This is a genomic window from Pontibacter brevis (assembly GCF_054779655.1).
In genome coordinates, this window is record NZ_BAAGXV010000019.1 from 1 (window position 1) to 57,671 (window position 57,671).

Consider the following 57,671-nt stretch of genomic DNA (forward strand, 5'->3'; position numbering starts at 1 on the left):
CGCCGCATCGCCACCCGATACGACAAGACTGCCTCTAGCTTTCTGGCATTCCTGCACCTGGCTGCAGCCATGACACTGCTGCTATAATTGTCAACGCAGCCTAGGTCATTTTCATATTCTACAGAAAGTCTTACACTAGTAAAGCAGGTAAAAGGCCTTTCCTTAATATTTTTCTTTCGGAATCCCCTCTCAAAAATTCTGGAGGGGTTTCGAAAGAAAAATGTGCATGCACCAGCGTGGAAGTTAAAGAGCTAGGTTCTCAAAACTGAGTTAAATCCTACTCTTTGGATCCTGCTAACTGTAGCACATCTGTTGGACCATCACAGATTACGCTAGGTATTTAAGAGATTATGAAGTATTTATTGTATAATACGTTGATCAGGTCGGAGAAATAGAAGCTCAAGAAAAACTCAAGAAATGGTCTAGTGACTTTAAAACAAATCATTTACACTTGTTGAAAGACTCTTCTAATGCAAACTGGGAGTTGACCTCCCCCCGAAAAAACGGACCGTTGTAAAGTAGAGAACACGGGTAATTCATCGTGCTAAAACAAAACGAATTGGCTTGAAGAAGACAAAGTTTAATGAGGCGCAAATCTTCCGTGAGGGCGCTAGAGGTGTTCTGAAGGAGGGCATCTCTGTACATTCTGTAACCGGTAAAACTAGATACTGTAGCATGGAAGTGGGAGAGTTTAGGATGCTTTATAAGCTGAAGGAGGAGAAACGGCGATTTGAAAAGCTGGTGGCGGTTCTGAGTTTGGTCAAGCGAGTACATGGAGTAGGGCGGGGGCAACAGTAGGTTGGGTTCAAACAACAGAAGCTTTATCACCTCCAAATAAATAATAACTGGCCACATTGAGAGGTATTAAATTTACCAGTAGCGGTTTTAGTGTCCGAATAGTGTCCGAAGCAAATGAAAAAAGGCCCCCAGCTGCTGCTGAGGGCCTTTCGTGTAGCCCGTAGGGGAATCGAACCCCTGTTACCAGAATGAAAATCTGGCGTCCTAACCCCTAGACGAACGGGCCTTGTTGCTGTATTGCGATGCAAATATAGGAGGCTGTTTTTTTAATTACAAAGGCTCTACAGAAAAAAAAACACTAAAGCGATAAATGGCCTGATTTACAGCTTGAAAAAATGAAGTAATGCTATACCCAGTAAACTGCCTCCTTACTTTTCAAAAGAAATCACGCTGTACAGCTCTGGCTCCAGGAAAGGTCCGCCCGGATAACTTCCGGTATAGTCAAAGTTAATCCAGAGGTTTCCACCTGTTTCGTGGAAGTGGATTTTGCCACCGGCTACCTCATCCGGGAACAACGTACGGATAGCATAACTTACCTTATCTAAATCTTCTACAGTGCCCACCTTTACTTCTGTATACATATGGTTCGGGGATATTACCACCCGGGCTTCGCCGCCAATGGCCATCACAGAAGATGCCATCAAGATAGCGTAGTCATCACAGTCGCCGGCCAGAAGGCCCATGCTTTCTACCGGAGGAGAATAGTAGTCCATGCCCAAGGGATCGTTCACATACTTCCAGTTCAGGCGGATATGCTTGAAGAGCGAGAAGTAGCGTGTCATTTTACCAAACTTCTGGTAGTATTCATCATGGAAGTAGCGGGTGGAGTTCTCAACAGCAAAGGCACGTACTCTCGGGTCGTTCGGTTGCATGGAACTTTTTACCCGTTGGTTCTGGAAATAAGTGCCACGCACCGGCTTAAAATAGGAAACCTTATGCGGGTTGCTTGTCATATTCACAAGCAAGGCATTGTAATCATCATACATGCCTTCAAACGTTTGGTTCTTGAACGTGCTGTTAAAGCCAAACAAGCCCAGAATACTCACAAAAAGGAGCAGTGTTAGTTTTGGGCTGTAACGGTTAACAAGTACAGAAATAAAAGCAGAAATCATGAGGCACAGCAGGAAGTGCAGCTCATAATCCAGGGATTTATAGGGTGGAATATAGAAACTCAGCAACACAGCCATCGGGAACACAATGAGGATCTGGATGAACCGCACTGCAAAGTTCGTTAGGCGTAAAGAATGTAGAAACTGTAGCATATGTTCCTAATTTAATATTTTGGGCGATATAGGCAAATAAAAGCTTATATAAGCAGTGTCAAAGCTTCTTGCTGTTTATGAATACTAACGCAAAAAACATTCCTTTTTTTACGCAGCGGCCGCTTTTTTTTGATTTTATTATAAGCGGTAGGTATGTATATAATTTAAAGATTTTTAGCCGGAAAAAATTCCTTTTTCCGGAGTAAAATTTTTTGGTCTCTGCAGGGGCTGCTTTTATTTGAAAGAACGCCTGCGGCAGGTCTCTTCGCTGCTTCAGGCCCGCCTGAAGTTCGGCTAACCCAGCAGGACAGGTTTTACCTGTAGAAGCCTACACATTATAAGGGTATTTAGAGGGGAAACTGAAGTATTAGAAGGAAGTACATAGCCTGCAGCACGTGGTGTTCATTAGGGCAGGGGCTTAAAGCAACAGCGCCACCTGCTTATTTAAAACAGGTGGCGCTGTCGTTCAATTCAGAAGAAAAAACAATTGGTGCAGGTACACCATTATGTTGGCTTCAGGGCTTAGGATATTGCTTTGAAAGCTTCGTACACAAAGCAACCCACGCTCAGAGCCTTACTGATACTGAATGTAGAGGGGCTTTGGTTCTAAAGCAAGCAGTTCGTCCGGCGTCATCAGGCGTCCCGGCGGTCTTTTCAGGTCGTTTTTGTAGAAGATCTTGAAGCCGGTAAACTGAACGAGCTCCTTCTGAATATACGCCCTGTAAGAGTCTTTCTTCAATACTGGACCACCCCAGCCATCCATGTGCATCACTACCTGCACCTCCGGCCTTAATTTGATGTTTTTATAGTTTGTTACCATTCCCTGCGTAAAGCGGTGCACCACCAGTATTTTAGGCGGCAGGTTATGCTCTTTTGTTAAATCAGCAAGGTACTTGGTGGCATAGTTGATGTCTTCAGCATCGTAGGTGCCGATGCGGCGACCTGGCACGGCTCCTCTTTTCATAGAGAACTCAGGGTCTATGCCCAGGTGCACATGTGGCAACTTCAGGTATTTTTCAAGCGCCGGAATTTCTTCCTGCAGCGTGCTGTGTCCTACCTGTATGTCAAGGAAAACAATAGCATCACGTTTCTTTGCAATCTCCAGCACGTCGTCAATCATTTTGTCGGCCATGCGAAGACGGTACTTTCCGCCCGCACTCGGATGCCCCTGCGCTGTTACCACAATGGCATGGAGAGCTGGTTGCACAGGTGTCTGTGGGTCTGCCTCTTCCCATTTCGCTATTTCCTCATCCAGTTTCTGTAGCATTTGGTCTGGGGGAAGCTCCCCCAGAATACCCATGCGCTTGGAGAGTAAGTTGCCATAATAAGCAATAATGCGTTTTTGAGGCAGAATAGCGCCCGGTAAAGGTCGCGGCCCTGGGTATTCATAAGCAGCGGTATCTGGCACTGGTGCCTGTTCCGTAGCAGGAGCAGCGGCCATGGTGTCTGTTGCCATTGCCGCCGTATCTGCCGGTGCGGCAGGAGAGTTGCCTTCTATTGTATCCGCCTGGGCAGTGGCAATAACGGATGAGCTGGTGTCACGGTCCTGGGTGCAGGCACTTGTCAGCATGAGACCACAAAGCAAGGCAGCTGCTTTGGAAATATATTTCCTGGTTCGGAAACCTGTACTGGTCCTGTAGCCCAGGGATAATGGTGTGTTGTGCAGAAGGGTATTCTCACAAAACAGTCGGCGCAGATTCATCAATTTAATATTTGGGTATAAGTGGTGCTGAATATAGCTGTTTTACGAATAGCCTGCTACAATAAGCTATAGAACTTTGAGAAAAAATCAGAAATGGGTATAGTGGCGTTTCAGCCACTGGCTGAGACCTGACAACCCTGGGAAAAGCACCCGCTCTGTAATGTTCGCCTGGTCCAGTTTATCACGCACTTCCCATTTCAGGGAGGCCGGTATTATCACTCTGAAATAAAGGTCCGGGTGCTGCTTCAGCCACTGGCTTAGTTCTGCTTTCACATCCGACATCATTGAAAACAGGGCGTACTGGTGTACAATGCGTGCATCCAGGGAAGGTGGCTCCAGGAAAACAACGAACTCTTCTTCTTTAAAACTTTTCAGTGCCTTGAGCGAGGGGGCGATAGGTTCCAATACGTCGGGCGTGAACACGTTAGAGCCCTCCTCTTCCAATACCCGCTTCAGCGGCACAGGAAGATACTCGCTTGTTTTAACATAGTTGATGCACACCACACAGCCATCATGATCATACTTCGACAAGTCTGCTGTTGCAAAATGCAGCGCCACGTAGGGAGAGTAGGTCCAGTCCAGCAGCCTGGTAGGCAGGCCATGGTGCTGGGCAACAGCCAGCCAGTTCCAGATAGAGTCACCGGTGGGGTTAGAGGTGTCATAGGCATACTTGCGGAAGTTGCGGAGCAGGTGTGGCTCCAGCTTGTCGTACTGGTTGCCAATGCGCGTAATACTGGTGCTCAGGTCAAAGCTCTTGTTCCAAGTTCCGCGGTACACGAAAGAGGACCGGAAACGGTGGATGTTCTCATCCCAGCTATGGTCAAACAGAACCTTCTGCAACTCCAGCCAACTCTCCACTACAATGTCTTTTCCCAGTTCCATCTCTGTGCTTACGCTTTAAATTTTAAAAAAATTATGCTCTGCGAATACATACTTCAATACCTGTTATATGTTACACCTGCTATTCCACTTCAGGGTTGATGAGGGAGATTATTACTACAGTGTTTATTGTATAAAATATTGAATATGAGTAAATTAAAAGATTAATGTTGTACCTTTGAATATTAATTAATTGTACTATTTATATAAATGATTATAAGTTTTAGCACTAACTCTGTTTTCTATAGTGCGGTTTCTATATAGGGAACAGATAGGTAGTGAGCGCGTAATTTCTGATATGTTTCATTTTTAATACCATACCTATGTTTTATCATGATAACAAACTTCAGTACACGGTAAAAGTTGATAAACCAAACCCAGCTTTTGCCAATATGTTACAACAGGCCATTGGCGGAATAGAGGGAGAGATAAGAGTTTGCCTGCAATACTTGTTCCAGGCATGGGGCTTCAGGGGCGACTCGAAGTACCGTGATATGTTGCTGGAGACGGGAACAGAAGAAATGGCACACATTGAAATGCTGGCTACAGCAGTTGCCCTGAACCTGGAGGGGGCACCACAGTCTCTGCAGGAAGAGATGGCCAAAGATAAGATTGTTGGTGCTATTATGGGAGGTATGAACCCTCGCCACGTATTATCTGCCGGTATGAGTGCCATGCCAGTTGACTCGAACGGAGTTCCTTTCAACGGTTCCTGGGTGGTAGGCAGCGGAAATATTGCCGCCGACATGTATGCCAACGTGATGGCGGAGTCTACTGGTCGCTTGCTGGCTACTCGCTTGTGGGAGGCAACAGATGACAAAGGCATGAAGGACATGCTGTCCTTCCTTATTGCCCGCGATACGATGCACCAGAACCAGTGGCTGGCCGTGCTTGAGGATCTTGGCGGTGTAGAAGCCGTGCACCCGATTCCAAACAGCTTCCCGCAGACAATGGAGAACCAAGAGTTTAACTATACCTTTATGTCTACGCAGCTGGAGTGTAAGCCGGAAATTAACGAACGCTGGACAGAAGGAAAGTCCATTGACGGCAAGAGTGAGTTTAAGTACGTGCTGGCGAAACCACACGGACAGGAGCCGGAACTGGCAGCGCCAGCTCCAAAAGGCCATGCTCAGAAAGAACAGATGATGGGTTCTGGACCCGAAGGCTTGTTGAAAAGAGTAAAAAAGAACCTATAGGTTTTTTGAAGGGTAATACTTGTATAAAAGCGGGGGGAGTGAAATTCCTCCCGCTTTTTTTATGCCGTTCTCTAAGGAGATTTAACGCGCAGCCCAGGAGCAATCCGGGTATGGAAATCCTGACAGGAAAAACGAAAGTTCAACAATATAAAAGCTAGCAGTTCAACTGACGGGTTTAAGCTTGTATGGAGAAGATGTTGAAAGCGTATAACTCTCACTGACTAGTCTGTGAACAGTGAAAGTACGTGTGGCAAGTATGTAGTATACAAAAAAGCTCCTATGTGGATGCTGCATCGGTACGCGCTTCTGTTCTCTCAGAACAAACCCAGTTGCTTCCCGCTGCGGGTGCAGAAATGACTCAGGTTGTAAGGCCTGGTGCTTCGGCCTTTCATATACTTCTGCTTGCTCATCCTGAAGAGGGTGGCAATTGCCTCTGCAAACTTGCCTTCGCCACGCATGCGGGTGCCAAAGCGGCTGTCATTAAGGCTTCCGCCGTGGCAGTCAGCTATCTGGCTCAGCACTTTTTCTGCTTTATCCGGAAACGCCTGCCGTATCCAGTCTTCGAAGATGGGGCCAATGCTTCCGTTCAGGCGCACAATGGTGTAGCCGGCGTTACAGGCGCCTGCCTCTGCTGAAAGCCTGATGATATGAGGAATTTCTGAGTCGTTGAGGCCCGGAATGACAGGTGCCACCATTACATTGACAGGCAACCCGGCATCACTTAGCTGGCGCACTACCTCCAGCCTTTTTGTTGCCGAGGCAGTACGGGGTTCCATCTTTTGCCGCAGTTTCTCATCCAGCGTCGTGATGCTGATGTTAACGTGTACCAGGTCCAGTTTATTTAGTTCCTGCAGCAGATCAAGGTCCCGTAGTATGAGTGCGTTTTTTGTAATGATACTGACCGGGTGGCGGTACTGCAGCAGTACGCCGAGGAGTTGTCGGGTCAGTTTTTTCTTTGCCTCAATTGGCTGATAGCAGTCGGTATTTCCGGCCAGCATAATCGGCATTACCTGCCAGTTTTTATTTTCCAGTTGCCTTGCAAGCGTTTCAGGCGCATTTTCCTTTATTATTATTTTTCTTTCGAAATCAAGGCCTGCCCCATAGCCCCAGTACTGGTGTGAGTTGCGGGCATAGCAGTAAATGCAGCCATGTTCGCAGCCTTGGTAGGGGTTCATGGAATAGCCTAGCCCCAGGTCCGGACTCTCTACTTTGTTTACTATTTTTTTAGGGTTTTCCGTAAAGAACGTGGTACCGGAGTTGGACAGCATCGGCTCATCCAGGCCCTCTACATGCTCCGACACATAATCCTGTTTCAGATAAGGATTGGCCGGGTTATACTGGGCGCCCCTGCCTTTTAAATATTCCTCCGCTTGCATCATACAGCTAATTTATTGCTAATTTAATTAGTTTGCTAAGAAATATATCAAAAAGGTTTAGTGTTGAATTCGGTAAGAAGTAAAAAAAGGTTCCATAAGCGCGATAACTGGCTTTAGCAACATAAGCCCCGCCACACCGTAATCCTATTCAACAGGCTTTTTGCCTGCACAAAGCCTATTTTAACTGCAGTTAGTGCCAAAAACAAAAACTATGAAACAAGAATCAGGAGCCACATTACCCATCTGGGAGAAAAACATAAACCTACCTAGCACGCAGCATCTGCGCGAGAATTTAGCCTGTGATGTGTGTGTGGTTGGTGCAGGTATAACAGGGCTCACAGCGGCCTACCTGTTGGCAAGTGAAGGAAAAAAGGTTGTTGTTCTGGAGTCAAAAAGTATTGGCGGCGGTGAAACAAGCCGGACTACGGCTCATCTTTCCAATGCCCTTGACGATCAGTATTACAACCTGATACAAACTTTTGGGGAGTCTGGTGCTAAGCTTGCTTGCCAGAGCCATGCCGCAGCAATAGATAAAATAGAGGCCATAGCGAAGGACGCCAACATCGACTGTGATTTTGCCCGCGTTGACGGCTACCTGGTGGCAAACGACCATGAGCAGGAGAAACTGGTTTTAAAAGAGCTAGAAGCGCTGCAGCAAATGGGCTGGGATGAAGTTATACTGCGGAAGGAGAGTCCTGTACCGTCACTGACAACACTCCCCAGCCTTCATTACCCAAACCAGGGGCGTATCCACCCCATGAAGTATATAGCGGGGCTGGCGCGTGCCATCATAGATAAAGGAGGAATAATTTGTACCGACACCCATGTTGTCGACTTCAAGAGAGGGCCCGTCACTACGGTAGTATCGGAGACAGGTCATGCGGTATCAGCCAACCATCTGATAGTAGCCACCAACACACCCGTGAATGATAAAGTGACGATGCATACCAAGCTGGTTCCTTACCGCACCTATGTGATAGCCGCAAGGGTGCCGAAGGACGCCGTGCCGGACGCGTTGTTCTGGGACATGGAAGAGCCTTACCATTACGTGCGGCTGCAGCGAAGCGAAGGAGAGGACATAGACTATGATATTTTAATTGTAGGAGGAGAAGACCATAAGACAGGCCAGGACGATAATCTGATGAAGCACTTCCGGGAACTGGAGCGCTGGACACGCCTGAAATTTCCGATGGCGACGGAAGTAGATTACCTCTGGTCGGGGCAGGTGTTTGAGCCGGTGGATGGCCTGGCTTATATTGGCCGCAACCCCGGCGACAACAATGTGTACATTGCCACCGGCGACTCCGGCCACGGCACCACACACGGTACCATGGCCGGCATGATCATTAACGACCTGATTATGGGTCGCGACAATCCCTGGGCGGCCCTATATGATCCATCCCGAAGCGGCCTGAAGTCGGCGGGTGACTACATGAAGCACAATGTGAATGTGATGGCGCAGTTTAAAGACTATGTAACGCCTGGAGAAGTAGACGATCCGATGCAGATTATGCCTGGCACCGGTGCCATTATGAGGGAGGGCACCCACAAGATAGCCGTGTACTGTGACCAGAACGGCATCCGCCATAGGTTTTCGGCTGTTTGCAAGCACATGGGGTGCGTGGTAAACTGGAATGAGGTGGAAAGCTCCTGGGACTGCCCCTGCCATGGCTCCCGCTACGATCCGCTGGGCAAAGTGATAACGGGTCCGGCAACCGGAGACCTGGACCCGATAAAGTAACGGAAACCTATAAAAAAAAGAAGCCGCTGTTGTAAGACACAACAGCGGCTTCTTTTTTTTGCTGCCTTTTCTCAAGGCTTACTTATAAGGCTCCAGCGCTTTGAGACGTTGCGCAACATTATTCGCCCACAAACGCTCCTGCTCCGCGTTCAGCCCATGTTTGGACGCCTTGTCAAAAGCATCCTGCTCCGCCTTCCATTTAGAGAAAGCCTTGTTTACAGTGCTATTGAGTTTTTCCTTCAGGTTACCGCAATCCAGCGTTTTTAACTGCCTGCGCAGCAACCGGGCATGCACTTCCGTCAGGTCGAAGTGCAGCTGCTCATGCTCCAGCAATTGCTTTGATTTCTTATTCTTAGACCAGGACTCGGTTGGCAGAAACACACAGTTTACCTGATAGGTAAACCCCTGGTTTTTGCAGTTGGCGTTCACGGCAAGATTTGCCGCCGTTAAGGCATGGTGCGGGTTGTTATCATCAGGTGTGCCTCTGAAGTCGTCCCAGGACAAACGGCGGTTATCAGACCAGGTGACTTGATCAACTACAATGGTTTCTGCTACAGGGGCATATACGTTTTCTTTCTTAGCAGTAGCGTCAGGAAAGAGGAGGGGAAGCAATATTCTTGCCCACAGCGACAGGAATAAGGTAAAGGTGTACATTTTACTTTGGCTAAAAGTTTATACATGCTAAACAAACAGTTCACGAGCCATGGAAAAGCCGATGCAAGTAAAAGCCTTTTGCCTGTACCTTAGCTGCGTATCAGGCGGTGGCTCAGTGTCTGGAACCTGAAGGTTAACAGAACAGCCGCAACCGATAAACCGGTCAGCAGCCCCATCCAGATGCCATTTACCCCGAAATCAACTTTAAAGCACAGAAAATACCCTACAGGCAAACCAACTCCCCAATAAGCAATCAGCGAGATGAGGCTTGGTACTTTTACGTCCTCCAGTCCGCGTAAAGCACCCAGGCCCACCACCTGTATTCCATCAGAGATTTGGAACAGTGCCGCAATCACAAGCAGGGAAGAGGCAATACGAATCACCTCCGGGTCATCTATGTAAAGTATGGGAATAAGTTCATTTCCCAGTATCATCAATAACCCGCTGCAGACCATGAACCCGGCACCCATCACCAGGTTGCTGATGCCTGCCATGCGCATGGCCCTGTAATTGCCCAATCCCTTCTGGTTCCCCACGCGGATGGTGGCTGCTGCCCCAATGCCGCTTGCCATCATGTAAGTAACGGAGGCCACATTGATGGCTATCTGGTGAGCAGCCAGTTCTTTGGCTCCCAACCAGCCAATCATGACAGCAGAGAAACTGAAGGCCCCCATCTCGAAGATCATTTGCCCGGATATAGGCAAACCCAGCTTAAAGATGCGGTACATGTGGATGAAGGAGAGATGGCGCAGTCGCAGGAAATGACGGTAAACAGCAAATCGCTTTCCATACATCACATACCCAACCATCATCATGGCCATCACCACACGCGAGATAAGTGTTGCCCAGCCGGCACCTACCAGTCCCATTGGCTCGAATCCTAATTTACCGAAAATTAAAATATAATTAAGCAAAATATTTAAAGAATTTGCAACGATTGAAATCCACATGGCCTGTTTTGTCAAAGAGAGACCCTCAGCGAACTGGCGGAAGGCCTGGAACACCATCAGCGGCACCATTGAAAGGAACAGTATGTTGATGTAAGGCACTGCCAGCTCCACTACACGGGGTGGTTGCTCCAGCAGAGTGATGTAGGGGGAGAGAAAATAACCGGCAATAAAAAGCAGGATGCCCAGGAGTACATTTGATACCAGGCCATTCAGCAACAGCAACGAAATCCGGGTATAATTTCTGCGGCCATCTGCCGCCGCTATCAACGGTGTAATGCTGTAGGATACGCCAAGCCCGAACACAAGCGTAATGGTGAAGATGCTGTTGCCAAGCGAGGCGGCTGCCAGGGGCAAAGTGCCAATCTGCCCCACCATCAAACTGTCGAACACGCTCACCATAATATGTCCCAACTGGCTTAACACGACAGGATAGGCAAGAGTGAAATTCCTGGAAAAATGTTGCTTATAGGTGAAGGTATCCATGCGTTGCGGTAAATTCTTATTCGGCCCGCAAAAGTAGCGCTTTTCTCCGGATGCGGTGTGCTTAATTCAGTAGTATGTGCAGGGAAGGAGGTGGGAACGAACGATGTAATGACACCCGCCTGTTTAGAATAATGTCTTACACAGCACCTACAAAAACACAGCCACTGCCGCAATGAAGCAGCAGTGGCTGTGTTCGTTCTTTCATATTGATGAATGAAGTAAGCTGATTCTCTTACGATACCACCGGCCGGGCGTAGGTTTGAGCGTCTTCTAACGTTATTTCATGACCGCTCATGATAACAAGGCGTTCTACCACATTGCGGAGTTCGCGCACATTGCCGCGCCAGTCCAGCTGCTGCAGAAACTGTAAGGCTTCGGGCGTAATGGTTTTAGGTTTATTGCCGTAGTCGTTCGCAATGTCGGTGAGAAATTTCTGCACCAGGTCCGGAATATCCTCGCGGCGGTCGTTGAGCGGCGGCACATGAATCAGGATAACGCCCAGGCGGTGGTACAGGTCTTCCCGGAAGTTTTTGGCTTCTATTTCTTCCAGCAGGTTTTTATTTGTTGCTGCTACAACCCGCACATCCACCTTTATGTCTTTGTCGCCACCAACGCGCGTTATGCGGTGTTCCTGCAGGGCACGCAACACCTTGGCCTGCGCCGAAAGACTCATGTCACCTACCTCATCTAAAAACAGCGTTCCGCCATTTGCCTGCTCAAACTTGCCAATGCGTTGTTTGACAGCCGAAGTAAAAGAGCCCTTTTCGTGGCCGAACAATTCACTCTCAATCAACTCGCTGGGAATAGCGGCGCAGTTAACTTCAATCAACGGTCCGTTGCTGCGGTTGCTGTTCTCGTGTATGGCCCGTGCCACGAGTTCTTTTCCAGAGCCGTTCGGACCCGTAATCAGCACACGGGCATCAGTGGGTGCTACCTTTTCAATCGCACCTTTCACGCGACCAAGCGCTGCAGAGCTGCCCACCATTTCGTAGGTTTTGGAGATTTTCTTTTTTAGAATTTTCGTCTCCGTTACCAGGTTTGATTTGTCCAGTGCATTGCGCACGCTTACCAGCAGGCGGTTCAGATCGGGCGGCTTCTGCAGAAAATCATAGGCTCCTTTTTTTGTAGCTTCCACGGCTGTGTCTATAGTGCCGTGGGCTGATATCATGATAAAAGGGGAGTCCGGCGAAATTTCCATTGCCTTTTCCAGCACCTCTATTCCGTCCATACCAGGCATTTTGATGTCGCAAAGCACTGCGTCGTATTTCGACCTGCCCAGCAGTTGCAGTGCTTTCTCGCCATCCTCGGCCTCGTCTACTGTATAATTTTCAAATTCAAGTATTTCTTTCAGTGTGCTCCGGATGGCCCGCTCATCATCTACTATTAATACTTTGGGCATAGTTTTATTTTGTTGTCAGGATAAGTATATACATATTTAAACTGCTTGTCAAGGCGGTTGTTCGGTTTTACGAAAAAGAACCTGTTCCGATTCCATAGCGGCTGCCTGTGCAAAACCTTTCCTGCAAACAAAGTATAACGTCTTTTAAATGATGATTCAGGCGTGGGCTACCGCTGGTTCGGTAGCTTTTAGTAAAGGCTCTTCTTTCTGGTAAATTAACAGGTACCCTCCCTGGTAGCCATTCAATGATTCCACGTACTGGATGGCGGTATTCAAAGATTCCTTCGCTGTCTTGCAAAGGCCTTCAATACTTTGGTTGCCGTAGTTGCAAAACATGTCATTTCCATTGTGCGATACATGCTTCACATAATGACTAGCTTCTTCTTCCTTTATGTCATCAAAGGCTAGTGCACAGGCAACACCTATGCCTTTGGATTCGCACAAGGTTTTTGCCCGCTCCACTTCCTTCAGACTTCTAAAGGACAGCATCATAAATCCTGTTCGAAGATCAATACATTCCATAAAATTTAAGCTTTGTGAGTAAAATCGAATTGGTAAAATGTGGTATTAGTAGCAAGGGTAATACTTGTAACAGCTTCGTTTAGTTTTAATTATCTCACAATCTTAAGTTGAACAGGTACCCGGCTTAACCAAAAAAATCTACTAAAAGTGCTTTATCTGTAAGTAGACAGAGGTTCAAACATTGTTAAATTTTTTTTAACTTTTATCAAGTTGCTCCATAATAAATAGAAAAGATTTTAACGGATTGAATTTTCAGCCTCAGTAGGAGGGGGGAAATTACTGTTTGGGGAAGGGCAAATTTTAATTTTAGAAGCAGCTTGCAATAACTGCAACAGGTGCAAAAATGATTTTTCCTGGCTGCATGTTCAAGCACTGGTAAGTAGTTTTTATCTCTTTCTGATTTCTTACCAATCTCATCCGTATTACTACCCGTTATAGCGCTAAACTTAAAAAAAAATCTGGAAACGCCGTACCATCTAGTAGTTGTCTGCAATATGGTATAATCTGAAATACAAACAGATACCTATTGAAGAGGCTGCTTTTTACAACAACACAACAATATTCTTAGAACATTATGAAAGCAAATTACATGGAGAAGTGGAGAAAGATAGGCACATTGTTTTGCATCGCTACGGTGTTAGGTTTTACAGCATGTAACGACGATGAGGAGGAGATGGAACGGTTTGACAATAACAGGTTTTACTCCGACTACAGAGCCAGTAACCTCTTCGAGAACTCGGATGTAAACCAAAACCAGTCTTTTGATGAGAACGAGTTTAACCAGGATGCCTTTAACACCTGGGACACGGACAGGAACGGTAACATCGACCAGAATGAGTTTAACAGAGCCTCAGCAGACTTCAGGGTTAACAACACCAACTGGAGCACATGGGACGCCGATCAGAATGGAAATTTAAACCAGCAGGAGTTTAACGCCGGCTATGCTTCGAATGATTTTTACAATACCTGGGACGCTGATCAGAATGGAAACCTTTCGGAGCGTGAGTTCACGGATGGAACCTTCAACCAGTTAGATGCAGGCGGTACGGGGCAAATGACTGCGGCCGATTATAACAGGTTTAACAATACCTATTACAGATTCTAGTAAGAGTTTGGTTCAGTTAAAAAAGGCTTGCAGGTTCAGTACCTGTAAGCCTTTTTTTATTTGTCGTGCTTATGAAAAATACCTTTCCTCACACCACACCTTTCAGAAACATGAAAGGATCAGTCCCATATGCTATGCTAACCTCGTCCGTTGCTGTCTCCGTACAAAAATAAAGCGGCGAATGTAAAATAGTATGATGCTGGAATGACATGGAATTGGTAACTGCATTTGACAGGGAATATGTCACCATACGTCACAGTCCGGAAGAGAAGTTTATCTGGAATGAGTGGAGAAGTGCCATTCCACGGCCACAACTACGGGAGGCCATTATGTTTGCCTGTAACTTTATACTGGACAACCATGTGGAGCTGATTCTGGCAGACTATGCCCGCATGTGTGCCCCATTGTGGAAGACCAGGTGTGGATAGCGGTATATTCTGCTGAACTGCTGCAGCATAGCAAACTAAGGAAAGTAGCGAACCTGATGGCGCAGGATATTTTCCAGCAATTAGCTATTGAGCGGATTTACGAAAAGGCCTCTGAATTACCCATGCCCTGCGAGACCAGGGAGTTTGTCTCGAGGGAAGAGGCATTGGAGTGGCTGTTTCCTGACTAGCTTAAGGATGTGGCTTATGGATGCAACACCTTCTCTTTTTGTATAGCAGAAGCTATAATAAATTTACTAACTGTCGCTTTCGTGGCAGAATCAACAGCATAGGAAGGGAGTAGTAAAAATGGCCCTTCATCAATCCACTTCAATATATTTTTCATCTCCGTTCATTCGCACAATTTTGGGGTAGAAAGTACCAGCTACTTCTACCAGGTCGCGCTGGGCAGCCATCACCTGGTGAATGTCTTTATAAGCCATAGGTGCCTCGTCCAATCCTGAACCAACCACATCAACGCCGGCCTTCTGCAGGTATTTGCGCATTTGCTGCTGAGAAAAAGTCTCGATAGCCTGTGTTCGTGACATCACCCGGCCGGCCCCGTGTGAGGCAGAGTTGATGGCGGCGGCTTCGCCTTTGCCGCGCACAATAAATCCTGGTGTGGCCATGGTTCCCGGAATAATTCCCATCACGCCTTTGCCTGCCGGAGTAGCGCCTTTACGGTGCACAATGACTTCATTTCCATAAGCATCTTTTTCCTTCCAGGCGAAGTTGTGGTGGTTCTCTATTTTTGCCATAGAGGCTTCGCCGAGCTTTGCCGTCAACCGCTCATGTATCTGGTGATGGCAGGCAGAGGCGTAGTCGCCGGCCAGGTTCATCGCGAGCCAGTATTCCTGCCCGGCCTCCGTGTCGAGGTCGAGCCAGGCCAGGTGCTTTGCCTCCTTGGGTAAAGGGCAGGCATCTATGGCTACCTTGGTATAATAGCCTGCAATGTTTGCCCCAAGCCGCCGGGAGCCGGAGTGGGAGAGGATGGCAAGATACTTGCCCACCGGCAGGTCAAATTCATTATCCGCATCGTGTATCTCCACTGTTCCGAATTCCACAAAATGGTTTCCACCGCCAGAGGTACCTAGCTGCTGGAAAGCGCGGTCTTTCAGCTCCCGCACAACCGGAATCTCCGAGAACTCCGGCCGTTCCATTATTTCATGGTCCATCGGCTTTTTAAAGACAGCGTTGCCAAAACGGGTACTGTCTGTCAATATTTTCTTCAGCTTGTCGCGGTTTTTATCCAGGTAGCCAGCGTGAATATCGAAGATGCTCATGCTCATGCGGCAACCAATGTCCACGCCGACGCCATATGGTATCACGGCATTATGCGTTGCCAGCACACCACCTACCGGCAGGCCGTATCCCTGGTGCGCATCCGGCATCAGCGCTCCTGCCTTTGCGACCGGAAGACGCATGGCTATTTCCATCTGGTCTATGGCGCCCTGTTCTATGCCTGCTGCGCCATACACAGCATACTTCTGCTTCTCAGGCTTCAGGGCAATGGGCTCTGCTTCTTTTTGCGCCAGTAGGGCCTGTGCCAGCGGCCCCAATATAGTGTGCAACTGGTATTGATCGGGGGCGGCCATGACATCCTGCAACAACTCAACCTGGTGACTTTTGCCCAGTTCGGTATAGTAGGTATGCACGATGTTCAGGGCAGTACCCAATGGCTTGCCAGAAGGAAACCCCAGCTTTATTAAATCATTGGACGTGAGTTTTCCTGCTAATCTGTTTTTGTTTTTTTTCATGGCTTTAAAAGGCTACTGGAACTAGGGTGTACGGAGGTTTTTAAAGCTTTGGTTATGCGTGGCAAAGAGTTGAATGCTACTGCTGCCTAAAAGCCCTTCTCCTGGTGGTGCCTGTAAAATGCCTTCCGGACCTCTATCAGCAGGCGGTTTAGTTTGTTGATGTCCGGTACCCCCGGCAAAGCAGATTTGGCGTAAAGGGCATCCATGTTCGCAATGCGTTCTTCGGCAATTGTCAGCAGTTCTGCATAATCAAAGGCTCCGGATTTAATCCGGAGCAGAAATTCCCTGTTCGGGCGGCGCACAATTATCTGACTTTCCCGGGCTATCTCTTCTGCCATATCAAGCAGGCGGAAGGTGTGCATCATGTTTTTGGCGTCGTACTTCTTGCCATGCGAGAGGGTGTTTTCATACCGTGCCTCGTTTCGGTTTTCTACCCATTCCCAATAATCGCGGTGTTCCCTGCAATAGGTGGAGTAAGCATTCATGTTAAATGACATCACCGCCAGCGGCTGAAGTCCTTTCGGAACAGAACTCAGTGATACGTCATTGGCCTTATCGCTTTGCACGATGCCTTTGAAATAGCTACCGGGTTGGGGCTTGTCCTGGTAGAAGAGATTGTACAGGTCAGGCATGTGCGGTATCCTGGCCAGGCCGCAATTTTCCTGCCGGAGCCCTTGCTGCTCCAGGAATTCATTTAGCGGCACAGACCCTTGTCCCTGCGCCACATAACAGAAATCCAGCACCGATTTCCGCTCCGGTTCCACCGGGTTCGCTATCTTTTTGTTCAGGCCTTTTGCTTTCTTTACCTGTGTGAGGGCATAACCTGCAAAAGTTGTTTTACAAAGGCGGGAAAGAAAATCAGCGGGTTTAAACCGGTCGTAAAGCGGGTGCTTGTACAGGATGCAGTCCTCAGGCATGTTCAACAACTCCAGCATATTCGGGTTGTTCTTTGCCAGCAGTTCTACAAAACGCCTCAGCTCATAGTATATAATGTCGCTGCTTGGGTTGTTTAGCTGATCGGTGTATTGCAGGCCATAGTAGTCTTCTTCCGGCAGCACAAACACTCCCCGCAGGTCGGTGTCGGAGGCAGGTGTGCTCAAACCGTATGCTTTGCTGCCACTGATACACTCAAACAGCAACAGTTTTTTTTCTTTCAGTTCGTTTATGCTTAAAGCCATGTTCCTTTAAACGCACCTGAATGCTGGAACGGTTAGCTGATAAAGCGCGAGCAGGGATAAGGGGATGTTCTGCGGCCCTAGGTGGAATCCCGTACAGGCTGGTACCTGCACGGGAGCAAGGGCTAAGAGACCTGCAGCACCTTCTGGCGCGAAGGTATACTATAAAGCACCAGGCCGCTGATAATGATCATCATGCCCAGGTTTCCAAGCCAGTTGGGCCAGGCAATGCCTAAAAGCAAACACTCGCCTATTACCGTCACCAGTATTTCAACAGACTGCGTTGCCTCCACGGCAGCGAGGGAGGCAGCATGAAGGCGGGCCAGGTGCATCGCTTTGAAAAACAGGATGCACCCCACTACTCCGGAGCTTAAAGAAATAATAAGAACCGTCAGGAGTTGCTCCTGGCCCGGCAAGCCTGCTTGTGTATAGCCATATGCCATCAGGATGATTTGCACTGGAATACTGCCAATGGCGGTGCCCGCTACACGTTGAATGGCTGTGAGGTGATGCCCGCTTTCTTCCACGTAAAGCATAAGTTTCCGGTTAGCGAGTGGCCAGTTAAAGGCAGCTAGCATCACCAGCCCGATGCACCACCACAACTGACTCGTGGTATAGCTGCCATCCTTCTGGCTCCATTGCATGCAGGCAATGCCTGCCATTATCAGAATGGAAAGAAATAAAGCTTTTAACGGGATTTTGGCCCGGTGGTCTTTGTACAGGAAAGGAGACAGCAGGATGCCTGCCACGATGGTAAACTGGAAAACACCTGCCACGAGCCAGCCGGGACCAAAAGAAGCCGCAAAAGTTAAGAAATAATAGCCAAGGCCAAATGCCATGCCTCCACATAGCAGCCAAACCTGCAGGTTCTGCCGCATCACCTGCAACAAGTGCCTTAACTGCCCCTTTACCGAAAGAAAAGCCACCAGTAAAATTACCAGGAAAAAAGTACGTAAGCCTGCCGTCCATGCCCAGTGCCCGCCTTTTGAAGACATGAAACTGTTGAGGATGTAAGTAGAGCTGAAAAAAACACAGGCTAATGAACCCAGTGCGATTGCTTTTAAATTGCTGTTAGGCTGCATAAGAAAATCATTTATGCAAAGCTACAGCAGCTGTTAACTCAGGTAGCAGGATTTTCAGCAGCAAGTATGGTACTTTCGGAACCTCCGCTTCTTAACTGGGTTGGTGTCTGCCCGGTCATTCTTTTAAAGAAACGTACAAAATAAGAGGAGTCTTCAAATCCGAGCTGGTATGCTATTTCCTTTACAGATAAACTGCTGAAAAACAAAAGCCGCTTGCTCTCCACCAGGAGCCGGTCATGCTGCATGTCGGCCACAGTGGTATTTAAATACTGCCGGCAGAGGCTGTTGAGGTGCTTGGGTGTAATGCCGAGAGCGTCTGCATAAAAACTGATACTGCGGTGCTCCCGGTAATGGGCTTCAATCAGGCTGCTGAGATGGAAAAGACGCTCGCTGTGCCGCGCAGGTGTAAGCTTTTGAAGCTGTACCTGGCACTCCCGCAGCAAATACTGCAGCAGGATATACAGGTAGCGGGAAAGGATAGCCATGTCGGGTGTCGGCTCCTGCAGTTCCTGTATCATCAGGTGTATTAACCTTTCCAGGGTTACCCGCAGTTTTTCCGGCAGGTCGAGGTAAGGGTGCTGGTATACGGAGCTGAAAATAATAAAAGCATCGTGCGAGCGCATGCCGGTTGTCTGCAGAAACTTTTCAGAGAAGGAAACGAGTACCCCTTTCTCCTGCCGTGACTCCCGCTGGTGTGCCTGCCCGGGGCGCAGCAGGTACACACGATCCGCCTGTATAGGGTAGCGCTGAAAATCGATGAGGTGGTCGCCGCCTTTCGTTTCCTGCACATACAAGATCATGTAAGCATCGTGGCTGTGCGGTACCTCCGACAACTCACTGGCATAGGTTTCCAGGGGCATTACGGTAAGTGCCTTGTGGTTGAGTAGATCCTGGATAGGGAGCCGGTCTGTCTTCTGAAGCTTCATAGGGCAAATAAACAAAAAGCAGGGGAGGAGGTGAATGTCGTGCCGTCAATTTTCTGGCAAATTCACCAAACCTCCCCCGGCTTTGCCTGGAGCAATTCCAGTTTTGAATCAGTCTTTCTTGTAGGTGCCCATCAGTTCTCCATAGGCAATAGTCTTCTCTGCCAGCAGTACTTCCAGGGGCTGCCTTGTACTGTCAGGGTCCAGGTTCACTTTTGAGTCCAGAGCATATACTTTAAAGAAGTAGCGGTGTGTTTCTCCTGAAGGTGGGCAGGGGCCCATGTAATTGTGTTCTCCGAAGTCGTTAGCGCCTGTTACACCGTCAGGAGTAGCATTCTCGTAGATGTTGGCCCGGGGAGGCATGTCCCACACCACCCAATGGGTGAAAGTGCCGTCCGGGGCATCCGGATCCTCCAGGATAATGGCCATGGTTTCCGTGCTTTCCGGTATGCCGTCTATTCTTAACTGTGGGTTAATGTTATCACCGTCGCACGTGTAGACGGCCGGGATAGGTCCATTTTTCTCAAAAGCAAAAGTTGATACCTCTAATGTTGTCGTTTGTGCCATAGCTTTTCTCTTTCTTATTCAGAAACGAAGGGAAGTGTAAAATGTTAATATGTAATTAGCAGACAGTGTTTTGAGTTTGTTTAGGGACGCTGATTATTGAGAGAAGCACAACAGGTATTGCAGGTACAGTGGTGGCAGCATAAGCAAAACCTGCGTTTTTTTAAAGCTTCATTACAGGCAGCCATGAACGTAGAAACGATATAAACAGAAAAACTTTAAAATGCCCCTGAGCCTTTGTGTGGGGGCTTGCTTTCGCAAGTTATTGTACTCCGCTAATAAACCACCTGTACAACTAAGCCGTATTTACAGTATCTTAAACTAAAGAAAATGTTATGAAATTATTTACAAGCAAAGCAGTAGCAACCGGTACAATAGCTTTGTTCTTCCCCATTTTGTTAAGCTGCTCTACTTTAGGCGGAGGAAACCGCTTGTCCAGTGACCCTGCCGTGGCTGCACAGCAACAGGAAGTAAGAGCATTGAAGCAGGAGTTGAGAGAGGCGGAGCGCTTTGCAGAAGAAGCAAAACAAAGGGAAAAAGCTGCTAAAAACAGACTTAAAGCGGCTGAGCACGAACTGAAAGCCCTGGAGCAGCAGGCTAAAAGAAGAAACAGCTACTAAAGCTGCATCTTAGAAAAAGATAAACATGAAAAGCTGTGCTAAGCACAGCTTTTCATGTTTTTGCACCTCATATAAGATTTAATAGCGGGTTCATATGCTCATTCCCACTGACCCATCAGCCTTCTGAGTACTACAATTTCGCCTAAGTGGTAGGCGTTGTGCTCGGCAACAAGCATTGCTTCCCGCAGCAGATTTTGCCCCTCGCCGTGGGCGAAAGGCTCGAATAGGTTATTGTTCGGGTCTTGTATCAGTTGAATCATTTCCTCCAGGTCTGACTTAATAGCGCGCAGCGTTTCATCTAATGCGGCTTCGCCGGATGGTGCTATTTCCTGTGGCCAATACCCCTCCGGCCATTCCGGCGACTCGTGCTGTGGATTACGGCTGAACTCCAGTATGTCCCACTGAGCAATGCGCAGGTGTTCCAGCAACTGCCAGGTTGTATAGGGGAGGTTGGCAACCTTACTGCCTGCTTCCTTCAAGCTGAAGCCTTGCAGAATTTCATCTCTTGTTTTGAAGGCCTGCCCGCCCCGTAGTAGCTTTACCAGTTGTTCCCGAAGTTGTTTGTCTTTCTCCATTGTTTGTTGATGCCTTGGTTTAGATTAACCTAACGTAATTTATCTTTTCCAGCCGCACCACCTGACAGGTTTCACCATCCGAAATTTCTATTACAGCAGCAAGACCAAAAAAGAATTATTTCTGATACTTGATGTTCCGTAAATGAAATTACTTTGTTAGCTGTGTATTTCCTTTTTTTGGAATGACATTGTGTTCAATCATCAGCTGCTACACCGTACTTTACCACGGGCAGTTGCATTCTCCAGTAGTATCTTCTGACCAGCAGGGGACAGCCCGAGTTGCGCCATGTCATGTTGTAGTTTTTCTTTGTTGCCGTATCCATACAAGTAGCCGTTAATACGCGCTGCTGCTGTAGAATTTACTAGGTCCGGCATTGCGGGGTATATTTCCTGAAGCTCCTCCAGTAGTGACGGCTGGCGCTGCAGTTTGTATTTCTGGTGCCGGTCTTCTGCCATGTAAAATGCCTGGTAAGGGAAAATTTCGGTATAAACTCTTTCCCCTATTATCAGACCGACCTGCTCTTTCGCCTGCCAGGCCTGCTGCTCCTGCGCTGCATTATGAAGGAACACAGCAGACATATACTGCCTTTTCCAGGGAGCCCGTGTAGCCTTGTGGCTGGAGAAAAACAGCTGCAGCAGCTGGTGGTAGCTTATTTGAGTTGGGTCATAGTCCAACTGTACTGTCTCAATATGATCTCCCAGTGTCCAGTAGGTAGGGTTTTCGGTGGTGCCTCCTGCGTAACCTACCCTTGTGCGCACAACGCCCTCCACCGCTCCGAAAAGCGCATCTGGGCTCCAGAAGCATCCCATGGAGAAAGTGGCTGTTTCAGTTTTTTCAGAAATGTTCAGGTCGATGGGTGGTTTCATTATGTGTGCGTGAACGTGTTGTACCAGCAGTAGTGGCTTTCAAAATAAACAAGGTCCAGTAGTCAAAACTACTGGACCTTGTTTATTTTGAAAGCCACCTTTTTATGATGCATTAAGCAAATATCAATTTGTTTGGGTGACTTGTGCAGTTTTTTGTGCTTTACAACTCATCAATCAGAAGACTTCCGCCACTCAATACTCCAACCACAACTTGGTTATCATTGAGTATTTCAGCATCACGCAGCAGGTTGTTTAAAAAATTACTGTTTCGGCTCAAAACTTCATTGTTATTAAGCACATTGTTAAGGATTCTGATTTCACTGTTATTAAGGACATCTTCAACGTTTACAAGTGTAAAGTCGTTGAGAATCTCATTGTCCTCAACATCAACCTGAACTGCGCCAATATTTACATTGATTAGACCTGAAACTGCCTGACCTACATTTGCATCTTGCTGCGCCTGTGCATCATTAGCAGATAAGAATGTAAACATGGCCACTGCCACCATTGCGGAAAGTACTTTTAAGTTTTTCATAAGTTTGTTTTTTAAGTGTTTAATGGAATTTGTTATGGTATGTTTTACGACCTAAAGCTGCAGGTGTTGTTAAAAGGTGCTAAAATAAGTACAATTATATTTGTCTATTTAACTATTGTGATGTGTTGTAAGTTGTTGATAGTTAGATTGTTGTCTTTTAGGTTTCTTAAGGTAGTATTTACTATTTCATTCTTATGTTCACTGTTTTGTTGTATATTGTTAATTAAAACGGTTATATGTTTATATAATTTTAATAATCACTGCTAATGGGTGGAACGGTGTTAAAATCATGTTGTTTGCAGCTTTTTGTACATGGTTCAAATATGAATAAAATTAAAAACAGGGTTTATTTAAAGGATATAGCATTTGTTTTGATATTAAAATTTAAAGAAAATTAATTTATTGATAGAATTTGTATGCTTGTTACAACATGCAATAGTAGTGCAATACAATTCTACTCGTTTTGCTTGTTAAAATTGTATGTAAAACTGAGCATGTAAAAGTTGCCTAATGAGTTTTGAACAGACTGTTCTATATAATTTTGATTAGCAAACTGAGTTACTCCTAAATTGCGGTTCAGCATATTAAGGCCGGAGAGTTGTATTTCCCCTCTCTTGCCTTTTAAAACGAACATCGATATGGCCAGATTCAGAACCGGAATGCCTTGATTGAAGTTAGCCTGGGTGTTGCGAAATTTTGAATAAGTAAATTCAGTGGTGAAATGAAACCTCTCTAACAAGTACACGGTTGCATCTGCAACATAAGCAGCATTCACAAAGACCTGGTTTCTGTTCTGGTTCAGTTCATAATCGGAACTTGTTCGTGTTAAAGAAGCCCGCAGGTTTAGGTCCACAAATTCCTTGTAGTTGTAGTTGTAGTCAACATTAGCACCAACAGACCTTTGGGTGATGGTGCCTTCCACGCCGTTCAGCTGATTCACACTCTGCCCCTGGCGCAGGTAAGGGCTGAGGTTAAACCGGCTGTTATACTTCCGGACAGGAATTCCCAGTGTAGCAAAAGTTGATAAGGAACTACTCTGCCTTACGTTTACATACTGGGTGGTGCGTACCTGCCTTTCGTTTATAGAAACGGCAGCTATGATAGGATTTGTGGTATAGCTAAAGTTAGCAGACCCTGATAAAAACAAACCAGAGGCGGCATCAGAGGTGTTCAGCTTCAGTTTGCCCTGGTGTGTATATTCCGGACGCAGGTCAGGATTGCCCACATAAAGATGAAGCGGGTCATAGCGGGAAACTACCGGCTGAAGCTGATTCACGGATGGCTCCCTGACCGAAGTTGTGTAATCAAAGCTTAACCGGGTACTTCTGTTAAATCGCCTGTTGTAGTTCAGGTGCGGCAAAATATTCTGGAACTTGCCTGTCACCTCCTCATCAGGTGCCTGTAGCCTGCGCGTGAGTGCAGACTGTTGTGCCTTCGCTCCAATAGCCAGATTCGATTTGCCCCGGTTGAGCCGGTAAGTTACCCCTGCTTGCTGATATACATATCTTGAACCAAACCGGCTGCTTTGTTCCATATCCAAAAGGGTGGTGTCATTTACTAGGTCATATACCTCCAGGTTAGATTTTGAGGCGCGGTTGGAGAGGTTGTACGTTGCCTGCAGGAACTGTTTTTTGCCCAAAGGCTCGGTATAAGCTATCCGCAGGTTGTATGCCAGGTCATTGTTTTCCTGTTTATTCAGTTGCCGTACCCTCTCTTCACCGCCTTCCACAAACCTGGTATAAGAAACAGTTCGTCCTTCTGTGTTGTCCTGGAAAGTAGTGAGTTGATTTGTTACTGTAACCAGCCTCCCGCTTTTACCAAACCGATGCCCGTAAAACAGATCCGTGTCCAGGCTGTAGCCTTTGCTCTGGGTGTTCGCGCTTCGCTCTCCTTCGTTCACCAGCGAATCTGTGACAGAATAAGATTGCCTGTTACTGCTGCTGATCATGCGGGTACCCGTATAACCAAAAGTAGCATTCAGCCGGATGGTGTTGACAGAGTCTTTGTGTTCTACCCCTGCCGTGGCACTATGGAGGGTGTTCCGGTTTTGTTGCTGGCTGTTCTCATAATACAAGGCTGTTCCTTCGGGCAGGAAGTTCTGCCTTATGAGGCTGCTCTGTACAGATGCATTGGTTTGGTTAAACAAATAGCTTCCTGTAAGGCTGGTTTTAGGCGTAAGCTGGTGGAAGGAGTTTGCACCTGCCATGTGTGTGTTAACCAAGCCATTTTGTGCCGGACTTCTTGGTGTGTTGCCACTTGTTTGTGGTGTAGTGGCTGGGCCATCAGAAGTTAGCCACTGATTGTTCACGTTGTTACTCATCCCCATCAGGGATACAAAATTGCCACCGTCAAAGCGATTATAGTTCCCCTTGGCCATATAGCGCTGATGCGTACCAATTCCGGCCGTTACTTTACCATAACCCGTATTTCGGCTGTCTTCTTTCAGTGTCAGATTAACGACCTTTTCCCGGCGGCCATCGTCTACACCGGAGAACTGTGCTTCCTCCGATTTAGCGTCTATTACCTGGACGTTTTCAATGGCGTCGGCGGGTAAGTTATTTATAGCCGCTCTTAAATCGCCCCCAAAAAACTCTTTTCCATCAACAAATATCCGTGTTACGCGCTCCCCCTGCACGCTGATATTGCCGTCGCTTTGCATATCTACTCCTGGTAATTTTTTCAGTAACTGTGCTACATCGGCATTGGGCCGGGTTCTGAAGGAACCTGCATTGTATTCTACAGTATCTTCTTTCACTGTTACAGGTGCCTTTGCACCTGTAACAGTTATCTCCTGTAGTTCACTAGCCACGGGTTCCAGGGATATAGTCCCCAGGTCAAGCGTATCAGTAGTGGCAGCGGAAAGAAGGATATTTTTGTGGTAAGGAGAAAAGCCAAGAAAACTCACCTTCAAGATATAGGCTCCTTTGTTTACTTTGTTTAGAATAAAAAGCCCGTTGGCACTGGTAGTCGTGTATTGTACCACAGCTGAATCTGTGGGTTGGAGTAGCAAAACAGAAGCAGAAGGAAGGGCGCCCGCTTCCTTTTCAACAACTTTGCCCTTCAAAGAGTGCTCTTGGGGGAAAGCTACATGGCATGTAATCAGCAATAAAATAAATAGCAGCTTCCTCATCTTCCTCAGAAATTGTAATAGCTGAGCTGTTCTGTCTTTTTGTGCCCAACACTAGCCTGGGGAAAATTTTGTTTTGTAAGTCCCAGAACCGATAAGTTCTTTTACCGTTTATTGGCGGCCTCTGGTTATGTTCTTTGATGAGAAATAGAAAATTCAGTCAACGTGCGGTGGGTGCCTGGTGACTTACATGGCGGTATACGGCAGAAGATGAGCCAGTGAATTGAAAGGGGAGGGGCTATACACCGACAGGAAACTTTGCCATTGCACCCTTTGAGATGAAAAACTCTAAAAAAGAAAAGGATATTCTCTGAAGTGGGCTGATTTACTACTTCAATCTCAATTTGTTTCGTCTACTTTGCTCTGAGGCTAAGACTTTATCTGAGAAAAATGGGGGAGCTGCTCTCAGGGAGAGTTGGGGGTAGTGATACGGGAATAAAGAGGGAGGAAGACTTTTTACTTTAGAACGCCATCCAGGTATGCCCAGCTAATTAATTGATAGGAATGATTGAACCCTTTTTTACGCATCATCTTTTGTAGATACTCCTGCACATCATCTTCGCTAAGGCCAAACTTTTCACCAATCTGCTTATTAGTGAAACCATCTGCTAGACAGGCTATCATAGAACATTCCCGTCTGCTTAGTAAAGCTAATTTACCTTCCATAATAAAATCCAAATTTAAAGCTGTTAACCTATAAGCTGCATTTGTTAAAATGAATTATGTAAATTTCTGTTTATATTATCGGAAGAGCAATACCCATTTGTGGTGATTTTTTCTCTGCGCTTAATCGGAAAAAAAAATACGCGGTGTACATAAAGCTCACCTAGGCGGAAAAGAAACGCAAAAGCTGTCTTGAACTGGCAGAGGCGTGTGTCAACTCTGACCCTGCCATCCAGCCTGACATAGTGTTCAATGTCTTCTTCCAGTCCTGTTTTCTCTGCCTGTGTCATGCCATTAAAGTTTGTTACGGCCACTATGTCGCCTGTAAGTTTACCGTAGTGTGCGCCTAGTATATACCAGTCCAGGTTTACTTTTTTGCCAATTAACCACTGGGCGCCAAACATGAGCCCGCCACCATAGCCATGAAGGGTGTTCTGGTAAGGAATCTGGTACTTTTTATTTGCCACCGACTGGTAGGTGTCTAGGTAATCCACCTGCATGCGCATATAGCGGCCGTATGCCGACACATAAAATCCCCGCGCACCCGAATGTTTGCCACCGTAGAGCCGTGCTTCACCCGTAAAAGCCTGGTTAGATACTTCTATGTTGGCCAGGTCTGCTGTAACGACATCGTTAGCAATATATTTATCAGCAATGTACCGGGCCGCAGCCATGTCGCTGAGGGTGGTTCTGGGCATGATACTGTATCCTGCCACCACCGATACTTTTCTTGCCAGGCTGCGCTCATAACTGAGGCTGTAAGTATTGAGCACAAGTGAAGATAGATTTACTTTTACGCTGTTCTTTCTGATGGCAGGCGTTGCGTTAAGCGTACTGCTACTGTCTGCCTCAAGAGTGCCAGTGGCACTTGGTGGCGGCACTGATAAGGAATCCGTCTGTCCTGCACACCAACCAGCCGACAATGCAGAAAATAAAAGGGTAAAAAGAAACTTCATTTGAATTAATATAAAATAGTTCAGAATTTATTCATTTGAATTTCATAATTTAATAATCTGAATATTTAATAAAAGAAGAGCCTTTTGCAAAGACTGAGCAGAATTACGGAGACTGTACTGGTACCTGGTCTTGTATATGTTATAAACAGGTAGTTCCGAAGTTGATTACTGTTTTAAACAATACTTGCTGGCAGAAGGAAAGTTGCGCTATAAATTTTTAGCTTTGGAAGGCGAGTTGTCACTTTCTGAACAAGATGGATATTAGCATGGACGAATTTTTAAAAGTTGCATTTGAGGAGGCGCAAAAAGGGTATGCTGAAGGAGGTATTCCCATTGGATCCGTACTGGTGCATAAAGGTAAAATAATCGGTAAAGGCCATAACAAGCGTGTGCAGGATGGTAGTGTGGTGTTGCATGGTGAAATGGATGCACTGGAAAATGCTGGCAGGCAGCCCGCTTCCGTATATAAAGAGTGTACTATTTACACTACGCTTTCCCCATGCCCTATGTGCTCGGGCACCATTCTTCTTTATGGCATACCCAAAGTGGTGATTGGAGAAAACAAGACATTTATGGGAGAGGAAGAACTGCTGCGGTCGAGAGGAGTGGAGGTGGTTGTAGCAGATGACAGTGCCTGCTACGAGCTCATGCAAAAATTTATTCAGGAAAAACCATCCCTCTGGAATGAGGATATTGGTGTGTAACAAATTGTTTAGGAATGCAGGCCCCTAAAAGGAGGTGGCACAGGCTTCGGCTGTATGATAAGGCACTCAAAGATCTAGTTTCTTTGCTATCTGCAGAAAAAATCCATGCTGTATCTGAAACATTTCGCTGCGCTTTAGGTGGAATGTTTTATATTTGGCTTGCCTTTCTGATAATAAAATGAAACACCTCATTGCTCTTTTGCAGAATGAAATTTTGAGGCTGCATCGGGCATTATACTGTTGAACCAGATACGAATTAATAGTTAATACAATGAACAATGTTTACGAAGGGAAAGTAATGTGGTCTCACCTGGACGTTAATATGCACATGCGCCATTCAGCCTACGCTGATTTCGCTGCGCAGGCCCGTATTTCCGTCTTAGACAGCCTCGGTCTTGACTTCAAAACTTTTCAGGAGCTGAAGGTTGGGCCTATACTCTTTCGTGAAGAGCTAGTTTACCTGCGTGAGGTAGGTCTGAATGAAAATATCAAAGTAACTATTGAGCTTACAAAGAGCCGTACAGATGGATCCCGCTGGTCCATACGCCATATAGTTTACCGCGAGGATGGCGTTAGAGCGGCCGTGGTAACGGTGGATGGTGCCTGGTTAGATGTAGAGAAGCGCAAACTAACTGTACTTCCTGCAGAGTTGGTAGAAAAATTCGCGACGCTGCCTAAGAGTATCGACTTCGAGGAAATCCGCTCATAGAAATGTTCTTGCTGCTTTTGGTGAAGGCTGCTGCTAAGTGCTGCTACTCACCCGGTAAGGCAGACTGCCCTTTTCCTGTTCAATTCCGTTAGTGCATTTGAGTGGATATGAGGCTAGAAATTAGTTTAGCCTTGCTACCATCTTGCATAGCAGGGAGTGCGTAAGCGGGTTTTGCTGCACCTCAATAAGCTTCTTGTAATATGCTGGGTAATGTAGTCATACTGCTGGCTTTTTGGGGGCTGCTGCGGTTAGAGCATTATTAGGTTTGGCCCCCACGCTGTTAAGGGTACTGCAGTTACTGTTGGGCTTTCTGGCTACCTTATGCCTGGCCGTTATTATTAGCTATTTCCTTTCTTTTCTTGCCGGTTTTAGCTGGGAACCTGTGCCCGGTATTGGTTTAGGCTTCTTGTTCAGGGGCTTTTATAACACTTTTCAATCTGTTCTTTTAGAGGAGTTGCTTTTTCGGGGCTATCTGCTTTATAAAACAATCACGCTGATGGGAGAGAAGAAGGCAAACCTTTTCAGTGCCGCAGCCTTCGGTATCTACCACTGGTTTACCCTGGAGGTGCTGGGCAACCCGGTAGTGATGATGTGGGTGTTTGTATACACCGGGCTTTGGGGTTTGATGTTTTCCTACGCTTACTCCAGGACTGGCTCCCTGGCTTTTCCGGTTGGCTTGCACTGGGGCTGGGACTTTATAGACCAGATAATATTCAACCAACGGGGCGGCAGCTTGTTTTCAGCTGTCACTTCGGTACATACCCGCTACCTGAGTAATTTAGAAAGTATGCTTTTTCTGCAACTGCCGGTTCTGGCGTTTGCCGTGTGCCTCATCGTGCTCCTTACGCAGCGGGCGCAGCCAGTTAATTTTCCAGGCAACCATAACGCCTTTATCTGTTAACAGTAGGTCAGCTAAAAGAAACAGCACATCCCGCTTCTCCATAGTTTATCGGAAGCGGGATGTGCTGTTTCTTTTTCAGGAACTTAAATGTTGGTGTTATAGCTTGGCAGCCTGCATACCACTGGCAATGACCAGCGCATCTTCCAGTGCTCCAAAAATCGGGTCGGCCAGGCTTGTTTTTTCGCAGAGGGTTTTTCTGAGGTAGAAGCTGCCGTAGGTGGCTGCCACAGCCGCCGCTGCACCGACTGCAGCGCCTTCTATGGCTTTCCTGTTGTTCATCATATACACCGCTGCACCTGCCAGCGCTCCTGAAGCACTTCGCATCACCAGGGAAGGTGGCTCTATGCGGTCCGGCACGCCCGGCACTTTGTCACCTAACATCTCGCTGGCTGCGAGGCCTTTCAGTACCATAGCTACGGTGCTGTTGCCTAAAAAACGCAGCGGCGTATTTCGAAGAGGAGCACTGCCGGCTTCACTTAGAAAGTGGCTAAGCAGGGTTGGGGCAGCTAAAGAGCGCATTCCGGCAAGCGCCCCAAATGCCAAAGCTTTATAAAGTGTGTTGTTCATAGCTTTTAGTTTTTGTTAAGCTGTTTACGCAGTGCATGTTTTTGCAGCTAAAAACTGCAGCTATTTCCTGCTACTGATTTTGAGGTACCGGTGCCTATGCCACAAACATGTTCCGGTTACAAAAGCAGGTGCAAAAGGCGAATTTGTTCATGCAAAGTAACCCTTGTGCACCACAGCAACTGAATCAGGTTCTTCACTGTATATTCTTTCTTTTTTTCAGTGTTTAAATGTTATTTATGTAACAAAATTTTTAACTTATGCAGTATTTAATGAACTGATACAGTATGCTTTACTTTTATCAGGTGTTTTAACTCAGCAATTAACCTGTCCTGCTATGTATAAACGGATAAACTTGCTCCTAAACATAAAGCCAGGCGAAGCGAAGCTTGTAGGGCACCTTTTTCTTGTACAGTACTTTATTGGTGTGGCCACCGCTTTTCTGTTTACAAGTTCCCTCACACTGGTACTGTCCTATTATCCTGTTACTGTATTTCCTAAAATTTATATACTGGCAGCAGTTCTTTTATTTATCTCTAACCTGATTTATTCCAGGCTGGAGGCGCGCATGCCTTCTGACAGGTTGCTGCAGGTGATTACCGTTTTCTCCGCCGTTTCTGTTTTTTTATACTGGCTCTCTTTAACTTTTTTTACATTTGATTGGTTGCCGCCTTTACTAGGGGCATGGTACATGGTGGTGTACATGCTGGTGGGCTATGCCTTCTGGGGAATGACTGCCATTATGTTCAATGTGCGGGAAAGCAAGCGCTTGTTTTCAATAGTAGGGGCAGGTGATATACCTGCTAAGATGCTGGGTTACTTTTCTGTAACAGCACTCGTGCCGCTGATAGGTGTAGTCAATCTGCTATGGGTCTCCGTTGTGGCTTTTGCTGTAGTGTATGTGCTGCTCCAGATGTCGAACTATAAAGACAAGATTGCAACGGACCACGGCACTACTCACCATGCCACAGCACACACAAAGTCTAAAAGCCACAGTATAATTGGGCGTTACTTCCATAACCGCCTTATCTTCTCCATCGCTTTATGGTCGCTGCTAGCGTACACTATTTATTCTATTATTGACTTTACCTTTCTGGAGGAGATAAAGCTGAAGTACAGCACCAGCGACCATGAACTGGCCACATTCATAGCTGTATTCTTTGCCCTGGGCCGCCTGCTGGCTATCGGTATCAAGCTTGTTTTCAGCAGCAGGGTAATTGCCCGGCTGGGGGTTTCCAACTGCCTGCTGATAGCGCCCTTGCTGCTCCTGGTCATCAATGGCCTTATCATCCTGTCAGGAGAAGCGCTGACGACACACCTGTATGTTTTTGGGGTAATGGTGCTGCTGTCAGAGATACTGCGCTCCACGCTGCAGGAACCTGTTTTCTTTGTCCTGTTTCAGCCGCTTAATCCGCACAGCCGCTTAAAAGGACATTTGATTGCAAAGGGTTATACTTTGCCTTTTGCACTGCTGGGAGTGGGTGTTTTTCTCACTATTTACCTGCAATATCATAGTGGGCTGGCTATTTCGCTTGTTTCCCGGCTGCTCTTTGTGTTGTTACTTGCCTGGGCTGCCAGTGTTTTCCTTATCCGGAAGGCTTACATGCGCACCCTGATAAGTGTCATTAAGCGGGGTTACTTCACTGGTTCGGAGTTGTTCCTGAACGATGCTTCAGTAACAGAGGTGCTTATCAAAAAGGCTCGTAGCAACAAGCCCCAGAAGGCCATCCATGCCTTGCACCTGCTTGAAAAATCAGGTTACCAAGATATAAACAGGCTCTTGTTCCGGCAACTGCATAGTAAGTCCTGCGAGGTGAAAGAGTATGTGATTTCCAGGATCATAGAAAACAGGTTAACCGAGGCACTGCCGCTGCTCCATAACCGCCTGAAAGCAGAGACGGACTTAGCCATTAAGCCGCACCTGATGAAGGCCATCTACTACCTTGATAAAGAGAATCTGCCCTATCAGTCTGCCACAATAGAGGACCTGGATATAGATTGTAAGAAAGCAGCCATTATTGGCCTCTTGCTTCGTAATCAGGCTGAAGCAGATGCAGTAGTGGCAGCGGAACTGCGGAAAATGGTCCGCAGTCCACATGAAGCGGATAAACTGACTGCACTGTCCATTATCACGGAAACCAGGCGCAGTGATTACGAGCAGGTGCTAAGCACCTTTTTGCATGACGAGGTACCGGCGGTATATAAAAAAGCAATTGAGGCTGTAGGAGAAGTGAAAGACTTTGCCCTGTTTGAGCCAATGGTGCAGGTGGTCCTTGAAAAGAATTCCCTTGTACCCTTGCAGAAAGCCCTGCTGCACTTCGGGGACAATGTGTTCGCAACAGATTATATACATCGGAAGCTGTACCCGGAGGCTTTGACGAGTGTACTTATAAAAGTCGCGGGCAAAATGAGAGGCGGTTACTCCACTGCCTTTTTAGAGCGCCTGCTGGAAGAGAATAAGACCGCTACAGCCGAAGTGGTGGATGCGCTCTGGCAGCAAAAAGCAATTGTCTCGGCTGAATCCCAGCTTATCCTCAGAAACTGGATACAGGTAAAGCTGGATCAGAGCCTGTTAAAGGCGACCTACTACCTGCATCTTGTTTCAATAGAGGTTGTGAAGCCGCTGCAGGAGGCAGTCTGCTCAGAAATTCACCAGGACATCCAGGTGCTTTTCAAGGCTTTATCGCTACTTTATAACCGCCAGCAGATAGAGCGGGTGATGGAGCTGTATAATGTAGGGGATGCTACTAAAGTTTATAATGCCATCGAAATGCTGGAGCTCATCATCCCCCAAAGGTACTTTAACGGGCTGAATACCCTGGTTGAACTGGAGCAGGATATATGCAAAGACCAGGTGGTGGTGCATTCCACAAAAGAGATGCCTGCCAGCGCCATCATAGAAGATATCCTTCAGGAGAACAAAGCCGGGTTTAGTACCTGGACCAAGTCTGTTGCCTGCTACATGATACCGAGGCTGCAGGAAGAGGGGTTTCCCAGGCACATCCTCGATGCCAAATCAGGCAGGGAAGATAAGTTGTTTGAGGAGACCAGGGGGTATGTTTTATCAGTGCTTAACTAAGATTAAATATGTTGTTGATAGAAAAAGTATTGATTCTTCGTTCATCAGAAATATTCCGGAATACGCCGGAGCAGGAGTTGATAGGCTTAGCGGGCATACTGGAGGAGGTTTACCTGGAGGCAGATGAGAACCTTTTTTCAAAAGGTGACAGGGGCACTTGCATGTATTTTATTTACAAAGGCAGGGTGCGCATACATGACGGGAACCATACGCTGGCCGTGCTCGAAAAAGATGAGATAGTAGGGGAGTTATCTGTGCTGGATGCTGAACGGCGTTCTGCAAGTGCTACTACTGAAGAAGAGTCCATTTTATTGAAACTGGAGCAGGAGCCCTTTTACGAAATAATGATGGACAATGCAGAGATTCTGAAGGGGATCTTAAAAACACTTTGCAGGCGCCTGCGCATCATGGATGATAAAAGCGTTACCCACCACAGCGCTAACTTAACAAGCCTTCCGTCTCTTTGATGGCTTGCAGGTAATTCATTTTAACTTTCTGACGCCGCTTCAGGGAGGACTTCGTGAAGTAGCGGTGACTCTCCAAGAAACGTATCTGCAGCATGTTCCATTCCTTGAAGTCTTTCACCACTCCTTGCTCCAGAAACTCCTTGTACAGGTTATTTCCTATTTCAAAAAAATCGGCTCTGCCCATGTAATCTAAATCGGCGTCACATATAATCTGCTCCAGATGGTTTTGTGGGTTCTGCGGCACTTTCGTAGCACGTATCATACCACATACCCTTTCTATCTGTTCGTCTGTAAAACCAAAGGCAGGCAGCTCCTCAGAGGCTACTTCACAGCTTTTATCTTCATGCTCCTGGTAGGCATACAGGAAGCCGGTATCGTGATAAAGCGCACTCACTTTTAGAAGCAGCATGTCTTCAGGGGCTGTTACCCCTTCTTTGTTGGCTATCACAACAGCCTGCTTTAACACATCCAGCGTGTGCGCCACATTATGATAGGTCAGTTTTTCTGACAAGCCTTTTTGTAGCTTGTCAATGACGTGAACCTGGATGCGGGCAAACAAATCCATGGCTGCGATAAGTCTGGAAGACTTCACAATATTAAAGAATCTAGATTTTCAACTCCGAACATAGCGCTTGCCTGTTTCTGATTAACTAGTCACTACTTTTCTGCTGCTTTTTATATGTGGTATGCTCAATGAGGGTTCGCTAATATAGAAATGAATATAGACAAAATATCGCTATATTAAGCATGGTATGGCGCTAAAATATTTCAGTTTCAGGAAGGTTATGGTTTTTGAAGTTCATTTGCAGGAGTGTCAGGAGTTTGGAACAGGACAATCGGCAACAAAGAAGTTGATCGCTATCAAAAAATAATGTTCCACTTCTTTTTCTATGAATTTATAGACAGAAGTGGAACATTATAACTGCTAGTTACGGCTTAAATAAGGCTTAGTCCTGATACAGCATGAGCATCGAAATCGGTGGTACTTCTACTTCCTGCCTTACTTTTTCTGCACCGGTAGGGTCTATTGTTCTCCCCTTCACGGCGATGTGCCATTCTCCTTTCACGGTGAGCCGGACAGCAGACTTGTTAGCGTTGTAATACACCATGATGTTCTTCCAGCTGTCATTGTTTGCATTGCCTTTCAGCAGGAAGACTACGAGCCCTGGAGCCGTCTCTACAAACTCGAGGTGCTTGTACACCATTTCGGCAGTAGGCATGCTGAAAGCCGGGTGCGCTCTCCTGAGAGAAACAAGCTGCTTGTAATAAGTGAATACATCCTCCTGTTTCGTTTTCCAGTTCCAGTTTATCTGGTTGATTTCATCCGGTAAATTATAGCTGTTATGCTCGCCTTTTTTAGTACGCAGCATTTCCACGCCGGCGTGCAGAAAAGGAATGCCCTGGGAGGTAAGCACCACGGCATTGGCCAGCAGGTGCATACTCTTGATTTCCTCTTCGGAAGCGTCCTCGCACGAAGCCTTTAGTTTGTCATACAAGGTCTGGTTATCATGGCAGGACACATAAGAAACAGACTGCCAGGGTTCCCTTGCCCATGCGGCCCTGCCTGCATGCACCTCAGGATGCTGAATGCTGCCTATTACGCCAAACTTAATGACTTCCTCCATGCCGTGCGCTCCGCTGGCAAAGCCCTTGGACCTCGTGTCAAAAACAGAGCCCTTAAGTGCATCCCTGATGTCGTCACTAAAGGCAGAGACATGCTGCAGCATATAAGTATGTGCCTTGGTTGCTCTTTTAGAGTGGGAGAGAGGGCTTCCTCCGGCCGTCCAGCCTTCCCCGTACACGATAATGTTTGGGTTTACTTTTTTCAACGCAGCCGTCAGCTGATTCATGGTCTCTATATCATGAATACCCATCAGGTCAAAGCGGAAGCCATCAACATGGTATTCCTGCGCCCAATGCACGCAAGACTCTATGATGAACTTACGCATCATAGTGCGCTCGCTGGCTGTTTCGTTTCCGCAGCCGGAAGCATCAGACCACCTGCCATCGGCGTGCCTGTAATAGTAGCCCGGTACTTCCAGGTTGAAGTTGGAACCCTCTGTAACGCCGGTGTGGTTGTACACCACGTCTAATATTACGCCAATGCCATTGCTGTGGAGCCCTTGCACCATTTGCTTAAACTCCCGGATGCGCACCTCCGCATGAAACGGATCCGTTGCATAAGAACCTTCCGGCACGTTGTAGTTTTGCGGGTCATAGCCCCAGTTGTACTGTGGCTTATCCAGTGCAGATTCGTCTACAGACAGGTAGTCAAACGCAGGTAGCAGGTGCACATGGGTAATGCCCAGCTCCTTCAGGTGGTCGAGCCCTGTGGCCAATCCTTCAGGATTGGTGGTGCCTTCTTCCACCAGTCCCACAAACTTACCGGGGTTTGCGCTTCCTGAGTTTTTGCTGATGGTAAAGTCCCGCACATGCGCTTCGTACAGCACAACTTCGTTCGGTGAGGAGACGGTAGGTCCCACATCGTCTTGCCAATTCTCCGGGTCAGTAGTTGCAAGGTCCAGCACCATGGCGCGTTTACCATTTACCCCAACAGCCGTGGCATATATACCCGGCGTCTCGGCCAGCCACTTCCCTTTCACCTTTACCTGAAAAGTATAGTATGTTCCCTGCAAGTCCTCATGCACAGTTGTTACCCACAGGCCGTCTTCCACTTCCTCCAGAAAAACTTTTTCCAGGTGCTCGCCTCCGTCTCCTGCTGTATAAAAATGTACTACTACCTCTTCCGCCACCGGCGACCAAAGTTTGAAGGTAGTTTGTGCAGGGGTATATTGTGTCCAAAGGTTTTCTTCAGGGCAAGTGGGGTAATCACTGTAGCTCTTGTATGAAGCAGTCTCTTTGAATGAAGTAAAAGTCATAATCGAAAATAAAAAAGGGTGAACGAAAGGGATGCTGTGAAGGGGTAGCGAATTTGGTAAATTTATATTACGACTACCAGGATAGAAAAGTATTAACTGGTATAAATACTTAGTGCAATATGCGTATTAACTCTGTTAATGTATTTAAAAAAATTATACGTGCAAATGCAGGACGAGCTGCGGTTACAAAAAGTATTCTCTTTTATTTCTTCTTAGCTCTGTCTTGCCATGTTTAGGAGTATCCAAATATAATGCCAGTAAATAAGGTGATTTTATATAAATATATTTCCCTTCATGTAAGTGATGCATGTGCCGCCTATCAGTACCCTCATACCTAAGTTATTGCAGTATAATGTACCTGTTCTCTCGGATACCTGCAGGGCGGTTAATTCTTTTTTGTTGAGCTTCCGGCTCCAATAAGGAATAAGGGAGCAATGGGCGGAGCCTGTTACAGGGTCTTCAAAAATACTGGCCTGGGGTGTGAAAAAGCGGGATACAAAATCAGCTGTATCACCTTTTGCCGTGGCTATGATGCCGCCGGGGGCCAGGTTAATCTGGTCCAGAATGACTCTGTCGGGCTGTAGTGCGCGCACCGTTTCTTCACTGTCGTAAACTAAAACGTAGTCTCTGGCTTTCAGTACTTCCATAGGTTCATGCCCCATCCCGTGCCGGATTACCTCCGGTAGTTCGGCAGCCACAGGCATGCGCGATGGGAAATCGAGTGTCAGCAGTTCACCCTGTCTTGTAACGGTAAGTTCACCACTGGCCGAGCTGAAGACTACCGTATCAGCCACCAGGTGCAGGTGATTGAAAACAACATGCGCCGCAGCCAGTGTTGCATGGCCACACAGGTCCATTTCAATTTCGGGTGTAAACCACCTGATGCTGTATTTACCTGCAGTGGAGGAGGGAATGATGTAGGCTGTTTCCGGAAGATAATTCTCAGCTGCTATTTTCAGCAGTGTTGCATCTGGCAGCCACTCATTGAGAAGGCAAACAGCAGCAGGGTTGCCGCCAAACAATTTATCTGTAAAGCTGTCTATCTGGTAAAGGGAGAGTGGCATAGAAAAGGTTTTCCTGAAAATTCAGCCGCAAAGGTAGTAGAATCTGCCTTGCTTCCTGAAGCATGGCCGCATCAGAAAGTGTACTTAACATGCTTTTTATAAGCTAATGCAGTGATTTCCATCGTTTGCGGGTGTTGCAGGGAGCATTTTCACTGTAGATTTCGTTCTTTTGCAGTCCAAAAACAGGAAACCATACATGAAAGATAAATTAAAGAAGGCATATGATGCGGAGCGCTTCCGCAGGGAGGGGCATCAGCTCATCGACATCATTTCGGATTACCTGGCAGATGCCACCACAGACAGTGCGGAAGCAAGGGCCATTCCGTGGCAGGACCCTGAAGAGCAGTTGGCATACTGGCAGCAGGATTTCCAGAAGCCGCTACAGGAAAATCCGCTGGAGCTGTTCAAAGACGTTATGTCGAAGTCTATACAGGTGCACCGCAAGCGTTACATAGGCCACCAGACCACACCTACCTTACCTGTCACAGTGCTTTCGTCGGCTATGACAGCCCTGCTGAACCAGGGCATGGGGGTGTATGAAATGGGAATGGTAGGCAATACGCTGGAGAAGGTGCTGACAGAACACCTGGCGCAGAAACTTGGCTATGGCCCCGAAGCCTCCGGCTTTATTACCTCAGGTGGCTCCCTTGGCAACCTGACTGCCTTGCTGGCAGCAAGAGCAGCTGCAACAGAAATCTGGCACAAAGGCTACAGAAGTGGCCTTCAGCTGGCCGTGCTGGTGTCGGAGGAGGCGCATTATTGCATCGACCGTGCCGCCCGTATCATGGGACTGGGCGCGGAAGGTATTATAAAAGTGCCGGTAAATGAGCAGTTCAAAATGCGGACCGACCTGCTGGAAGAATATTACCAGCAGGCAGTGTCGGAGGGGAAGCAGGTAATCAGTGTAATTGGCTGCGCAGGCACTACCTCTACCGGCTCTTATGATGATTTGGAGGCGATTGCCGCCTTCAGCCAGGAACACAAGCTCTGGTTTCATGTAGACGGGGCGCATGGTGCTCCTGCTGCTTTCTCCCCGAAGTACCGGCATCTTCTAAAAGGGATCGAAAAAGCTGACTCTGTGGTGGTGGACTATCATAAAATGATGATGACGCCTTCCTTGTCTACAGCCTTGATCTTTAAGCATGGTAGCGATGCTTACAAAACATTTTCTCAGCGGGCGCAATACCTGTGGGTGGAGCAGGAGTCGGAGGAGTGGTTCAATGGCGGCAGGCGCAGCTTCGAGTGCACCAAGGCCATGTCTGCCCTGAACGTGTATACCATCTTCAGAACCTACGGAGACGATATCTTCAGGGAAAACATAGAGCAGCTTTATGAACTGGCCACTGAGTTTTCGGCACTCATTCGTTCGAATCAGAATTTTGAGCTGGCCTATGAACCGGAGTGTAATATTGTGTGCTTCCGTTACAAGGCGGAAGAAGAAATGACACCCCTGAACCTGGCTATCCGGAACATGCTCCTGGAGCAGGGTAGGTTTTATATTGTCCAGACAGTTCTGAATGGAGACCTGTACCTGCGCGTTTCCCTGATGAATCCTCTTACAACTATAAATGAGCTACAGGAGCTGTTGCAGGAAATAGAGGAGAAGGCAGCACTGCTGCTGGCAAGGGTATAAACTGGCTGCCTGGGTATATAATTGTTTTAAGGTATTAGCAAAAAGCCCACCCTTCGTTCCTCCGTGGAGGAGCCAGGGGTGGGCTCTTTGCTATAGAAGTTATTGTTGCTGTCAGGACATTATTCAAACATGGCAGGCTTTCATCTATAGCAGATACTTTTCTATGGCCACCGCTACACCATCGTCGGTACTGTTTAGGGTGATTTCATCGGCGGCGGCTTTTACTTCCTCCCGGGCATTGCCTACTGCAATGCCTTTGCCTACTGCCTTCAGCATATCTATGTCGTTGTAGTTGTCACCGAAGGCCATCGCCTCTTCCATGGCAATTCCATAGTTGTTCTTCAGGATAAGCTCGAGTGCCGTCGCTTTAGAAATAGTGCGCGGTGCCAGCTCAAGGTAGGTAGGCCTGGAGTAGTAGATATAAATATCATTGCCGAACTGCGCTGTCAGGGCCTTCTCCATTTGGGCTATTTCCTCCTCTGGCCCCATACACATCACTTTATGCGCCCCGATGTTGGCTCTTTGCCAACTGTCCAGTACAGGAGCCAACGCCCCTACATTCGCTGACACCTTCGTTACCCGTTCTTCCTTTTCGGTCCATTTATCTACCTGAGGGGCATACCACAGGTCTTCGGTATATAAACTGACGTGGATATCAGTTCCATGGGCCATATCTACAATGGCAGAGCAGACAGAAACAGGTATCTGTACAGAGTCCACCACGGCAGGTGCCTCCGTGCCGTCGTTATACAACAGCACATAGCCCCCGTTAAAGCAGATCATGGGGTGGTGCAGGATGCCAAGTTCTTCCTGCAGGTGGCGCATGGCACCGGGCATTCGTGAAGAAGCTAGAATAAAGGGGATGTCCTTGTCAAGCTTTTTTACGGTAGCAATGGTTTTGGGTGAAAGTTCACGGCGGCTGTCAAGAAGGGTGCCGTCTATGTCGGAGCAAATAGCTTTGATATTCATTTCAATCGTTTTTCCAATAAGCTTTTCCTGCGGAAGGCAGGTTTTCGGTTGCAACGATAGGGCATAAATAAATGAGTTGCAAAAGAAAGTAGGAATTGCGCATACATGCGGCGGCAATTCAGCAAGCGGTTGCTACATAGGCAGGGGCTGCTAATGTAGCCGGATATGCTATGGCGCTACAGAAAAAAGCGACGGCACCTGCCTTACAAAGGTGGCACCATCGCTGTACTTTACTTAAAGAAATGATGGCCCGTGTATTTCAGCGAACTACTCTCTGCCTTTCTTTTTTTCCTGCTTTGCTGCGCGCTTTTCTTTTTCTGTTTTCGCAGGTTTTTTCTTTGTCTCTTTTTTTGCGTCTTGTGATTTTCCCATAACCGAGTTTTTTATTGTGAAGGAGTGTCTTCTACTTTTCTCTCTATACTCCTAAACTAGGCTTCGAGATAACCTGTTTCAAAAATTTGTCTTATGAAACAGGATTAACCTGAACTGGTTTTGAAGCTGCAGGTGCTATAAGCATCATGGTTCTCTCAGTTTTGGCTGCAGAAGCAACCCTGAAGTCTTTTCTAGAGAAAAAAATCGGGGGATGTTGAGCTGCTCATAGTCAGGCACCTACCTACGCTGTGGTTTCCAAGCACTGCCCGCAAAGCGGTAAGTGTGGTCAAAAATGCCTTCTTTATATAAACAAGCGCTTTCTGAGCGCGTTATATAGTAGGAGACAGGCACTGTTTCCCCCTTTTATTTGAATAGATATGACTATACGTTTTTGTCACCTTTCCTATTTCGTTTTTATCTGGATTATCTCTTTTGGTTGTAAGCAAACAGAGGTTATGCCGCGCATCACCCTGGAAGAGGAGCAAATGCTTTTAGGCAACCCCAGCGGCGCCACTGCGGAAATAAGTAACCACAATAATTATTTGATTAGCAGGCCGCAGTATGCCTTGTCTTATAGCAGAAACAGAGGTACTCCGAACTGGGTAAGCTGGCACGTGAGCAGGGACTGGCTGGGCAGTGCGCCCCGGCAGGACAACTTCCGGACTGACATGACACTTCCGGATGGCTGGTACCGTGTAAAGTCAGCCAGTTACAGCGGGAGCGGTTTTGATCGCGGGCATAACACTCCCTCAGCCGACCGTACCAAATCAGAGGCTGACAATGCTGCTACTTTCCTGATGGCGAATATCATTCCGCAGGCTCCCCGGAACAACCAGGAGACTTGGGCCAATCTCGAAGACTATACCCGTGATTTGGTACAGGCAGGGCAGGAGGTATATGTGATTATGGGGAGTTACGGCATAGGCGGTACGGGTAGCAACGGCTCAGCCAATAAGATTGATGAAGGGCGGGTGACAGTGCCAAGCCGTATCTGGAAAGTACTGGTGGTGTTGCCGGAAGGAAACAACGACCTTTCCCGCATTGACACAAATACACGGGTGATAGCGGTGAACACACCAAACACCCAATCCGTGAGGTCTGACTGGGGCACCTACCGCACTACCGTGGATGCCATAGAGAAAGCTACTGGTTACGACTTGCTGTCTGCTTTGCCGAATGAGATAGAGGAGGTACTGGAAGGCCGGGTAGATAAAGACCCGGTTCAGTAACAAAACAGCACATGAACAACCCTGATTCTCCAGCTATTCAGCCGCTGCTGCAAGAACTCAGTGCTGCTTCAGATGGCCTGTTTTACATAAGCGAAACAGACCACCCATTCGAAGCCGTGCACATCCCGCAGGTGCAGGATAGCAGTGCGTTGCCTGCAGCACTTGCCCAACTGCCGGATGTACCGGAAGATGCCATCGTAGAGGTGGTAGACCTTTCGTATTTCTTCCGGAATATGACGAGGGTAGAGGAACCGGATGCAGGAGAGGAGGAAAGAAAATCTGCCCATCGTTTCCGAGAGTTACAGGAGTTACTGGAGCAGCGGCTGCAGGAAATAAAAGTGTACAGAATCGGCAAGCGCCGCATTCATGCTTTTATTCTTGGCAAAGCAGCAACAGCAGACTTTGCCGGATTAAGGACTGTACTGGTAGAAACATAAGATTCTGCCAGTACAGTCCTTCAGATATATTGCCTACTGCTCAGTCTTCTTCCTGAGCTTTTTTTATCTCAGAAAGAAGAGCCTTGTCGGATAGGCTGTCCATCCAGTTTTTGGGCAATGCAATCCTGACAGATTGCGCGCCGCCGCCAGGTGTGCATACAACCGGCACCGTGCCATTCGCATTTTCAGCCAGTTCGGTTGCCCTTTCAGAAGCCTCTTTATCGAGGCCTGCATAAGCCTGCACACAAGTCCAGGTGGTGTTGTTCGTGTCGGTAATTTCCCTTTGTGTCATACCAGTTTCATCTTGTTCCGGTACTCATACTGTTAAACACCCTTACAGGATGTCCTGAAGAGCGGTGACAGCTGAATTTTTTCAAAGACCAGTGCCTGCTGGCAACTGTGGCTGTACCACGCTTTGAAATCAGGTGCGGCAGGAGGTGAAAACTGCATGCTGTTTCAGAAGTGCTACAGCACCAGAAACAGGGACAGTACTATAAAGAAGGCGGCCTTGGCTAATAATACCGTTTTTAATGTAACCTAATGAGCCAAAACCTGATATAGCATCATGTAAAAACATGTACAAACATGAATCTAATAGCATGATGTGGTGTACAACCTTACAATTTTTAAACCTATAAAGTCAGAAACTATGGCAAGTACAAAATGGAAAGTAGACCCTACACACAGTGAAGTACAGTTTAAGGTAAGACACCTGATGATAACAACTGTCACCGGTTTTTTTAAAAGTTTTGATGTAGAAGTAGAAACAGAAGGGGAGGATTTTACAAAAGCTTCCACCATCGTTTTCACGGCTGATGTGGATTCTGTCAGCACGAACAATGAACAGCGGGATACACACCTGAAGTCAGAGGAGTTCTTTGATATGGCAAACCACGGCCAGATAAAGTTTGTTGGAACCAGCTACGAAGAAACGGAGCCTGGCTTTGCCAAATTGCACGGCGACCTGAATATAAGAGGTGTTTCCAAGCCCGTTACAGTAAATGTGGAGCATCATGGCGTTGTAGTGGACCCCTACGGCCAAACCAAAGCTGGCTTTACTGTTGACGGCAAAATTAACCGCAAAGAGTTTGGCCTTACCTGGGATGCTGTAACCGAAGCAGGCAGTGTGGTGGTTAGCGACGAAATACGGCTTCATGCCGAAATACAGTTAGTGAGGCAGGGATAGTAAGAGACCTTTGCTGGCAGCCGGAAAATAAAGCTATCATCCGGCTGCCAGCTATTTATAGCTGTGTAGGGCATCACCAGGCTGTGCAGCTAAGTTCCCTCACATAATCCTTGCCATCAACACTTCATCAGCAGAACCGTACAATATTTATTCTGATGTATCAATAGTCCCTAGAACAGATTTTAACCTCACGCAGCCAGAGTAAAATGGAGAATGACTTGTTTCACTTGTTTGGAAAATCCAGTAAGAAAGTATTTTTCCTGTATAATCTTCGTACTCAGCAGTTCGAGTACCTAAATGAAGCTGTTGAAAGAATCTGGGAAGTAAGTCGGGAACTGGTACTCACTGAGCCGAAGCATTTGTTTGCACGCATTCATCCTGATGATAAGGAGGCGGTTGTGAAGCGTTTCCGGGAGATGAAGGAAGAGGGAACAGCACAGGAAATGGAGCTTAGTCTTGTGCTGGATGGGGATGTTCGGAAAGAAGTAAAGATAGATGCCTATTCTGTAAGAGACCAGGACGGAAACCAGGCGCATGTGGCGGGGGTGGCCGAAGATGTTACAAAGCAGTCACAGTACATCGATTACCTTAGGGAGTTCAGCCGCAGGAAGAACAGTGCACTTGAAATTATTGCCCATGATTTGCGCGGGCCTCTTTCTATTGTAAAAAGCGTGTCCAACCTGCTCGAAAGTGAGCACCAGGAAAAGAAATACGATGAAATAAGCACTTACACAAACATTATAGCAGAAGCCTACGAAAACTGCCTCAGCATTATAACAGATGTGTTGCGTGACGAGCACCTGCAGTCTCCGACAATTTATGTGAACATACAGCGATTCGATTTAGTAGAGGCAGTGCAGAAGCTGCTTTATTCCTACCAGGTGGCAAACGGCATAGAACATACTTTTGAGTTAGTTGCCGGTGAAGAGAAGATAATGGTAGAGCTAGATGAGGTCAAACTTATGCAAGTGCTCAATAACCTGCTTTCGAATTCCATTAAGTTTACCAGCCCAGGTGGTAGGATTCAAATTGAACTGAGAAAAGAGAATAAGAGGCTGCTTGTCATCCACTCCGACAATGGCATTGGCATCCCAAAAGAACTGCAACCGCATATATTCGAAAGATACAGTAGGGCCACACGAAAAGGCTTGCGCGGTGAGCCTACCACTGGTGTTGGATTGGCTATTGTGCGGGAACTGGTAGAAGTACAGGGAGGCAAAATATGGGTGGAGAGTGAAGAGAATCAAGGTGCCGCCTTTTATCTAAGCCTTCCGCTGCCCGATGAATAAGCATGGTGCTTTCCTATAACACCATTTTCCTGGCTTAGCCAGGGCTGCTTTGCGCAAATCCTTTACTGCCTGCCTGGTTCGTACTGACTGTCCTCCTTTTTTATTTTCTGCACAGAATTGTTTGCAGGCGTCGCACATTTTACTTGCCAACCTTGTTATTATGGTATGAAATATTTTGTAGAAGAAGGTTCTGTTGTAAGAGAAATATGGGGAAAAAGCGATACCATCCTCTTTATTTTTGCCGGAGCTTCTGCTGAATTTGCCCTGAACAAGGCCGTAGACTGGCTTTATTTTACCGGTAGGCTGCCTTCTGACCCACTGGGAAGGCTGTTTTCTACGGTGGCTTATGCCCGCCAGATTGTTTTTTCTGATTTGGAAGGCGCTCACCGTGCTATCGACAAAATGGCTGCCATCCATGCAGGCGTGGAGGCAAAGCGCGGCATGTCGATACCGGACTGGGCATACCGCGACGTGTTGTTTATGCTGATAGACTACTCTATCCGCTCCTATGAACTGCTGGAACGAAAGCTTACAGAAAACGAAAGAGCAGAGGTGTTTGAAGTATTTAACCGGGTAGGAAGCCGCATGGGTATTAGCGGGTTACCTGAAACTTATCCTCACTGGCTCCTGATGCGGGAGGAGCACTTAATGCAGAATCTGCAGCGTGGGGCATATACTGCCGACCTGTACAAGCAGTACCGGAAGCACCTTGGCGTCTTTCGGTATACCTTGCTGCTGCAGGGGCAGGTGCTGGTCGTGCCGGCTATCGTGAACAGGATGCTGAATCTCGGCAGGTTTTCGCTGCTGTCCCCAGTCCTGGCACTGTACAAGGTAAGCAGAAAGCTTCAGGTGGAGTGGCTTCTGAAAGCCGCTATCCTTCCTCCGGCTTATAAATCAGAAATCAAAGCACTGGACTCAGTGCCTTCCTGAATGACCCCATTACAGACTGCAACATGTAATCCGGATAATGAAGTGCAGTAATGGTAAAACCCTGGGCGTGGCTGTTCAGTAGATAAAGTCTTATTAAGTTTAAAACAAACAGAATGGACGATATCCTGAGTGTGCTGACACCGCCCTTTCTTCTTCATATGTTTCTTCATGTGGCAGTGCCGTTGCTGGTTGCGGTACTGTTCTTCCGGAAAGACTTCCGGCATGCTTCCCTGGTGATGCTGGCGGGTATACTGATTGATGTAGACCATTTATGGGCAAGCCCGATGGTTGATCCTGACCGGTGCAGCGTAGGCTATCACCTGCTGCACAGCTACTGGCTGATTCCGGTTTATGTGGCTCTCGCCCTTTACCCCAAAACACGTTTGGTTGGCCTTGGACTTGTCATACATATTCTTCTGGATACCGCAGAATGTGTAAGAACGGGTACCTTAGCTCTGAATTCAATTACTTTTCAATAGTAGGAGGGAGAATTACTTCTCGTCCCTGCCCTTGAATATTTCTGAGTCAACAGGCACCCCGTCAGGGTTAATGAACTGTACCTGCTGCCGTGGATATACCGGGATAATCTTTTCAGCATACTCTGGCTTGGCCAGTTCCTGTGTTATCCGGAACGTGAGCTCGCTCTTCCACTTTCTGCGCTCCCGGGCACCCACCAGGTAACGGATGGTGATGTTAGTCCAGGAGTCGTCGAGAGAGACAAACACCTGCGGCCTTTCTGCCACAAACTCTCCCAGGCCAGCCTTCTTTAAAAGCCTGGAGTAAGTGCGTGCCGGCTCTATCATATAATCTCCTAGAAGCACCGTAGAGACTCTTTCCATTACCCCCATCGACAGTTCAATGTCTGATTCGTTGGCGATGGCCACACTCAGTTCATCCCATACAAAAGGAAAATCACCGGTCAGGTTAATGACCGTGCCTGTCAGGATTTCGTTGTTCGGGAACGTGACCATTCTCCCGGTTGGTTGCTCTGCCTGCACAAAGCCCGGCTGGTATGGTGCACCTATTTCCCAAACTGTAGTGGTCAGGAAGTCGATGCGGTACACATCCCCAAAAACTTCACCTACGCGGATGCGGTCGCCTACCCGGTAGTAACCCTGGAAGGAGTTCAGCAGCCAGCCTGTAAAACTTTCTATTGGAGTTTGCAGCGACCAGGAGAGGGCCAGGCCAATCAAACCGAAAGAGCCTACGAGAGCCCTGATATCACCGGCAACTACACTGACGGCAATACCAATGGCCAGCAGCCACACCGAGATAAGCGTAAGGGTGGTAATGGCGCTGGAGCTATGCCAGCGGCCAATTGTTCTATGGAGTAATGCCCGGAGCGCTTTTGTCAGGAGCCAGGCCAGCACCAGAATACCGATGGCAATCAGCATCTTGGGCAGGTTAAAATAAAAGCTGCTCCACAGGCTCTGCAGTGCCCCCAAAGCTTCATCGGCCGACTCTTTGCTGGAGCCAACCAACGTGCTGTCGCGGGCAAAAGAGTCTGATTGGGCAGCCACTAAATCCTCTACTGCTACCTCGTCTACTACGGCCACAGAATCCACTGTCTCTTCCTGCGGATTGTCCTGCGCCAGCCCTGCCTCAGAAGGAGATGTCAGCATGATGATGAAACCTGTTATGGCTACCGCCAGGATAGAGGCCTGCCGGAAGTTCTTGAGCCTGTTTTCTGCGGCGCCTTTCACCTTGGAGGGCTGAGCCACCCGCCTTTTCCTGTTTCTGAGCTTGTATTTTTGCTGCGCCCGCACACCACCGCCTTGTCGCTGTGTTGCAGCCTGCTGTGGCGTAGCGGTTCTGATACTGGTTTTCCTGTTATTGTTATGAATTCTTCTGTTCCGGTTGTAAGGAGGCATACCTGTAGGAATATTTATGTATGTTTTACTCCCAGAGAAAAAATGGGTTTCAGAGCCATGGTATCCGCCACAGCAGGGACCTCATGCTTTGGTGCAGCAAGAGCAGTTGTTTTGTTGCAATGGAAAAGGGCTCATCCCAGGAAAGCACTGCAACCCGCTGCAGGTAACGGCAGGCATACTGGGAGAAAGGGGAGGGACGTGTAACAAGAGAAGCCCGTTTTGCACCGTTCAGCTTTTCTATTGATAATTCAGGCTGCTGTATGAGTTCGTATATAAACTATTTACAGTGAATAAAGTATAATAATGGGACTTTTCCGTATGACCCACTAATACCATTACGCCGCCTTTGGGCAAAGAGTCTTTAATTCAAAAATTGAAACCTACTATGGAAGTTAAGATAGCTGAGACTAAAAATCAAAAAAAGACAACTACATACCCCGGTTCTCCATACCCTCTTGGTGCTACCCCAGACGAAGAAGGGGTGAACTTTGCAATCTATGCTGATAATGCCACTGGTGTAGAACTGTGTTTGTTTAACTCGGTGGAGGATGATAAAGAATCAAGTAAAATAAAAATGGTGGAGCGCTCTCACCAGGTCTGGCATACCTATGTGCCGGGGCTTAAGCCCGGGCAGCTGTACGGTTATCGGGTACATGGGCCACATGATCCACAGAACGGGCACCGCTATAACCCAAACAAGCTGCTGATAGACCCTTATGCCAAAGCTATTTCCGGAACAATTGAGTGGCACGACTCTCTTTTTGGTTACAAGTTCGGGCATCCGGACGAAGATTTGAGCATGAATGAAACAGACAGCGCTCCTTTTATACCAAAGGCAGTGGTGGTGGACTCAACCTTTAACTGGGAAGGCGATAAAGCACCTAAAATACCTTATTACAAGTCTATTATATACGAGACACACGTAAAGGGCTTCACACAAATGCACCCGGATATTCCGGAGGAGATTCGCGGAACCTATGCAGGTCTGGCGCATCCTGTTACCATCAAGTACCTTCAGGAACTGGGTATCACGGCGATTGAACTCATGCCGGTGCACCACTTTATTACCGACCGTTACCTGGTGGAGAAAGGCCTTACCAATTACTGGGGCTATAATTCCATTGGCTTTTTTGCCCCTGATGTGCGTTACTCCAGCAGTGGCACACTCGGTGAGCAGGTAACGGAGTTCAAAAACATGGTGAAGGCGCTGCACAAGGCAGGAATAGAGGTAATACTGGACGTGGTGTACAACCACACAGGCGAAGGCAACCACATGGGACCAACGCTTTCCTTCAAGGGTATTGATAATGCCTCTTATTACCGCCTGGTGGAAGACAACAAGCGCTATTACATGGACTACACCGGCACCGGCAACACCATGAACGCAAACCTGCCCAGTGTGCTTCGCCTTATAATGGACAGCCTGCGTTACTGGATAACCGAGATGCACGTAGATGGCTTCCGCTTTGACCTTGCCTCTACGCTTGCACGGGAGCTCCACGAAGTCGACCGGCTTAGCTCATTCTTCGACATCATTCACCAGGATCCGGTGATTTCGCAGGTAAAGCTGATTGCAGAGCCGTGGGACGTAGGAGAGGGTGGCTACCAGGTAGGTAACTTCCCTCCGGGCTGGACCGAGTGGAACGGAAAGTACCGCGACTGCATGCGCGACTATTGGCGCGGAGAAAACAGTATGCTGGCCGAGTTTGCCGAGCGCTTTACCGGCAGTTCTGACCTTTACCAGGACGACTACCGCCGCCCTACTGCCAGTATCAACTTTATAACGGCTCACGATGGCTTTACTTTGAATGACCTGGTGTCGTACAACGAGAAGCACAACATGGAGAACGGGGAGAACAACAACGATGGTGAAAGCCACAACCGCTCCTGGAACTGTGGTGCAGAGGGCCCAACAGATGATCCTGAAATTCTGGCTTTGCGTGCCAAGCAGAAAAGAAACTTCCTGACTACTTTGTTCCTGTCGCAGGGAGTGCCGATGCTGGTGGCAGGGGATGAAATAAGCCGTACGCAAAATGGAAACAATAACGCCTACTGCCAGGATAATGAAATATCGTGGTTAAACTGGGACAAAGCAGATTCGGAGTTGCTGGAGTTCACCAAAAAGCTGATAGACCTGCGTAAGAACCACCCCGTGTTTTGCCGCCGCCGCTGGTTCCAGGGGCAGCCTATCAAAGGTATTGGCATCGAGGATATTGCCTGGTTCCTGCCCGAAGGTACAGAAATGAACGACGAGCACTGGAACCATGATTATGCAAAGTCACTGGCAGTTTTCCTGAATGGTCATGGCATTCACTCAGTAGGCCCAAAAGGGAAACAGGTGAAAGATGATAGCTTCTATGTGATTTTCAATGCACATTACGAGCCACTAGACTATAAGCTGCCACCTGCAAAGTACGGCAGCGAATGGACCAAAATCCTTGATACAAGTGAAAACAGCATAGAAGAAGGGTCTGATGTATATAAAGCAACCGAGACGATTCGGGTAAATGACCGTTCCGTAGTGCTGCTGCACCATCCTTTAAAGAAAGGCTGATTCCTTGACAAGAAAGAAGGAGCTGTTTGCATAGCTGCTTAATCTTCTGAAAATTTAAAAAGGCCGCGCTCCGGTAACAGGAGTGCGGCCTTTTGCTTTGGTGCCTTCATTCATTCATAGAAAGAGAGCTATTGNCTGACGGGTGTTCCGGGCCTAGTTCGAGTTCTAACTTGTTTCTTCCTTCCTGCAGCTTTATGCTGCGGTGCAGTACCTTGCGGCCTGTTGGGTCTGAAATGATTAGCTTTAGCACCTCATTGGCTTTTTCTGCTTTCAGTTCGAGCGTAAAGGTGCCGGAGAAAGGATTCGGGTACACCAGAACTGTATCTTTTTCCTGTTCAAAGGTAATGGACTGCACTTCTGAGAAAGTTGTGCTTCCATCAACATCTGTTTGCAGGAGGCGGTAGTAACGGGTGCCTGTCTTCCCCTGTTCAGTGTCGCGGTAAGCGTACTGCTGCTTTTGCTGCGAATTGCTGCTTTTGCTGGGCACAAAGGCCAGCGTACGGAAGTTATTTCCATCGACAGACACCTCCACTCCAAAGCCTTTATTATTTTGTTCGGAGGCTGTTTCCCAATAGAGTTCAACGTCGTTTCCCTGCCTGCGGGCCTTGAACAAGCTCAGCGTAACCGGAAGTGGAACTGCCGCTTTAAACTGGTAGGCACCCACCGAGATATCCTCTGCATCCTCCAGGCCATTTCCAAAAAAGTCTGTTGCACCGGGATCAATGCCAAATAGTGCCGTTAAGTTAAGTCCTTTGTCTATCAATGGGGAGGAATCCAGAAGTTCATATCCCCTGAGGGTGTAGAGCTTCGTGGGGTCTGAGACAGTTACACCCTGCCCCGGATCCGTTAGCTGTGGGTCTGTAAACAAACCGGTGGCAGTTCCATCCACGCTTTCTTGTCCTGTTGCAGTTCGCCAAGCTTCCAGGGTAGTATATCGCTTGTTTTTCTTCCACTCAATACTCAGGTCTTCTCCTTCATTCCAGTAGCTGTTCCCCTGAAAAACTATGTCAGCATTATCGGCTGTGTTTGTTACGGTCATCACAGTGCCTGGGGTGGTCTGGAAAATATTGTTCCTGATCCGGACGTTTCTGTACACTCCACCAAACAGCCTGATGGCAGAAGGCCAGCCGTTGGAAGGCGTAAGGTACACGGTGTTGTTGTAAACTTCCACATCCTGTATGCCACCGCTTGAGCCGGAAGACCAGAAAAGGATACCGGCATAACTGTTTTTACGTCCGTCATTCTCACTGATGTTGTACCGTATCACTACGTTCTTCATGGGCGGGGCATTCCTGTACTGGGAGACAAGAAAGCCTGCTCCGTCGTTGTCGTGGGAGTAGTTGTATTGCATGGTACAGTTGGTGCAGCCGCCATCAATATCAAAGCCGCCCCCGTCTTTGGTACCGCCGGTCTTGTTGTGGTGTGCCTCGTTGTATTGGATAAGCACATTGTTGCAGTTGTAGGCCCATACACCTGCAGGACCTGTGTCGCGTGCATCACTTTCAGCACCGTTATTGAAAACCTCGCAGTACTCAATCAGAACTCCGTCCACACCTCCAAGCACAATGCCGTTACCAGTGTGAATGGATCTTCCTTTAATGCCGCTGTTGTTGTAAACTTTGCTGTAGCCTACGTACATGTTGTGGTGCCCCAGCATGGCCTCTGCATAAGAAACAATGCCACCTTCGTCGTTATCGTGCACTGTGCTGTTGGTGATGAAAATACCGTCATAGCCGCTGGCCCCATTCCAACTCGCAAAAGAGATGCCTACCCCATGGTAGCCAGTAACTTCCACACCATCGATAGCGATGTAAGGTAAGCGTGAGCTACTTGGAATGATGGTATAAAACTCAATCCCGTTGTTAGGGTATTGTTTGTTGTCCGAGCCCCTGAACACGAGGTCCTTGATTTTGAAGCCTGCAGAATTCTGAACACTGAATCCTGCCTGTTCCCCGCTGCTGATGATGGCTCTGCCGTTACCATAGGATGCAAAGACAATAGGCTCTGAGGCCGTTCCCCTTACATCTTCCCCAAACACAAGGCTGCCCTCGAAGGTACTGCCTCCTTCAAAAAGCACGGTGTCACCGGGGCTGAAGATAGTAGCATTTACTTTAGAGATACTGGCCCAGGGCTGACTCCTGCTTATACCGGGATTTGCATCGTTTCCGGAGAGGCTGACAAAGAATGTAGCCGCTTCTAACGAGTGGGAGAGGAGGGCCAGCACAAAGCAGAGCGTAAAGGAAAAAGGCTTCATGTGGGTGTTTGCAGGTATTATTTCCGTATAATATTTACCTGAATCCCTTTAGAAGGTTGCTGGTTTTGCCCCAGGAACCATAAAAACCTGCTGCTTTATTTTATCTTTTCGTTCTAATCAGTTAGGTGACAGGCGGTTGAGTTGTGGTGATAGAAATCAAAGGTTGTACTGAAACTTGTTGCTACAAGAGGGATGTCCTGTCATAATGGGAGAACGCCCACCGGTGTGAAGCTGCTTTCTTGTAGGATTAAAAGCAAAAACCCGCTCCGGTATTCCGGAGCGGGTTTTTGAGGCAGGGGTGCTGGGGAGGTTATTTCTCCAGCACTATTTTCTGCGTGATGACTTTAGCGCCTGTCACGAGCCTGATGATGTACACACCGCGGGTCAGTCCCTCCGCGCTCAGCTCAAAGCTGCGCGTGGCATTGGCCTCTGCTGCGCCCTTGTAGAGGCTGCGCACCCTTCTGCCCTGTACGTCATACAGCTCCAGCGACACTTCTCCTGCGTCTGTGAGCGTGAACTGCACAGTGGCATCGGTGGTGAACGGGTTCGGGTAAGCTTTCAGCTCAGCCTCGTCCTGCAGTGGGCCTGCCAGTTCAGAGGCGCCAGTAAGGCCGGAACTTGTGGAGGCAGACATAACAGGAGAGAGCCTGCTTCCCGCTATCGGGGCTTCCATTCTTCCGTCAGGCATAGTCCAGGCCACAGCCATGTTGTCGGCCTGTCCTCCCTGCTTGTGCAACACCTCGATGTAGTAGCGCTTGCCAGTCTCCATGCGCACAGGGGCAGACTTCTGCGAACTGTACTTGTTCCACTCGCGGGCGTAGGTCCAGCCGGTTACGGAGGCAATCTTTCTCTTGTTGGAAGGATTATCATCAGAGCTCAGCCACAGCTCGGCGTTGTCATCACCGGCGATGTAGAAGGTGTAGTCCCCGGTCTGCGGAGGGCAGATGTAGCCTCTTACGCGGGCACCGTAGTTGTAACCCAGGCCGCTGGTCGTCTCTAATACTCTCAACTGGCTGGTGCTGCTAGGTGTCCTGTCCACTGGGATATCAGACACACTGCCTCCGGAAACACCGTCCCACTGCTCGCGCAGGATGCTGCCTGTGGCAGTGCAGCTGATGACAGTAGGTGCGGACTGAACAGTTACAGTTGCTTCACTGAAAGCACTGGCTTCTGCGTTGTCTGTCACTGTCAGGCGGAAGACGTACGTCCCTTCCAGCAGGTTACTTGCCGTTAAGGTGGCGGAGTTTGCCCCGCTGAGAGAGGCAGAAGGTCCGCTCACTTTTATCCAGCTGTAGCTGCTGATGCTTCCGTCAGCATCGGTGCCGGTGCCACTCAAGGTAACACTATTCACGGGCAGCAGGATGGTTTTATCTGAACCCGCATTGGCAACAGGTAGCTGGTTGGCAGTGGTAGATGTAACAGGTGAGAGCCTGCTTCCTGCAATGGGAGCTTCCATTACGCCATCCGGCATGGTCCAGGCCACAGCCAGGTTATCGCCACCTGCGGCTTCTTTGTGCAGGGCCTCAATGTAGTAGCGCTTACCTGCCTCCAGGCGCACAGGGGCAGATTTCTGAGAAGCATACTTGTTCCACTGGCGGGCGTAGGTCCAGCCGGTTACGGAGGCAATCTTTCTCTTGTTGGAAGGATTATCATCAGAGCTCAGCCACAGCTCGGCGTTGTCATCACCGGCGATGTAGAAGGTGTAGTCCCCGGTCTGCGGAGGGCAGATGTAGCCTCTCACACGGGCACCGTAGTAGTTGCCTACGCCGCTTGGTGCCTCAAACAGGTTCAGCTGGCTGGTGCTGCTAGGCGCTGTGCTCAGCGGAATGGACGATACAGTGTTTCCTGAAACATTATTCCACTGTTCACGCAGAATGGTACCCGAGGCGGTGCAGACGGCAGGAGCCACTAAGACAGGCGCCAGGCAGGAGCTGTCATCCACTACGGTGATAGTATGGTTTGTCTGCTGCTGCTGGTTGTTTTTGTCTGTAAAGGTGTAAAGGAGGGCCACATTGCCGGTTCCTGTAATTCGCGGGTCGAAGTAACTGCCACTTGTTACGCCTGGTCCGCTATATGTTCCTCCCACGGCAGTACCGAAGGCAAGTGGAATAATGCCGCTGTTCAGGCACACTGTAGTTTTTCCTGTTGCCTGGTGTGCGCCTATGTCATAGCTGCTGCGCTGCACTATGCTGTTACCAAAGAAGTCGGTTGTGCCTGTGTTCTTGTTTAGTGTTGTCGCCAGGTCAATGCCTTTGCCTATCAAGGGCGATGTTTCCTGCTGCTCATATCCCAGCAGAGTGTGAAGCAGGCGGGTGACGCCAAGTGTGATCCCCCTGCCAGGCTGCTTCAGATTCGGGTCAGCAAAATACCCGGTAGCAACTCCGCTAACTTTTTCCTGGTTAGTGGCAGTGCGCCACGCATCCAAGGTGGAGTAGGTCGTGCTGCCCCACTTATACTTTGCTGTGCTGCCTGTGGCCCAGTAATCATTTCCTTCGAATTTAATGCCCGACGTAACGGCAACGTTTATCAATTCAAGGCTGTTGGTTACCTGAAAGATGTTGTTTCTGATTTGGGCAGATACAGCGCCACCACTCTGAACATACAGCGCCTTTGGTGAGCCGCTGTTGGCAGGGGTAAGGTATACGGTGTTATTGTAGACTTCCAGGTTTTGTATGGAGTTACCGCCAGATGACCAAAGGTGAATAGCACCGTAACCGTTTTTACGGCCATCGTTTTCGCTGATGTTGTAGCGTACGATGACTCCATTCATGGCGGGAGCACCGGGGTACTGGGCCACCAGGTAACCTGCTCCTTCATTGTCATGGGAGTAGTTGTATTGCATGATGCTGTTGGTACAGCCCCCGTCGATGTCGAAGCCGCCGCCGTCTTTCGCGGTTCCCGTCCTGTTGTGGTGGGACTCGTTGTACTGGATGACCAGGTTGTTACAGTGGTAACCCCAGATACCTACCGGGCCACCGGCTGTCCAGGCATTGAGCCACCCATTGTTATATGCCTCGCAATGCTCAATTACAGCGCCGTCTACTCCGCCCAGTACAATGCCATTGCCGCTGTGTGACTCTTTCTTCTCCGGCAAACCCGAGTTATTGTATACTTTGTTATAAGCCACATACATATTTCGAAGGCCAAGCCTTGCCTCTGCATAAGTAGCTATGCCTGTTTCGCCGTTGTCATGTACTGTATTGTTAGTTACAGTGATGTTATCAAAACCGCTTGTACCGTTCCAGCTACCGATCAGGATCCCCGTAAAATGGTATCCTGAAACCTCCACGCCATCAATGGCAATGTAGTCCAGCCTGGTGTTGTTAGGCAGGTCCATATAAAACTCTATCCCACTGCTGGTGTTGCTTGTGCGGCCTGATCCTGTCATGATGAGGTTCATGATCTTGAATCCGGCAGAGTTGTAGACATAGATGCCCGGAAGGCTACCACTGCTTATTCTGGCCTTGCCGTTTCCGTAGGAGCCCAATACAATCGGGTTGGCAGCAGTGCCTTTCACATTAGACTCAAAATAGATACTGCCTGCAAAGGTGCTGCCTCCTTCAAACAGAATTGAGTCGCCGGGGCTGAAAACTGTCCCGTTTATCTTGTCGATGCTGGCCCAAGCCTGGTTTTTGGATGTGCCTGTGTTGGCATCCCTACCTGATGCGCTCACAAAATAGGTTGCCGCTTCAAGCGAATGAGTGATGAAGAGCAGCATGAAGAATGCTGCCAGGGATAATAATTTCATAAGGGCGATAAGGTTGGTTCTACTGCCTTTGGGTTTCGGTTTGGGCATACTCTGTCCTGCTTGATCACTTGAATAAGGGCTTGTATGAACTTTGAAGGAGCAAGGCATTACCCGGAGCCTGGGCAACAGCGATTTTTAAATAATTAGAATTGTAAAACAGGATTTTTTTGTTCGGGTTCGATGGCGGGTTCGCCCGAAAATGGTACTGATGTACAAATTGAGTTAAAAAATGAAGCCTTTAGTGGTATGGGTTTAATCATATTAACAGGATTTATTAGTTGGTTGCGCTAATATATTGTTAATGTGACTAATTGTATATGTATCGGAGGTAAATATTTTTTTAAATTATGATTAACATATGCAAATAATTGATTTTTAACTGTTTGTGTTGTTGTTTAGTGCTGTTGAAGTAGTATAAAAAATTAAAGAATTTATTATTTGTCGTAACCTTTTTATAATACATATAGCATCTTTAATGTTGTTCAAAAAGTAATAAAAATGAGACTGACGGGTATTGTGCCTCCTGTATCGCCTTATTAGAAAATGGAGAGCAGGGGGTAGATTGTACTTTGTGTTATGACATGGTTCTTGAAGAGCGGGGGGTAAGCAATAGATTGAACGGGATTAACAGGTAGGGAATTTTGGAAGCAGTTAACCTGATGTGCAGGTCTTGGTGGTAAAAATTTTTTCCCATCATGCGTAAGTTGTCGCGCTCCTTCCATCAAACCGGTTCGTGGTAAAGCAAACTTCACCGTAAAGGTGAACCTCCTCTTATAACTTCAGCATAATACTGAAGCAATCTGCTGGCAACTTAAAATGCGTCACGGAACACGTTCGAAAGAGAAATGGGTGAAGAAAGTGTTTGCTGTAGTTATTTAGAAACAAGACTTTACAGCAGGAAAAGCTAAGCCAGGAAAGACTTATGATATATAAACTTTCTTATATATTATTTAATTTCTGTGATTTTTTGTGCTAATTGTGGAAAAGTGCTGTAACACAAAGCTTAAGAAAAAAGAATGCAATTGAGAATGACCCGCACGGCTAGTTCAGACTTATCTGATTGTGCCCGATTATGCAAATATCCGACATGCTGTTTTGCCGTAGAAAGCCCTGTGTTGCTTTGTGAAATACATTTTGAATTTTTATAAATAGTAATATACCTATTTAAGGAAACTATTCATATTTTTTTCAGTAAGGGTGTACTATGTCAGCAAATGATAAGAAATGGGATTGGGAAATCCAAAGTAAAACAACGTGGATGGGAGCCAGGGCAGAAGAGTTGTGGGCATACAGGCACCTGCTGGTTGGTTTAGTAAGGCGTGACTTTCTGCTAAACTATCAGCAGACGGTACTGGGGCCTTTCTGGATACTCTTCCAGCCAATCATGACACTGGTTACATACGTGGTCGTTTTCGATAAGTTAGTAGGCATACCGACAGGCACTGTGCCTCCGGTGCTTTTTTACCTATCGGGCATTGTATTGTGGAACCTCTTCA

The 57,671-nt window shown here is 47.7% G+C and carries 48 protein-coding genes and 1 tRNA gene (1 of these 49 running past the window's edge); 20 read left to right on the top strand and 29 right to left on the bottom strand.

Features of this window, described 5'->3' with window-relative positions; translation table 11 throughout:
* Positions 1–952 precede the first annotated feature (952 nt).
* From ACYVB1_RS05020 to ACYVB1_RS05035, 4 genes are all read right to left on the bottom strand, one after another.
* Positions 953–1,024, bottom strand: a tRNA-Glu gene (locus tag ACYVB1_RS05020).
* A gap of 142 nt (positions 1,025–1,166) precedes the next feature.
* Entirely contained in the window at positions 1,167–2,060 is an 894-nt protein-coding gene (locus tag ACYVB1_RS05025) for a transglutaminase (RefSeq protein WP_460921207.1), read from the bottom strand.
* Between the two features lie 574 nt (positions 2,061–2,634).
* Positions 2,635–3,762: a hypothetical protein gene (locus ACYVB1_RS05030; protein WP_460921209.1), complete on the bottom strand. Its 1,128-nt coding sequence runs from the start codon at positions 3,760–3,762 to the stop codon at positions 2,635–2,637.
* Positions 3,763–3,849: 87 nt separating this feature from the next.
* Complete coding sequence (locus ACYVB1_RS05035) at positions 3,850–4,644, bottom strand: FRG domain-containing protein (protein WP_460921211.1); 795 nt, start codon at positions 4,642–4,644, stop codon at positions 3,850–3,852.
* A 320-nt stretch (positions 4,645–4,964) separates the two neighbouring features.
* Here ACYVB1_RS05035 and ACYVB1_RS05040 point away from each other — a divergent pair, with 320 nt between their 5' ends.
* Positions 4,965–5,837: a manganese catalase gene (locus ACYVB1_RS05040; RefSeq protein ID WP_460921213.1), complete on the top strand. Its 873-nt coding sequence runs from the start codon at positions 4,965–4,967 to the stop codon at positions 5,835–5,837.
* 314 nt (positions 5,838–6,151) lie between these two features.
* Here ACYVB1_RS05040 and ACYVB1_RS05045 read toward each other — a convergent pair whose 3' ends face one another.
* On the bottom strand, positions 6,152–7,213 hold the full coding sequence (locus ACYVB1_RS05045) for a PA0069 family radical SAM protein (protein ID WP_460921349.1): 1,062 nt from the start codon (positions 7,211–7,213) through the stop codon (positions 6,152–6,154).
* A gap of 211 nt (positions 7,214–7,424) precedes the next feature.
* Here ACYVB1_RS05045 and ACYVB1_RS05050 point away from each other — a divergent pair, with 211 nt between their 5' ends.
* The gene (locus ACYVB1_RS05050) at positions 7,425–8,954 is read left to right on the top strand and encodes an FAD-dependent oxidoreductase (protein ID WP_460921215.1); all 1,530 of its coding nucleotides are present in this window, start codon (positions 7,425–7,427) and stop codon (positions 8,952–8,954) included.
* A gap of 78 nt (positions 8,955–9,032) precedes the next feature.
* Here the strand turns inward: ACYVB1_RS05050 and ACYVB1_RS05055 are convergent, their stop codons facing one another.
* The 4 genes from ACYVB1_RS05055 to ACYVB1_RS05070 form a co-directional block, all read right to left on the bottom strand.
* On the bottom strand, positions 9,033–9,608 hold the full coding sequence (locus ACYVB1_RS05055) for a DUF922 domain-containing protein (RefSeq protein WP_460921217.1): 576 nt from the start codon (positions 9,606–9,608) through the stop codon (positions 9,033–9,035).
* Positions 9,609–9,697: 89 nt separating this feature from the next.
* On the bottom strand, positions 9,698–11,041 hold the full coding sequence (locus tag ACYVB1_RS05060) for an MATE family efflux transporter (protein ID WP_460921220.1): 1,344 nt from the start codon (positions 11,039–11,041) through the stop codon (positions 9,698–9,700).
* 232 nt (positions 11,042–11,273) lie between these two features.
* Positions 11,274–12,440, bottom strand: a complete 1,167-nt coding sequence (locus ACYVB1_RS05065; RefSeq protein WP_460921223.1) for a sigma-54-dependent transcriptional regulator — start codon at positions 12,438–12,440, stop codon at positions 11,274–11,276.
* 156 nt (positions 12,441–12,596) lie between these two features.
* A complete protein-coding gene (locus tag ACYVB1_RS05070; protein ID WP_460921225.1) occupies positions 12,597–12,962 on the bottom strand; it encodes a hypothetical protein in 366 nt (121 codons plus the stop codon).
* Between the two features lie 574 nt (positions 12,963–13,536).
* Here ACYVB1_RS05070 and ACYVB1_RS05075 point away from each other — a divergent pair.
* From ACYVB1_RS05075 to ACYVB1_RS05085, 3 genes are all read left to right on the top strand, one after another.
* The gene (locus ACYVB1_RS05075; protein ID WP_460921227.1) at positions 13,537–14,067 is read left to right on the top strand and encodes an EF-hand domain-containing protein; all 531 of its coding nucleotides are present in this window, start codon (positions 13,537–13,539) and stop codon (positions 14,065–14,067) included.
* 209 nt (positions 14,068–14,276) lie between these two features.
* Positions 14,277–14,495: a hypothetical protein gene (locus ACYVB1_RS05080; RefSeq protein WP_460921229.1), complete on the top strand. Its 219-nt coding sequence runs from the start codon at positions 14,277–14,279 to the stop codon at positions 14,493–14,495.
* A complete protein-coding gene (locus ACYVB1_RS05085; protein ID WP_460921232.1) occupies positions 14,474–14,683 on the top strand; it encodes a hypothetical protein in 210 nt (69 codons plus the stop codon). The genes ACYVB1_RS05080 and ACYVB1_RS05085 overlap by 22 nt, the downstream gene beginning before the upstream one ends.
* Before the next feature lie 129 nt (positions 14,684–14,812).
* Here the strand turns inward: ACYVB1_RS05085 and ACYVB1_RS05090 are convergent, their stop codons facing one another.
* The 5 genes from ACYVB1_RS05090 to ACYVB1_RS05110 all read right to left on the bottom strand — a co-directional run bounded on the left by ACYVB1_RS05090 (position 14,813) and on the right by ACYVB1_RS05110 (position 19,996).
* Positions 14,813–16,249, bottom strand: coding sequence for an RtcB family protein (locus ACYVB1_RS05090; protein WP_460921235.1), 1,437 nt, complete (start codon positions 16,247–16,249; stop codon positions 14,813–14,815).
* A gap of 86 nt (positions 16,250–16,335) precedes the next feature.
* Positions 16,336–17,427, bottom strand: coding sequence for a DNA polymerase beta superfamily protein (locus ACYVB1_RS05095; RefSeq protein WP_460921238.1), 1,092 nt, complete (start codon positions 17,425–17,427; stop codon positions 16,336–16,338).
* A gap of 122 nt (positions 17,428–17,549) precedes the next feature.
* Positions 17,550–18,419, bottom strand: a complete 870-nt coding sequence (locus ACYVB1_RS05100) for a multidrug resistance efflux transporter family protein (protein WP_460921241.1) — start codon at positions 18,417–18,419, stop codon at positions 17,550–17,552.
* 125 nt (positions 18,420–18,544) lie between these two features.
* A complete protein-coding gene (locus tag ACYVB1_RS05105) occupies positions 18,545–19,432 on the bottom strand; it encodes an AraC family transcriptional regulator (protein ID WP_460921243.1) in 888 nt (295 codons plus the stop codon).
* 108 nt (positions 19,433–19,540) lie between these two features.
* On the bottom strand, positions 19,541–19,996 hold the full coding sequence (locus ACYVB1_RS05110; RefSeq protein ID WP_460921245.1) for a YbhB/YbcL family Raf kinase inhibitor-like protein: 456 nt from the start codon (positions 19,994–19,996) through the stop codon (positions 19,541–19,543).
* Between the two features lie 332 nt (positions 19,997–20,328).
* Here ACYVB1_RS05110 and ACYVB1_RS05115 point away from each other — a divergent pair, with 332 nt between their 5' ends.
* Positions 20,329–20,613 carry a hypothetical protein gene (locus ACYVB1_RS05115; protein ID WP_460921247.1) on the top strand — a complete coding sequence of 95 codons (285 nt, stop codon included), beginning with the start codon at positions 20,329–20,331 and terminating at the stop codon, positions 20,611–20,613.
* 98 nt (positions 20,614–20,711) lie between these two features.
* Here the strand turns inward: ACYVB1_RS05115 and ACYVB1_RS05120 are convergent, their stop codons facing one another.
* From ACYVB1_RS05120 to ACYVB1_RS05145, 6 genes are all read right to left on the bottom strand, one after another.
* Positions 20,712–21,188: a DinB family protein gene (locus tag ACYVB1_RS05120; protein WP_460921249.1), complete on the bottom strand. Its 477-nt coding sequence runs from the start codon at positions 21,186–21,188 to the stop codon at positions 20,712–20,714.
* Between the two features lie 201 nt (positions 21,189–21,389).
* The gene (gene msrA, locus ACYVB1_RS05125) at positions 21,390–22,055 is read right to left on the bottom strand and encodes a peptide-methionine (S)-S-oxide reductase MsrA (RefSeq protein WP_460921251.1); all 666 of its coding nucleotides are present in this window, start codon (positions 22,053–22,055) and stop codon (positions 21,390–21,392) included.
* A 160-nt stretch (positions 22,056–22,215) separates the two neighbouring features.
* On the bottom strand, positions 22,216–22,590 hold the full coding sequence (locus tag ACYVB1_RS05130) for a hypothetical protein (protein ID WP_460921253.1): 375 nt from the start codon (positions 22,588–22,590) through the stop codon (positions 22,216–22,218).
* Between the two features lie 454 nt (positions 22,591–23,044).
* The gene (locus ACYVB1_RS05135) at positions 23,045–25,720 is read right to left on the bottom strand and encodes an outer membrane beta-barrel protein (RefSeq protein WP_460921256.1); all 2,676 of its coding nucleotides are present in this window, start codon (positions 25,718–25,720) and stop codon (positions 23,045–23,047) included.
* Positions 25,721–26,173: 453 nt separating this feature from the next.
* Entirely contained in the window at positions 26,174–26,383 is a 210-nt protein-coding gene (locus tag ACYVB1_RS05140; RefSeq protein ID WP_460921258.1) for a helix-turn-helix domain-containing protein, read from the bottom strand.
* Between the two features lie 44 nt (positions 26,384–26,427).
* Positions 26,428–27,336 (bottom strand): DUF3575 domain-containing protein, encoded by a 909-nt coding sequence (locus ACYVB1_RS05145; protein ID WP_460921261.1) that lies wholly within the window; start codon positions 27,334–27,336, stop codon positions 26,428–26,430.
* 266 nt (positions 27,337–27,602) lie between these two features.
* Here ACYVB1_RS05145 and ACYVB1_RS05150 point away from each other — a divergent pair, with 266 nt between their 5' ends.
* The 3 genes from ACYVB1_RS05150 to ACYVB1_RS05160 all read left to right on the top strand — a co-directional run bounded on the left by ACYVB1_RS05150 (position 27,603) and on the right by ACYVB1_RS05160 (position 29,650).
* Complete coding sequence (locus ACYVB1_RS05150; protein WP_460921264.1) at positions 27,603–28,040, top strand: nucleoside deaminase; 438 nt, start codon at positions 27,603–27,605, stop codon at positions 28,038–28,040.
* 271 nt (positions 28,041–28,311) lie between these two features.
* Complete coding sequence (locus tag ACYVB1_RS05155; protein WP_460921267.1) at positions 28,312–28,749, top strand: acyl-CoA thioesterase; 438 nt, start codon at positions 28,312–28,314, stop codon at positions 28,747–28,749.
* Between the two features lie 265 nt (positions 28,750–29,014).
* Positions 29,015–29,650: a CPBP family intramembrane glutamic endopeptidase gene (locus ACYVB1_RS05160; RefSeq protein WP_460921270.1), complete on the top strand. Its 636-nt coding sequence runs from the start codon at positions 29,015–29,017 to the stop codon at positions 29,648–29,650.
* Between the two features lie 96 nt (positions 29,651–29,746).
* On the opposite strand, the gene ACYVB1_RS05165 is transcribed toward ACYVB1_RS05160, so the two are convergent.
* Entirely contained in the window at positions 29,747–30,217 is a 471-nt protein-coding gene (locus ACYVB1_RS05165) for a DUF4126 family protein (RefSeq protein ID WP_460921274.1), read from the bottom strand.
* Between the two features lie 352 nt (positions 30,218–30,569).
* Between ACYVB1_RS05165 and ACYVB1_RS05170 the strand changes: the two genes are divergently transcribed.
* On the top strand, positions 30,570–33,293 hold the full coding sequence (locus ACYVB1_RS05170; RefSeq protein WP_460921276.1) for an NTP/NDP exchange transporter: 2,724 nt from the start codon (positions 30,570–30,572) through the stop codon (positions 33,291–33,293).
* Between the two features lie 8 nt (positions 33,294–33,301).
* The gene (locus ACYVB1_RS05175; RefSeq protein ID WP_460921278.1) at positions 33,302–33,760 is read left to right on the top strand and encodes a cyclic nucleotide-binding domain-containing protein; all 459 of its coding nucleotides are present in this window, start codon (positions 33,302–33,304) and stop codon (positions 33,758–33,760) included.
* Here ACYVB1_RS05175 and ACYVB1_RS05180 read toward each other — a convergent pair.
* From ACYVB1_RS05180 to ACYVB1_RS05190, 3 genes are all read right to left on the bottom strand, one after another.
* Positions 33,732–34,325 carry an HD domain-containing protein gene (locus ACYVB1_RS05180; RefSeq protein WP_460921281.1) on the bottom strand — a complete coding sequence of 198 codons (594 nt, stop codon included), beginning with the start codon at positions 34,323–34,325 and terminating at the stop codon, positions 33,732–33,734. The genes ACYVB1_RS05175 and ACYVB1_RS05180 overlap by 29 nt on opposite strands.
* Positions 34,326–34,707: 382 nt before the next feature.
* Complete coding sequence (gene pulA / locus ACYVB1_RS05185; protein WP_460921284.1) at positions 34,708–36,639, bottom strand: type I pullulanase; 1,932 nt, start codon at positions 36,637–36,639, stop codon at positions 34,708–34,710.
* 272 nt (positions 36,640–36,911) lie between these two features.
* Entirely contained in the window at positions 36,912–37,703 is a 792-nt protein-coding gene (locus ACYVB1_RS05190) for a PhzF family phenazine biosynthesis protein (protein WP_460921286.1), read from the bottom strand.
* A gap of 196 nt (positions 37,704–37,899) precedes the next feature.
* On the opposite strand from ACYVB1_RS05190, the gene ACYVB1_RS05195 reads away from it, so the two are divergent.
* Positions 37,900–39,336 carry a pyridoxal phosphate-dependent decarboxylase family protein gene (locus ACYVB1_RS05195; RefSeq protein ID WP_460921289.1) on the top strand — a complete coding sequence of 479 codons (1,437 nt, stop codon included), beginning with the start codon at positions 37,900–37,902 and terminating at the stop codon, positions 39,334–39,336.
* Between the two features lie 144 nt (positions 39,337–39,480).
* Here the strand turns inward: ACYVB1_RS05195 and ACYVB1_RS05200 are convergent, their stop codons facing one another.
* Positions 39,481–40,305: a Cof-type HAD-IIB family hydrolase gene (locus ACYVB1_RS05200; protein WP_460921292.1), complete on the bottom strand. Its 825-nt coding sequence runs from the start codon at positions 40,303–40,305 to the stop codon at positions 39,481–39,483.
* Between the two features lie 749 nt (positions 40,306–41,054).
* Between ACYVB1_RS05200 and ACYVB1_RS05205 the strand changes: the two genes are divergently transcribed.
* Together ACYVB1_RS05205 and ACYVB1_RS05210 are read left to right on the top strand one after the other, a co-directional pair.
* Positions 41,055–41,906: a DNA/RNA non-specific endonuclease gene (locus ACYVB1_RS05205; RefSeq protein ID WP_460921295.1), complete on the top strand. Its 852-nt coding sequence runs from the start codon at positions 41,055–41,057 to the stop codon at positions 41,904–41,906.
* 11 nt (positions 41,907–41,917) lie between these two features.
* Complete coding sequence (locus ACYVB1_RS05210; protein WP_460921298.1) at positions 41,918–42,343, top strand: nuclease A inhibitor family protein; 426 nt, start codon at positions 41,918–41,920, stop codon at positions 42,341–42,343.
* 40 nt (positions 42,344–42,383) lie between these two features.
* Here the strand turns inward: ACYVB1_RS05210 and ACYVB1_RS05215 are convergent, their stop codons facing one another.
* Positions 42,384–42,635 (bottom strand): hypothetical protein, encoded by a 252-nt coding sequence (locus tag ACYVB1_RS05215; protein WP_460921300.1) that lies wholly within the window; start codon positions 42,633–42,635, stop codon positions 42,384–42,386.
* 357 nt (positions 42,636–42,992) lie between these two features.
* On the opposite strand from ACYVB1_RS05215, the gene ACYVB1_RS05220 reads away from it, so the two are divergent.
* The 4 genes from ACYVB1_RS05220 to ACYVB1_RS05235 all read left to right on the top strand — a co-directional run bounded on the left by ACYVB1_RS05220 (position 42,993) and on the right by ACYVB1_RS05235 (position 46,227).
* A complete protein-coding gene (locus tag ACYVB1_RS05220) occupies positions 42,993–43,529 on the top strand; it encodes a YceI family protein (protein ID WP_460921302.1) in 537 nt (178 codons plus the stop codon).
* Positions 43,530–43,735: 206 nt separating this feature from the next.
* The gene (locus ACYVB1_RS05225) at positions 43,736–44,818 is read left to right on the top strand and encodes a PAS domain-containing sensor histidine kinase (protein ID WP_460921305.1); all 1,083 of its coding nucleotides are present in this window, start codon (positions 43,736–43,738) and stop codon (positions 44,816–44,818) included.
* A gap of 165 nt (positions 44,819–44,983) precedes the next feature.
* On the top strand, positions 44,984–45,748 hold the full coding sequence (locus ACYVB1_RS05230; protein WP_460921308.1) for an oxygenase MpaB family protein: 765 nt from the start codon (positions 44,984–44,986) through the stop codon (positions 45,746–45,748).
* A gap of 113 nt (positions 45,749–45,861) precedes the next feature.
* Complete coding sequence (locus tag ACYVB1_RS05235) at positions 45,862–46,227, top strand: DUF6122 family protein (RefSeq protein WP_460921311.1); 366 nt, start codon at positions 45,862–45,864, stop codon at positions 46,225–46,227.
* Positions 46,228–46,239: 12 nt separating this feature from the next.
* Here ACYVB1_RS05235 and ACYVB1_RS05240 read toward each other — a convergent pair whose 3' ends face one another.
* A complete protein-coding gene (locus ACYVB1_RS05240; protein ID WP_460921313.1) occupies positions 46,240–47,619 on the bottom strand; it encodes a mechanosensitive ion channel family protein in 1,380 nt (459 codons plus the stop codon).
* 385 nt (positions 47,620–48,004) lie between these two features.
* On the opposite strand from ACYVB1_RS05240, the gene glgX reads away from it, so the two are divergent.
* Positions 48,005–50,173: a glycogen debranching protein GlgX gene (glgX, locus tag ACYVB1_RS05245; protein ID WP_460921316.1), complete on the top strand. Its 2,169-nt coding sequence runs from the start codon at positions 48,005–48,007 to the stop codon at positions 50,171–50,173.
* Between the two features lie 106 nt (positions 50,174–50,279).
* On the opposite strand, the gene ACYVB1_RS05250 is transcribed toward glgX, so the two are convergent.
* A complete protein-coding gene (locus tag ACYVB1_RS05250; RefSeq protein ID WP_460921318.1) occupies positions 50,280–52,427 on the bottom strand; it encodes a right-handed parallel beta-helix repeat-containing protein in 2,148 nt (715 codons plus the stop codon).
* A gap of 310 nt (positions 52,428–52,737) precedes the next feature.
* A complete protein-coding gene (locus tag ACYVB1_RS05255; RefSeq protein WP_460921320.1) occupies positions 52,738–56,175 on the bottom strand; it encodes a PA14 domain-containing protein in 3,438 nt (1,145 codons plus the stop codon).
* 1,204 nt (positions 56,176–57,379) lie between these two features.
* Between ACYVB1_RS05255 and ACYVB1_RS05260 the strand changes: the two genes are divergently transcribed.
* Positions 57,380–57,671 carry the beginning of an ABC transporter permease gene (locus tag ACYVB1_RS05260; RefSeq protein WP_460921323.1) on the top strand. It continues 563 nt past the right edge of the window, so the window shows 292 of its 855 coding nt (coding positions 1–292); it begins with the start codon at positions 57,380–57,382; its stop codon lies off the right edge, out of view.

Bases quoted from the DNA above. Each gene is read 5' to 3' on its own strand.
- glgX (WP_460921316.1), top strand. From the start codon at position 48,005: ATGGAAGTTAAGATAGCTGAGACTAAAAATCAAAAAAAGACAACTACA.
- ACYVB1_RS05120 (WP_460921249.1), bottom strand. From the start codon at position 21,188: ATGGAGAAAGACAAACAACTTCGGGAACAACTGGTAAAGCTACTACGG.
- ACYVB1_RS05145 (WP_460921261.1), bottom strand. From the start codon at position 27,336: ATGAAGTTTCTTTTTACCCTTTTATTTTCTGCATTGTCGGCTGGTTGG.
- ACYVB1_RS05155 (WP_460921267.1), top strand. From the start codon at position 28,312: ATGAACAATGTTTACGAAGGGAAAGTAATGTGGTCTCACCTGGACGTT.
- ACYVB1_RS05165 (WP_460921274.1), bottom strand. From the start codon at position 30,217: ATGAACAACACACTTTATAAAGCTTTGGCATTTGGGGCGCTTGCCGGA.
- ACYVB1_RS05180 (WP_460921281.1), bottom strand. From the start codon at position 34,325: ATGGATTTGTTTGCCCGCATCCAGGTTCACGTCATTGACAAGCTACAA.
- ACYVB1_RS05080 (WP_460921229.1), top strand. From the start codon at position 14,277: ATGGAATTGGTAACTGCATTTGACAGGGAATATGTCACCATACGTCAC.
- ACYVB1_RS05090 (WP_460921235.1), bottom strand. From the start codon at position 16,249: ATGAAAAAAAACAAAAACAGATTAGCAGGAAAACTCACGTCCAATGAT.
- ACYVB1_RS05195 (WP_460921289.1), top strand. From the start codon at position 37,900: ATGAAAGATAAATTAAAGAAGGCATATGATGCGGAGCGCTTCCGCAGG.
- ACYVB1_RS05140 (WP_460921258.1), bottom strand. From the start codon at position 26,383: ATGGAAGGTAAATTAGCTTTACTAAGCAGACGGGAATGTTCTATGATA.
- ACYVB1_RS05135 (WP_460921256.1), bottom strand. From the start codon at position 25,720: ATGAGGAAGCTGCTATTTATTTTATTGCTGATTACATGCCATGTAGCT.
- ACYVB1_RS05255 (WP_460921320.1), bottom strand. From the start codon at position 56,175: ATGAAATTATTATCCCTGGCAGCATTCTTCATGCTGCTCTTCATCACT.
- ACYVB1_RS05070 (WP_460921225.1), bottom strand. From the start codon at position 12,962: ATGGAATGTATTGATCTTCGAACAGGATTTATGATGCTGTCCTTTAGA.
- ACYVB1_RS05100 (WP_460921241.1), bottom strand. From the start codon at position 18,419: ATGTCTTCAAAAGGCGGGCACTGGGCATGGACGGCAGGCTTACGTACT.
- ACYVB1_RS05130 (WP_460921253.1), bottom strand. From the start codon at position 22,590: ATGAAAAACTTAAAAGTACTTTCCGCAATGGTGGCAGTGGCCATGTTT.
- ACYVB1_RS05110 (WP_460921245.1), bottom strand. From the start codon at position 19,996: ATGGCACAAACGACAACATTAGAGGTATCAACTTTTGCTTTTGAGAAA.
- ACYVB1_RS05055 (WP_460921217.1), bottom strand. From the start codon at position 9,608: ATGTACACCTTTACCTTATTCCTGTCGCTGTGGGCAAGAATATTGCTT.
- ACYVB1_RS05050 (WP_460921215.1), top strand. From the start codon at position 7,425: ATGAAACAAGAATCAGGAGCCACATTACCCATCTGGGAGAAAAACATA.
- ACYVB1_RS05230 (WP_460921308.1), top strand. From the start codon at position 44,984: ATGAAATATTTTGTAGAAGAAGGTTCTGTTGTAAGAGAAATATGGGGA.
- ACYVB1_RS05215 (WP_460921300.1), bottom strand. From the start codon at position 42,635: ATGACACAAAGGGAAATTACCGACACGAACAACACCACCTGGACTTGT.
- ACYVB1_RS05035 (WP_460921211.1), bottom strand. From the start codon at position 4,644: ATGGAACTGGGAAAAGACATTGTAGTGGAGAGTTGGCTGGAGTTGCAG.
- ACYVB1_RS05060 (WP_460921220.1), bottom strand. From the start codon at position 11,041: ATGGATACCTTCACCTATAAGCAACATTTTTCCAGGAATTTCACTCTT.
- ACYVB1_RS05150 (WP_460921264.1), top strand. From the start codon at position 27,603: ATGGACGAATTTTTAAAAGTTGCATTTGAGGAGGCGCAAAAAGGGTAT.
- ACYVB1_RS05210 (WP_460921298.1), top strand. From the start codon at position 41,918: ATGAACAACCCTGATTCTCCAGCTATTCAGCCGCTGCTGCAAGAACTC.
- ACYVB1_RS05175 (WP_460921278.1), top strand. From the start codon at position 33,302: ATGTTGTTGATAGAAAAAGTATTGATTCTTCGTTCATCAGAAATATTC.
- pulA (WP_460921284.1), bottom strand. From the start codon at position 36,639: ATGACTTTTACTTCATTCAAAGAGACTGCTTCATACAAGAGCTACAGT.
- ACYVB1_RS05240 (WP_460921313.1), bottom strand. From the start codon at position 47,619: ATGCCTCCTTACAACCGGAACAGAAGAATTCATAACAATAACAGGAAA.
- ACYVB1_RS05190 (WP_460921286.1), bottom strand. From the start codon at position 37,703: ATGCCACTCTCCCTTTACCAGATAGACAGCTTTACAGATAAATTGTTT.
- ACYVB1_RS05115 (WP_460921247.1), top strand. From the start codon at position 20,329: ATGAAATTATTTACAAGCAAAGCAGTAGCAACCGGTACAATAGCTTTG.
- msrA (WP_460921251.1), bottom strand. From the start codon at position 22,055: ATGAAACCACCCATCGACCTGAACATTTCTGAAAAAACTGAAACAGCC.
- ACYVB1_RS05220 (WP_460921302.1), top strand. From the start codon at position 42,993: ATGGCAAGTACAAAATGGAAAGTAGACCCTACACACAGTGAAGTACAG.
- ACYVB1_RS05075 (WP_460921227.1), top strand. From the start codon at position 13,537: ATGAAAGCAAATTACATGGAGAAGTGGAGAAAGATAGGCACATTGTTT.
- ACYVB1_RS05095 (WP_460921238.1), bottom strand. From the start codon at position 17,427: ATGGCTTTAAGCATAAACGAACTGAAAGAAAAAAAACTGTTGCTGTTT.
- ACYVB1_RS05030 (WP_460921209.1), bottom strand. From the start codon at position 3,762: ATGAATCTGCGCCGACTGTTTTGTGAGAATACCCTTCTGCACAACACA.
- ACYVB1_RS05225 (WP_460921305.1), top strand. From the start codon at position 43,736: ATGGAGAATGACTTGTTTCACTTGTTTGGAAAATCCAGTAAGAAAGTA.
- ACYVB1_RS05065 (WP_460921223.1), bottom strand. From the start codon at position 12,440: ATGCCCAAAGTATTAATAGTAGATGATGAGCGGGCCATCCGGAGCACA.
- ACYVB1_RS05235 (WP_460921311.1), top strand. From the start codon at position 45,862: ATGGACGATATCCTGAGTGTGCTGACACCGCCCTTTCTTCTTCATATG.
- ACYVB1_RS05040 (WP_460921213.1), top strand. From the start codon at position 4,965: ATGTTTTATCATGATAACAAACTTCAGTACACGGTAAAAGTTGATAAA.
- ACYVB1_RS05045 (WP_460921349.1), bottom strand. From the start codon at position 7,213: ATGCAAGCGGAGGAATATTTAAAAGGCAGGGGCGCCCAGTATAACCCG.
- ACYVB1_RS05105 (WP_460921243.1), bottom strand. From the start codon at position 19,432: ATGAAGCTTCAGAAGACAGACCGGCTCCCTATCCAGGATCTACTCAAC.
- ACYVB1_RS05025 (WP_460921207.1), bottom strand. From the start codon at position 2,060: ATGCTACAGTTTCTACATTCTTTACGCCTAACGAACTTTGCAGTGCGG.
- ACYVB1_RS05200 (WP_460921292.1), bottom strand. From the start codon at position 40,305: ATGAATATCAAAGCTATTTGCTCCGACATAGACGGCACCCTTCTTGAC.
- ACYVB1_RS05205 (WP_460921295.1), top strand. From the start codon at position 41,055: ATGACTATACGTTTTTGTCACCTTTCCTATTTCGTTTTTATCTGGATT.